Annotated in this window: 41 protein-coding genes (1 of these 41 only partly in view); 5 read left to right on the plus strand and 36 right to left on the minus strand. The window is 69.2% G+C overall.

Annotation, left to right across the window (positions count from 1 at the left end; translation table 11 throughout):
* The 15 genes from secF to IPV09_RS02385 all read right to left on the minus strand — a co-directional run.
* Positions 1-326, minus strand: partial view of a protein translocase subunit SecF gene (secF, locus tag IPV09_RS02315; protein WP_242681116.1) — the 5' end (the start) only. 1,102 nt of this gene lie to the left of the window's left edge; the window shows 326 of its 1,428 coding nt (coding positions 1-326); the start codon lies at positions 324-326; the stop codon falls past the left edge of the window.
* 2 nt (positions 327-328) lie between these two features.
* Positions 329-1,987 carry a protein translocase subunit SecD gene (secD, locus tag IPV09_RS02320; RefSeq protein ID WP_207473400.1) on the minus strand — a complete coding sequence of 553 codons (1,659 nt, stop codon included), beginning with the start codon at positions 1,985-1,987 and terminating at the stop codon, positions 329-331.
* Positions 1,988-1,990: 3 nt separating this feature from the next.
* Positions 1,991-2,386: a preprotein translocase subunit YajC gene (yajC, locus tag IPV09_RS02325; RefSeq protein WP_207473402.1), complete on the minus strand. Its 396-nt coding sequence runs from the start codon at positions 2,384-2,386 to the stop codon at positions 1,991-1,993.
* Positions 2,387-2,517: 131 nt separating this feature from the next.
* Positions 2,518-3,540 carry a Holliday junction branch migration DNA helicase RuvB gene (gene ruvB / locus IPV09_RS02330; RefSeq protein ID WP_207473403.1) on the minus strand — a complete coding sequence of 341 codons (1,023 nt, stop codon included), beginning with the start codon at positions 3,538-3,540 and terminating at the stop codon, positions 2,518-2,520.
* A gap of 9 nt (positions 3,541-3,549) precedes the next feature.
* On the minus strand, positions 3,550-4,170 hold the full coding sequence (ruvA, locus tag IPV09_RS02335) for a Holliday junction branch migration protein RuvA (protein WP_207473404.1): 621 nt from the start codon (positions 4,168-4,170) through the stop codon (positions 3,550-3,552).
* 12 nt (positions 4,171-4,182) lie between these two features.
* Positions 4,183-4,731: a crossover junction endodeoxyribonuclease RuvC gene (ruvC, locus tag IPV09_RS02340; protein ID WP_207473463.1), complete on the minus strand. Its 549-nt coding sequence runs from the start codon at positions 4,729-4,731 to the stop codon at positions 4,183-4,185.
* 54 nt (positions 4,732-4,785) lie between these two features.
* Entirely contained in the window at positions 4,786-5,556 is a 771-nt protein-coding gene (locus IPV09_RS02345) for a YebC/PmpR family DNA-binding transcriptional regulator (RefSeq protein ID WP_207473405.1), read from the minus strand.
* 57 nt (positions 5,557-5,613) lie between these two features.
* On the minus strand, positions 5,614-6,609 hold the full coding sequence (locus IPV09_RS02350; protein WP_207473406.1) for a GNAT family N-acetyltransferase: 996 nt from the start codon (positions 6,607-6,609) through the stop codon (positions 5,614-5,616).
* Positions 6,610-6,708: 99 nt separating this feature from the next.
* Positions 6,709-9,072 (minus strand): HAD-IB family hydrolase, encoded by a 2,364-nt coding sequence (locus IPV09_RS02355; RefSeq protein WP_242681117.1) that lies wholly within the window; start codon positions 9,070-9,072, stop codon positions 6,709-6,711.
* Positions 9,072-9,809: a bifunctional 1-(5-phosphoribosyl)-5-((5-phosphoribosylamino)methylideneamino)imidazole-4-carboxamide isomerase/phosphoribosylanthranilate isomerase PriA gene (gene priA / locus IPV09_RS02360; protein WP_207473407.1), complete on the minus strand. Its 738-nt coding sequence runs from the start codon at positions 9,807-9,809 to the stop codon at positions 9,072-9,074. Before priA ends, IPV09_RS02355 begins: the two co-directional genes overlap by 1 nt.
* Positions 9,810-9,837: 28 nt before the next feature.
* A complete protein-coding gene (gene hisH, locus IPV09_RS02365) occupies positions 9,838-10,473 on the minus strand; it encodes an imidazole glycerol phosphate synthase subunit HisH (protein ID WP_207473408.1) in 636 nt (211 codons plus the stop codon).
* A complete protein-coding gene (gene hisB / locus IPV09_RS02370; RefSeq protein ID WP_207473409.1) occupies positions 10,466-11,086 on the minus strand; it encodes an imidazoleglycerol-phosphate dehydratase HisB in 621 nt (206 codons plus the stop codon). Before hisB ends, hisH begins: the two co-directional genes overlap by 8 nt.
* Before the next feature lie 2 nt (positions 11,087-11,088).
* Complete coding sequence (locus tag IPV09_RS02375; RefSeq protein ID WP_370590187.1) at positions 11,089-12,243, minus strand: histidinol-phosphate transaminase; 1,155 nt, start codon at positions 12,241-12,243, stop codon at positions 11,089-11,091.
* Positions 12,236-13,552 (minus strand): histidinol dehydrogenase, encoded by a 1,317-nt coding sequence (hisD, locus tag IPV09_RS02380; RefSeq protein WP_207473411.1) that lies wholly within the window; start codon positions 13,550-13,552, stop codon positions 12,236-12,238. The genes IPV09_RS02375 and hisD overlap by 8 nt, the downstream gene beginning before the upstream one ends.
* A gap of 54 nt (positions 13,553-13,606) precedes the next feature.
* On the minus strand, positions 13,607-14,104 hold the full coding sequence (locus IPV09_RS02385) for a hypothetical protein (RefSeq protein WP_207473412.1): 498 nt from the start codon (positions 14,102-14,104) through the stop codon (positions 13,607-13,609).
* A 202-nt stretch (positions 14,105-14,306) separates the two neighbouring features.
* Between IPV09_RS02385 and IPV09_RS02390 the strand changes: the two genes are divergently transcribed.
* A complete protein-coding gene (locus IPV09_RS02390; RefSeq protein ID WP_207473413.1) occupies positions 14,307-15,059 on the plus strand; it encodes a DUF554 domain-containing protein in 753 nt (250 codons plus the stop codon).
* On the opposite strand, the gene IPV09_RS02395 is transcribed toward IPV09_RS02390, so the two are convergent.
* The 14 genes from IPV09_RS02395 to hisI all read right to left on the minus strand — a co-directional run bounded on the left by IPV09_RS02395 (position 15,015) and on the right by hisI (position 34,696).
* The gene (locus IPV09_RS02395; protein ID WP_207473414.1) at positions 15,015-15,719 is read right to left on the minus strand and encodes a hypothetical protein; all 705 of its coding nucleotides are present in this window, start codon (positions 15,717-15,719) and stop codon (positions 15,015-15,017) included. The genes IPV09_RS02390 and IPV09_RS02395 overlap by 45 nt on opposite strands.
* Before the next feature lie 21 nt (positions 15,720-15,740).
* Entirely contained in the window at positions 15,741-19,259 is a 3,519-nt protein-coding gene (dnaE, locus tag IPV09_RS02400; RefSeq protein ID WP_207473415.1) for a DNA polymerase III subunit alpha, read from the minus strand.
* 91 nt (positions 19,260-19,350) lie between these two features.
* Positions 19,351-21,321: an OPT family oligopeptide transporter gene (locus IPV09_RS02405; RefSeq protein ID WP_370590188.1), complete on the minus strand. Its 1,971-nt coding sequence runs from the start codon at positions 21,319-21,321 to the stop codon at positions 19,351-19,353.
* 80 nt (positions 21,322-21,401) lie between these two features.
* The gene (locus IPV09_RS02410; RefSeq protein WP_207473416.1) at positions 21,402-22,868 is read right to left on the minus strand and encodes a glutamate synthase subunit beta; all 1,467 of its coding nucleotides are present in this window, start codon (positions 22,866-22,868) and stop codon (positions 21,402-21,404) included.
* On the minus strand, positions 22,861-27,384 hold the full coding sequence (gltB, locus tag IPV09_RS02415) for a glutamate synthase large subunit (protein ID WP_207473417.1): 4,524 nt from the start codon (positions 27,382-27,384) through the stop codon (positions 22,861-22,863). Before gltB ends, IPV09_RS02410 begins: the two co-directional genes overlap by 8 nt.
* Before the next feature lie 275 nt (positions 27,385-27,659).
* The gene (gene lgt / locus IPV09_RS02420) at positions 27,660-28,553 is read right to left on the minus strand and encodes a prolipoprotein diacylglyceryl transferase (protein WP_207473418.1); all 894 of its coding nucleotides are present in this window, start codon (positions 28,551-28,553) and stop codon (positions 27,660-27,662) included.
* 15 nt (positions 28,554-28,568) lie between these two features.
* The gene (locus IPV09_RS02425; protein WP_207473420.1) at positions 28,569-29,234 is read right to left on the minus strand and encodes an SCO family protein; all 666 of its coding nucleotides are present in this window, start codon (positions 29,232-29,234) and stop codon (positions 28,569-28,571) included.
* Entirely contained in the window at positions 29,227-30,042 is an 816-nt protein-coding gene (gene trpA / locus IPV09_RS02430; RefSeq protein ID WP_207473468.1) for a tryptophan synthase subunit alpha, read from the minus strand. Before trpA ends, IPV09_RS02425 begins: the two co-directional genes overlap by 8 nt.
* A gap of 5 nt (positions 30,043-30,047) precedes the next feature.
* On the minus strand, positions 30,048-31,292 hold the full coding sequence (trpB, locus tag IPV09_RS02435; RefSeq protein ID WP_207473422.1) for a tryptophan synthase subunit beta: 1,245 nt from the start codon (positions 31,290-31,292) through the stop codon (positions 30,048-30,050).
* Complete coding sequence (trpC, locus tag IPV09_RS02440) at positions 31,289-32,074, minus strand: indole-3-glycerol phosphate synthase TrpC (RefSeq protein WP_207473424.1); 786 nt, start codon at positions 32,072-32,074, stop codon at positions 31,289-31,291. The genes trpB and trpC overlap by 4 nt, the downstream gene beginning before the upstream one ends.
* Positions 32,075-32,077: 3 nt before the next feature.
* Positions 32,078-32,341 carry an HGxxPAAW family protein gene (locus tag IPV09_RS02445; protein WP_242681120.1) on the minus strand — a complete coding sequence of 88 codons (264 nt, stop codon included), beginning with the start codon at positions 32,339-32,341 and terminating at the stop codon, positions 32,078-32,080.
* A gap of 38 nt (positions 32,342-32,379) precedes the next feature.
* Entirely contained in the window at positions 32,380-32,823 is a 444-nt protein-coding gene (locus tag IPV09_RS02450; RefSeq protein ID WP_207473426.1) for a Trp biosynthesis-associated membrane protein, read from the minus strand.
* Complete coding sequence (locus tag IPV09_RS02455; RefSeq protein ID WP_207473428.1) at positions 32,820-34,340, minus strand: anthranilate synthase component I; 1,521 nt, start codon at positions 34,338-34,340, stop codon at positions 32,820-32,822. The genes IPV09_RS02450 and IPV09_RS02455 overlap by 4 nt, the downstream gene beginning before the upstream one ends.
* On the minus strand, positions 34,337-34,696 hold the full coding sequence (gene hisI, locus IPV09_RS02460; RefSeq protein WP_207473430.1) for a phosphoribosyl-AMP cyclohydrolase: 360 nt from the start codon (positions 34,694-34,696) through the stop codon (positions 34,337-34,339). The genes IPV09_RS02455 and hisI overlap by 4 nt, the downstream gene beginning before the upstream one ends.
* Positions 34,697-34,766: 70 nt before the next feature.
* Between hisI and IPV09_RS02465 the strand changes: the two genes are divergently transcribed.
* Entirely contained in the window at positions 34,767-35,207 is a 441-nt protein-coding gene (locus tag IPV09_RS02465) for an SRPBCC family protein (RefSeq protein ID WP_207473432.1), read from the plus strand.
* Positions 35,208-35,211: 4 nt separating this feature from the next.
* Here IPV09_RS02465 and IPV09_RS02470 read toward each other — a convergent pair whose 3' ends face one another.
* Genes IPV09_RS02470 through IPV09_RS14390 form a run of 3 tightly spaced genes read right to left on the minus strand, consistent with a single transcriptional unit; the run spans position 35,212 to position 38,902 of the window.
* Positions 35,212-36,855, minus strand: coding sequence for an NAD(P)/FAD-dependent oxidoreductase (locus tag IPV09_RS02470; protein ID WP_207473434.1), 1,644 nt, complete (start codon positions 36,853-36,855; stop codon positions 35,212-35,214).
* A 26-nt stretch (positions 36,856-36,881) separates the two neighbouring features.
* The gene (locus tag IPV09_RS02475; RefSeq protein ID WP_207473436.1) at positions 36,882-38,504 is read right to left on the minus strand and encodes a cation acetate symporter; all 1,623 of its coding nucleotides are present in this window, start codon (positions 38,502-38,504) and stop codon (positions 36,882-36,884) included.
* Positions 38,501-38,902 (minus strand): DUF485 domain-containing protein, encoded by a 402-nt coding sequence (locus tag IPV09_RS14390; RefSeq protein WP_207473438.1) that lies wholly within the window; start codon positions 38,900-38,902, stop codon positions 38,501-38,503. The genes IPV09_RS02475 and IPV09_RS14390 overlap by 4 nt, the downstream gene beginning before the upstream one ends.
* Before the next feature lie 167 nt (positions 38,903-39,069).
* Here IPV09_RS14390 and IPV09_RS02485 point away from each other — a divergent pair, with 167 nt between their 5' ends.
* Positions 39,070-39,714: a TIGR03085 family metal-binding protein gene (locus IPV09_RS02485; protein ID WP_207473439.1), complete on the plus strand. Its 645-nt coding sequence runs from the start codon at positions 39,070-39,072 to the stop codon at positions 39,712-39,714.
* On the opposite strand, the gene gatB is transcribed toward IPV09_RS02485, so the two are convergent.
* The 3 genes from gatB to gatC are packed head-to-tail and all read right to left on the minus strand — an operon-like array spanning position 39,695 to position 42,994.
* Positions 39,695-41,185 carry an Asp-tRNA(Asn)/Glu-tRNA(Gln) amidotransferase subunit GatB gene (gene gatB / locus IPV09_RS02490; RefSeq protein WP_207473440.1) on the minus strand — a complete coding sequence of 497 codons (1,491 nt, stop codon included), beginning with the start codon at positions 41,183-41,185 and terminating at the stop codon, positions 39,695-39,697. The genes IPV09_RS02485 and gatB overlap by 20 nt on opposite strands.
* A gap of 1 nt (position 41,186) precedes the next feature.
* On the minus strand, positions 41,187-42,698 hold the full coding sequence (gene gatA, locus IPV09_RS02495) for an Asp-tRNA(Asn)/Glu-tRNA(Gln) amidotransferase subunit GatA (protein ID WP_207473442.1): 1,512 nt from the start codon (positions 42,696-42,698) through the stop codon (positions 41,187-41,189).
* Positions 42,698-42,994 (minus strand): Asp-tRNA(Asn)/Glu-tRNA(Gln) amidotransferase subunit GatC, encoded by a 297-nt coding sequence (gene gatC / locus IPV09_RS02500; RefSeq protein WP_207473444.1) that lies wholly within the window; start codon positions 42,992-42,994, stop codon positions 42,698-42,700. Before gatC ends, gatA begins: the two co-directional genes overlap by 1 nt.
* Before the next feature lie 144 nt (positions 42,995-43,138).
* On the opposite strand from gatC, the gene IPV09_RS02505 reads away from it, so the two are divergent.
* Positions 43,139-43,756, plus strand: coding sequence for an ACT domain-containing protein (locus IPV09_RS02505; RefSeq protein ID WP_207473447.1), 618 nt, complete (start codon positions 43,139-43,141; stop codon positions 43,754-43,756).
* Positions 43,757-43,788: 32 nt separating this feature from the next.
* On the opposite strand, the gene IPV09_RS02510 is transcribed toward IPV09_RS02505, so the two are convergent.
* Positions 43,789-43,992, minus strand: a complete 204-nt coding sequence (locus IPV09_RS02510) for a hypothetical protein (RefSeq protein ID WP_207473449.1) — start codon at positions 43,990-43,992, stop codon at positions 43,789-43,791.
* 742 nt (positions 43,993-44,734) lie between these two features.
* On the opposite strand from IPV09_RS02510, the gene IPV09_RS02515 reads away from it, so the two are divergent.
* Positions 44,735-45,351, plus strand: a 617-nt coding sequence (locus tag IPV09_RS02515; protein WP_207473451.1) for a DUF222 domain-containing protein, incomplete at its 3' end; no start/stop codon positions are given.

A 45,351-nucleotide genomic window follows, 5' to 3' on the forward strand; every position in this document is an offset into this window, starting at 1 on the left:
GACAGGAAGCAGATCAGCAGGATGACACCGCTGATGAGGTACCACTTCCTGCGGTTGCCCATGAAGTCGTAGGACGTCTGGCCGGTGTAGAGCCGGTGGGCCAGGCTGTGCCTGGCCGGCACCTGGTCGTGGCGAGGGATCGTGGTCGAGGATGCGGTCTCGTCCATGCCCGCGGTCTCGAGCGAGGAGTCCTCGACGGCGGCGGCGGCCTTGGAACGCGCCGCGGCCTTGGCCGAGGTGCGCCGACGGGTGCCGGTGGTGGCCTCGCGCAGGGCGCTGGTCTCGGGCTTGCGCGCGGGCCGGTTGGAGTTGCTGCGGGCCATCATGCTCAGGCCTCCTTCGCGGTCATCTTGCGGCGGCGGCCCATCAGGGAGGCGCGGCTGACGCCCATCTGGCGGGGTGACAGACCGGAGAACGGTCCGCCCTGTCCGAAGTACTTGGTGCGGCCCAGCAGGCTCATCAGCGGCTTGGTGAAGAAGAAGACGATCAGCACGTCGATGACGGTGGTCACGCCCAGGGTGAAGGCGAAGCCCCGCACTGAGCCGACGGCCAGGACGAACAGCACCACGGCCGACAGCAGCGAGACCATGTCGGAGATCAGGACGGTGTTGCGGGCCTTGCGCCAGCCGGTCTCGATGGCCGACTTCAACGACCTGCCCTCGCGCACCTCGTCCCTGATTCTCTCGAAGTAGATGATGAAGGAGTCGGCCGTGACGCCGATCGCCAGGATGGCACCGGCCAGACCGGGCAGGTTCAGCGCGAAGCCCACGGCCTCACCGAGCAGGACGATGACGGGGTAGGAGATGGCCACGGCCATCGCCAGCGAACTGATCACGATGATCGACAGGGCGCGGTAGTAGAACATCGAGTAGACGATCACCAGGATCAGGCCGATGATGCCGGCGATGATCGCGCCGCGCAGCTGCTCCCCGCCGAGGCTGGCCGAGACGTTGTCGACGCTGGAGATCTCAAAGGCCAGCGGCAGGGCGCCGTACTTCAGGACGTTGGCCAGTTCCCCGGCGCTCTTCTCGTTGAAGCTGCCGCTGATCTCGGCGCTGCCGCCGGGGATGGGGGTGGTGACCGAGGGTGCCGAGATGACCCGGCCGTCCAGCACGATGGCGAACTGGTTCATCGGGGGGGTCTGGCTGCTGAGGTAGGTGGTGTTGGCGGTGAAGGCCTGGGCGCCGGCGCTGTCGAACTGGAGCGTGACCACCCAGTTGAACTGCCCCTGGGGGACGCCGGAGCCGGCGTCGTCGACATTCTCACCGGCGATGACCTCGGGGCCCAGCAGGTACTTGTTGCCGCCCTCGTCACAGGCGAAGAACGGCTCGCTGGACACCAGCGGGAACTCATCGACGCACTTGAACGCCTGGAAGTCGGCGGTGTCCTCGGCGCTCGGCTGCCACTCGATGGCCTGCTGGTAGGTCAGCGGGGTCGTCGGTTCGGTGGTGGCCCGGGGAGTTGCCTCCGGCGGCGGGCTGGTCGGCAACCCCGGCGGGCCACCGGTGACCACCGCGGTGGGCAGACCGGGCGGAGGTGAGGCGGGGGCGCTGCTCGTCGACGTCGGGGTGGCCCCCGGGGTGCTGGCCGTCGGCAGCGGCCCACCCGCGTCGACCTGGTAGACGTTGCGGAAGGACAGCTTCGCGGTCTGGCCGACCAGACGGATCAGCTCGTCGCGCTGCATGTTGGGCACGCTGACCACGATGTTGCGGTCGCCCTGGGTGGTCACCTCGGCCTCGCCCACGCCCAGCCCGTCGACGCGCTGCTGGATGATGTTGCGGGCCTGCTCGAGGCTGGCCGCCGAGACGCTTCCCTGCCCGGAGGTGTTGGAGGCGGTCAACGTGATGGTGGTGCCGCCACGCAGGTCCAGGCCCAGTCGGGGCGTCCAGACCTTGGCCGCGGCCATCATCCCGTACAACGACGCCACGAGGATGAGGAAGACGACCAGGTTCAACCCCGGTCGGTACCGCCTGGGGGACGCGGCCACGGGTCAGCTCCCCTTGTTCTGGTCAGTGCCGTCGGGCTGCTCGAGGGCAGGCTGGTCGAGTGCGGGCTGCTCGAGGGGAAGGTCCTCCACGATGACGGGCTCCTCGACGAGGGGGGCGTCGTCGTACTCGAACTCCTCGTCCTCGGGCTTCAGGACCCCGCTGATGGCCTGCTTGAGCACCGTCACCTCGACCCCGGGGCCGAGTTCGACGATGGCCTGGCGCTCGCCGAGGTGCTTGATGGTCCCGAAGATGCCGGAGCTCAGCTGCACCCGCGACCCCACCTCGAGGCTGTTCCGCAGCTCCGTCTGCGCCGCGACCTGCTTGCGCATCGGGCGGATCATGAGGAAGTAGAAGAACAGAATGACAGCGAGGACCAGAAGGATCGTATCGAGTGGCATGCGTGCAGGCTCCTGTGCAGGGTCCCCGAAGGGGTCCCCACTCTGACTTGATGGGACCAGCCAAGACTAGCGAGTGCGGGTGTAACTCCTCGAACGCGACATCTGCTGGGCGTTGACCAAACGAGCCAAGACTAGCCGAACAAGTCGGGTCCATCGGGACGCGGCGGGGTCAGGCCCAGGTGCCGCCACGCCGCCGGTGTGGCCACCCGCCCCCGGGGGGTCCGCATCAGGAACCCCAACCGGACCAGGAAGGGTTCGGCCACCTCCTCCACGGTCTCGGTCTCCTCGGCGACGCTGATGGCCAGGGTCGACAACCCGACCGGTCCGCCACCGAACTTGGTGCACAGGGCGTGCAGCACGGCCCGGTCGAGCCGGTCCAGGCCGAGTGGGTCGACCTCGTAGAGTTCCAGGGCCGCCTGGACGATGGGCAGCGTCACGTGCCCGGTGGCGCGCACCTGGGCAAAGTCCCGCACGCGCCGCAGCAGCCGGTTGGCGATTCGAGGAGTGCCGCGTGACCGGGAGGCCACCTCGGCGCCGGCGTCAACGTCCAGCTGGACGTTGAGCAGCTGGGCCGAGCGGGTGATGATGCCGTGCAGGGCGTCGGCGTCGTAGTAGTCCAGGGTGGCGGTGAATCCGAACCGGTCACGCAGCGGGCTGGGCAGCATGCCTGCCCGGGTGGTGGCCCCGACCAGGGTGAACGCGGGCAGGTCGATCGGGATGGCCGTGGCCCCGGGCCCCTTCCCGACGACGACGTCGACGCGGAAGTCCTCCATGGCCATGTACAGCATTTCCTCGGCGGGTCGCGACATGCGGTGGATCTCGTCGAGGAAGAACACCTCGCCCTCGACCAGCCCGGACAGGATCGCGGCCAGGTCCCCGGCATGCTGGATGGCCGGCCCCGAGGACATCCGCAGCGGCGCCCCGACCTCGGCGGCGATGATCATGGCCAGGGTGGTCTTGCCGAGCCCTGGGGGCCCGCTGAGCAGCACGTGGTCGGGTGAGGTGCCGCGGTGACGGGCAGCGTCCAGGACCAGACCCAGCTGGTCACTCACCCGCTGCTGGCCGGCGAACTCGGCGAGCCGGGACGGACGCAGCGCCTGCTCGGCGGCCCGCTCCTCGGGTTCGAGTTCGGGGTCCAGGGGGGAATGGCTCATGGGGCGAAACTATCGTCCGCCGCCACGGGCCAGCGACTGCAGCGCCGCGCGCATCAGCACCGCCACCGAGACGTTCGGGTCGTCGGCGGTCAGCGGAGCCACCCGTTCGCAGGCGGCGTCGGCGTCCTTGGCCGACCACCCCAGCCCCTGCAGACCGGCCGAGACCTGGTCGCGCCACTGTTCGTCGGTGGCACCGGCCGGGCGCGGAATGGACGTGGGGCTGACGGCCAGGCGGGCCACCTTGTCCTTGAGTTCGATGATGATCTTCTGGGCACCCTTGGGCCCCAGCCCGGGCACCGAGGTCAGCCGCTTCACGTCGCCGGCGGTGATGGCCGCGACCAGGTCACCGGGGGTCAGCACCGAGACGATGGCCAGCGCCAGTTTGGGCCCCACCCCTGAGGCGGTCTGCACCAGTTCGAAGGCGTCGCGCTCGTCCTCGCCCTGGAACCCGTACAGGGTCATCGAGTCCTCGCGGGTGACCAGGGTCGTCGACAGGGCGCAGTCCTGGCCGATGCGCGCCCCGGCGGCGGTCGCCGGGGTGCACCACGCCTTCAACCCGAGCCCCCCGGCCTGGACGACGACCCAGTTCGGTCCGGCTGCCACGGCGGTGCCACTGAGGCGGTCAATCATGGTGGCGAGCGGTCATCGGCGGCCTCCTGGGGCACGGGTCGGGTACTTGGCGGGTCGGGCGGCCGCAGCGGCCGACAGTTCGGCGTAGCGGTTGGTGGCGGTGCCACGCCAGATGTGGGTGATGGCCAGCGCGACGGCGTCGGCCGCGTCGGCCGGGCTGGGTGGGGCGTCCAGTCGGCACAGCCGTGCCACCATGGCGCCCACCTGGGCCTTGTCGGCCCGGCCGGTGCCGGTGATGGCCGCCTTCACCTCGCTGGGCGTGTGGGTCACCACGGGGATGCCGTGCCGCGCGGCCACCAGCATGGCGATGCCGGCCGCCTGGGTGGTCCCGGTGACCGAGTGCAGGTTCTGCTGGGCGAAGACACGTTCGACGGCGACGGCCTGGGGCCGCATCCTGGTGATCCACTCGTCCAGACCCTGTTCGATGCGCAGCAGGCGCAGGGCGTGGTCGAGGTCTGCCGGAGTACGGATCACCCCGCAGTCGATGAAGACGGGACGACGCCCCACCGTGCCCTCCACCACGCCGACACCGCAGCGGGTCAGGCCCGGGTCAACTCCCAGGACACGCATCGATCCACACCCCCAGAAACGAACATTCGTTCGGATCCTACCCGATCAGTCCTCGTCGAGCTGGGAGGCGATCTCGTCGGGGATGTCGACGTTGGTGAACACGTTCTGGACGTCGTCGGAGTCCTCGAGGGCATCGATGACCCGGAACAGCTTGTGGGCATCCTCGACCGAGCTCACCGGCTGGTCGAAGTCGGCGCGGAACTCGACCTCGGCCGAGTCGTAGTCGAGACCCGCTGCCTGCACGGCCTGGCGCACCGCGACCACCTGGGCGGGATCGCAGACGATCTCGAAGGACTCCCCCAGGTCCACCACGTCCTCGGGTTCGGCCTCGATGGTCGCCTCCAGCACGTCGTCCTCGGTGAGCTGGCGTCCGTCCTGCTGCTTGTCGACGACCACGACGCCCTTGCGGGCGAAGATCCGCTGCACCGAGCCGCCGTCGGCCATGGTGGCGCCGTTGCGGGTGACCGCGACCCGGACGTCGGAGATGGCCCGGTTGCGGTTGTCGGTGAGGCACTCGATCAGAATGGCGATGCCGGCCGGGCCGTAGGCCTCGTACATGACGGTGTCGTAGTTGGCGGCCTCGCCGTCGGCACCCGACCCGCGCTTGACGGCGCGGTCAATGTTGTCGTTGGGTACCGAACTCTTCTTCGCCTTCTGGATGGCGTCGTACAGGGTCGGGTTGCCCGCGGGGTCACCGCCGCCGATGCGCGCGGCGACTTCGACGTTCTTGACGAGCTTGGCAAACAGCTTGCCGCGCTTGGCGTCGATGACGGCCTTCTTGTGCTTGGTCGTGGCCCATTTGGAGTGACCTGCCATGGGGGCGCCCCTTTCACGCTGCGCACACCCGGACGCGGGTGTGTCCAGCGGACCACTCTAGCCCCGTCGCAGGCCCATCAGCACCAAGCGCTCCGAGCTCTGGTAGCCGAGGTCACTGAACAGGTGGTAGGCCGCCTCTGCCCGGTCGGCGTCGACACCCAGGCCGGCACCCGTGAGACCGGCGTCGGCGAAGCTTCGCAGGGAGGCGGTCAGCAGCGCCCGGGCCACGCCCCGTCCGCGCCATTCCGGCACCGTGCCCAGGAACTCGGTCCAGCCCTCGCTGTAGCCCTCGTCGGCCCAGTCGCTGGGGTGGCCCGAGCTGATGGCGTAGCCCGCGACCTGTCCGTCGGCCAGGGCGACCCACGACCAGGACTGCTTGATCGTGTTGACCGCCAGGATGTGGTCCCAGACGCTGCGCGAGACCCGCTGGGCACCGGTGACGGTGGCAAAGGCCCGGTTGTGGGCGGTGCGGACCGCCTCGCTGAGGGACTCGTCGAACCCGACCAGGTCGATGCCCTCGGGGACGACGAGCGGCAGGTCATGAGGGGGCACCTCGTCGAAGGACACCTTCATGTCGCTGAACCAGCGTTCGGCCACGAAGCCGGCGGCGGCCATCTGGGTCGTCCGCAACGTGAGCTTCTCGTCGATGTGGGCACCCATCCACAGCGGGTCGGTGCTGCCGGACTCCCGCAGGCCCTCCCACCAGGCCATCCCCTGGTCGCGCAACCACGTGGTGATCCCCACACCAATTCCCTGGTGACGCCAGGCCGGATGGATGGCCCAGTCGACCCAGTAGCGCACCTCGCCCTCACCCATGCGCGGGTGGCCCCACGCGTAGGCCACCACCGAGCCCGTCTTGTCGCGGCCCACGGCACCGTTGCGTTCGGGGTCGGCGCCGGGGGCCGAGAAGAGGTCGCGCATGTGCTGCAGGTCGGCCCGTTCGATGGGGTCGTCGACGTAGTCGGTGGCCTCCCTCAGGTCGGCCAGCGCGGGCAGGTCGGCCTCGGTCAGCCAGCTCCACTGCAGTCGCGGTTCCACGTCAGGTTCAGTCATGTCAATTCAGTTCCCAGCAGATGAGGTCGAGGGATCGACGTTGATCCCTCGACCATGACCGCACCCTATCGGAACCGGTTGGGACACGGGACCCCAGGGTCACATCGGCAACATGCGGCGCCGATTGGCGCCGACCGGCCAGTCGACGACGGACCAGCCCTGCTGCTTGGCGGCACGCAGCAGGCCGACGTCGGGGCTGACGGCCACCGGGTGCCCGACCGCACGCAGCATGGGCAGGTCGACGTGGCTGTCGGCGTAGGCGTAGCAGTCGCGCAGGTCGATGCCGTTCAGTGCCGCGTAGTGGCGCAGCCAGGCCGACCGCGACTCGCCCACCATCGGCGGGCCCTGGAGGAAACCAGTGCAGACGCCGTCGGCGTCGACCGACAGTTCGCCTGCCACGATCACGTCGAAGAGGTCGTCCAGAGGTCGGGTGAACGGGCGCACGGCACCGGTCAGCAGCACCGTGGTGTGGCCCGCCTCGCGGTGTTCCTTGATCCTGGCCAGGGCGTCGGGGGCGATCCGGTCGTTGAAGAAGTCGGCCAGCCGGGTGTCGACGATTTCTTCGACCTCGGCCAGACGCATGCCGGCGAAGCGTCGGTACAGTGCCCGCAGGAAGTCGCTGCGGTCGCGACGCTCGGCACCCAGGTAGCCGGGCAGCCGTGAGACCACCCCGGCAAATTCCTTGAGCTTGCCGCCCAGCCCGAGTTCGGGCAGCCGCACGGCCAGGTAGGTCTCGACCACATTGGTCGCGATGACGGTGCCGTCCAGGTCGAAGGCGGCCACCGTCGGACGGGTTCCGGGTTTAAGTTCGCGGTAGGTGGTGGCGCGGGCCTCCCGACGCTTGCGGGCGTTCTCGAGTCGCTGCACCGGTTCCAGGATGGCCGGGGCGTGAATCTTCTGCAGGTAGGTGGGCCAGTCGACGTCGGCGGAGTCGAAGCCGAAGACGTCGCGGTCGACCGGGTCCAGGCTCTCGTGCAGGGCCAGGGTGCGGTCGTCGACGAAGTGCAGTTGCGACTGCAGGTACTCCCCGTACAGCGACAGGTACTTGCGATAGAAGCCGAGCCGGTCGGTCTGCTTGTCCAGGGCGACGGCAGCCTTGCGGGTGGTCTCCGACCGGGGGGCGACACTAAGCAGCCGGTTACCCCAGGTGGTCGCGAACTCGCCGAGACGGATGGCACGCTCCACCGGTGCGTGACCGGGGAAGTTCCACACCGAGATGGGCATTTCCTTGCCGTCCAGGGTGAACGGGTGCTCGCTCATGTAGGCGTGCAGGTTCTCGTAGATGCCCTTGAAGGTCAGCGGGTTCCGGGCGCCGGAGTTCGAGTGGTAGAACTCGATCCTGCCGACCTCGGGGTCGGTGGCGCAGACCGCGACGATGGCGTTGACCACGTAGTCGCAGGGAATGATGTCGATGACCCCGTCCGGTGAGGCCGGGAACTCGGGCAGTTCGCCGCGGGCATAGGCCAGGATGATCGGATCGGCCATCTTGAAGCCCTCGATCCAGCCCGGGTAGGGGTGCTTCAGGGACGACTCGACGATGGCGGGACGAACGACCGAGACCTTGAGGTCCTTGGCCACCTCGGCGACGACCCGCTCCCCCATGGCCTTGGCAAAGGTGTAGACGTCGGTCCAGCCCAGCGAGCGGGCCCGCTCGGTGCCAGCCCGCACCAATTCGTCGCGGATCCACTCCAGGCGACGCCGTTCGGTGTCGGCGGCGGTGGTCAGGTACCCGGCCTGCTGGTGCTCAGCCTCGGCCTGCTTGCGCAGCAGTGCCAACTGTTCGGGGCTGCGCGAACGGCGACGGATGTGCTCGCCCATCTGCAGGGCTGCCTCGGTCTCGACGCGGTAGTCGACCTGGTGCTCGTGGGCGGCCTCGGGGATGGCGCCGCGCCGGCGTCCGGCGGTGTAGGCCGTCGAGATGTGCACGTAGTGCGGGACCCGCTCCAGGACCCCGTCGGGGCCGGTGACCGACTCGATGAAGCGTTCCAGCAGCGCCTGGGTGCCGAGCACGTTGGTGCGGAAGGCATCATCGATGGGCGGGTCGAACGAGACGTCGCCGGCGCAGTGCACCAGCACGTCGATGTCGCGGGGCAGCTCGGGGACGTTGGGCAGGTCGCCCTCGATCACCTCGATGCGTGCCTGCGCCAGCTGTTCGGGGCCGCCGGCAGCCTCGCGCAGCTCGGCGAAGATGGGCTTGCGCAGCAGGCCGACCACCCGCGTCTGGGCGGTCATGGAGCCCTTGCGGCGCACCAGCACCGCCACCTTGGTCTCGGGCGATTCGGTGAGCAACTTCCACAGCACCTGTTCGCCAATGAACCCGGTGACACCGGTCAGCGCGATCTTCTTGCCGGCCAGCAGCTCACTGATGGGTCCGGTGAGCAGCGGCGGCGGCTGCTGCATCACCCCGGTGGTGCCAAAGGTGGCGGCGGGACCGATGGGTCGTCGCTCGGCGGCAGCGTTCATCACAGGTCCTTAGGGTCGGCGCCGTTGGCCACGGCCAGGGCATCGGTGAGGGTCATGCTGCCGACGTAGAGGGCGGTGCCGACGATGGCGCCCTCGACCCCGTCCAGGTCGCGCAGTCGGGCAATGTCGTCCAGGGTGGTCACCCCGCCGCTGGCGATGACGGCAGCGTCGGTGCGGGCGCAGACGTCGGCCAGCAGGTCGAAGTTGGGGCCGGTGAGCATGCCGTCGCTGGCCACGTCGGTGACGACGTAGCGCTGGCAGCCGGCCCGGTTGAGCCGTTCGATGGTCTCGTGCAGGTCGCCGCCCTCCCGGGTCCAGCCGCGGGCTGCCAGTCGGGTGCCCTTGACGTCCAGACCGATGGCGATCTGGTCGCCGTGCTCAGCAATGATCCGTTCGCACCATGCCGGGTTCTCGAGGGCGGCTGTGCCAATGTTGACCCGGCGGGCGCCGGCGGCCAGGGCACGCTGCAGCGACTCGTCGTCGCGGATGCCGCCGGACAGTTCGACGTGCATGCCGATCCTGCCGGTGATGTCGGTGGTGATCTGGGCGTTGTTGCCGCGTCCGAAGGCGGCGTCCAGATCGACCAGGTGCAGCCATTGCGCGCCGTCGCGCTTCCACCGCTGCGCCGCCTCGAGCGGGTCACCAAAGGTCTTCTCGCTACCAGCAACGCCTTGGACAAGCTGCACGGCCTGCCCCGACTGGATGTCAACGGCGGGCAACAACACCAGAGTATTCACGCCCGCGAGCCTATCGGATGGGCTGGCGTCAGCGGGCTGCCTCGACGGCCGCGAGCCAGCGCCGCAGCAGCCGTCCGCCGGCGGCGCCGGACTTCTCGGGATGGAACTGGACGCAGGTCAGCGCCCCATCCTCCACGGCGGCGACGAAGCGGTCGCCCTGGTGTTCGGCCCAGGTGACCGCCCCGGTGAAGCCGGCGGGCAGCTCGCGCACCGCGTAGGAGTGCACGAAGTAGTAGCGCTCACCGGGTTCGGTGAACAGGCGTGAGCCGGGGGCCGGCTCGACGGTGTTCCAGCCCATGTGCGGCAGCCGCGGTGAGTCCAGTCGGTCGACGGTGCCCGGCAGCACCCCGATGCCGGCGCGGTCGACGCCATGCTCGTGGCCCGCCGCGAACATGACCTGGTGGCCGACGCAAATGCCCAGCACCGGACGGCCGGCGGCGAGTCGTTCACGCACCAGCACGTCACCCCGGGCCGCCTCAAGCCCGTCCATGCAGGCCGCGAAGGCCCCCACACCGGGGATGAGCACCCCGTCGCAGTCGGCGATCTCGTCGGCCGAGCCCAGGATCACCCGGGCGCCAGCCGCCTCCAGCGCCTTGACGGCCGAGTGCAGGTTGCCCGAGCCGTAGTCGAGGACCCCGATGACGGGCACGCCGTGCTCAGGCATTCAGGGTGCCCTTGGTGCTGGGCACCCCCACCACCCGCGGGTCGGGCGCCAGGGCAGTGCGCAGGGCACGGGCCAGGGCCTTGAACTGGGCCTCGACGATGTGGTGCGGGTCGCGGCCCGACAGCAGCCGCAGGTGGATGCACAGGCCGCTGTTCAACGCGAACGACTCGACCACGTGGCGGGTCATCGAGCCGGCGTAGGGCACCCCGGAGCCGCCGATCAGGGCGTAGACCTGGCCCTCGGGTTCACCCGTGTGCACCACGTAGGGGCGGCCGGCCACGTCGACGGTGCAGTGCGCCAGGGCCTCGTCCAGGGGGATGGTGGCGTCGCCGTAGCGGGTGATGCCGGTCTTGTCGCCCAGGGCGATCTTGAGGGCCTGGCCCAGCGCGATCGCGGTGTCCTCGATGGTGTGGTGGCCGTCAATGTGCAGGTCACCGGTGGCCTTGACCTTCAGGTCCATGCCGGAGTGGCGGCTCAGCGCGGTCAGCATGTGGTCGTAGAAGCCCACCCCGGTGTCGATCTCGGACTCGCCGGTGCCGTCCAGGTCGAGCCAGACGCTGATGCTGGACTCGCTGGTGGCGCGCTCGATGGAGGCGGTGCGGTGGGTGCTCATCGTCATTCCTTGGTGTCGGTGGTGAGGCGGGCTGGCTGCTCGGCGAGCACCGCGTCCAGGGCGGTGCGGAAGGCGGCCATTTCGTCGGGGGTGCCGGCTGAGACTCGCAGGTAGCCGGCCGGGCCGGTCTCGCGCACCAGGACGCCGCGGTCGAGCAGCCCCTGCCAGACGGCGTGCCGGTCGGCGAAGCGCCCGAACAGGCAGAAGTTGGCCTGGCTGGGCACGACGTCCAGGCCGCGGTCACGCAGCCACGACTGCAACTGCTGGATCTGGATGCGCAGCTCGCTGACATTGGCCAGCATCTCCGGCGCGTGCTGCAGTGCCACCCGGGCCAGCGCCTGGGTCTGGGCCGAGAGGTGGTAGGGCAAGCGGACGATCCGGCAGGCGTCCACGACGGCCGGCGCGGCGGCCAGGTACCCGACCCGTCCCCCGGCGAAGGCAAAGGCCTTGGACATGGTGCGGCTGACCACCAGGCGGCCGAAGCGCGACAGCAGCGCGCAGGCCGAGTCCTCGGGAAGCTCGGTGAACTCCTGGTAGGCCTCGTCGACCACCACCAGCACGTCGGTGCGCTCCAGCACCTCTTCGAGCACGCTGGCCGGAATGGTGGTGCCGGTGGGGTTGTTCGGGGTGGTGAGGATGACCAGGTCGGGTTGGTGCTCGTCGATCGCGGCTAGGATGTCGGACGCGGTCAGGGAGTAGTCGTCGCGACGATCGACCGCGACGTAGTTGGTCAGGGTGTTGCGGGCGTACTCGGGGTACATCGAGTAGGTGGGGGCAAAGGACAGCACGGTGCGGCCGGGCCCTCCGAAGGCCTGCAGCAGGTGGGTCATCACCTCATTGGAGCCGTTGGCTGCCCAGATGTTCTCGACGCCGAGGCCGAAGCCGAGGTAGTGGGCCAGATCCTGGCGCAGGCCGGTGGCCTCCCGGTCGGGGTAGCGGTTCACCCTGGAGGCCAGCTGGCTGATGGCGCGGGCCATGTCGTGGGCAATGGCCCCGCTGGGCGGGTACGGGTTCTCGTTGACGTTCAGGCAGACCGGCACGTCGAGCTGGGGGGCGCCGTAGGGCTGCTCACCCACCAGTTCCGGGCGCAACGGCAGCTCGGACAGGGCAATGTCAGGGCCTGCGATCGGGCGGTCAGTGGCGGTGGTTTCATTCACCGGTGGGCTCCCCTCGTCGGACGGTGATGGCATTGGCGTGGCCGGGCAGGTTCTCGGCGAGCGCGAAGAGCTCGACGCCGTCGGCGATCTCGAGCAGGGCGTCGCGGGTGTAGGCAATGACGTGCATGGCCTTCATGAAGCTGCGCACGGTCAGTCCCGAGCTGTGGCAGGCACAGCCGGCGGTCGGCAGCACGTGGGTGGAGCCGGCCGAGTAGTCCCCCAGCGACACCGGTGCCCAGGCACCGACGAAGACCGCACCGGCATTGGTCACCCGCGCCGCGACGCCGGCGGCGTCCCGGGTCTGGATCTCGAGGTGCTCGGCGGCGTAGGCATTGACGACCTGCAGGCCCTGCTCGAGGTCGCGGACCAGCACCAGGGCGGACTGCTGCCCGCTCAGCGACGTGGTCACCCGCTCGCGGTGCCGGGTGCTGGCCACCTGCTTGTCGACCTCGACGGCGACGGCCTCGATCAGTGCGGTGGAGTCGGTGACCAGCACGGCGGCGGCCATCGGGTCGTGCTCGGCCTGACTGAGCAGGTCGGCGGCGACGTGGACGGGGTCGGCGGTCTCGTCGGCCAGGATGGCGATCTCGGTGGGACCGGCCTCGGAGTCGATGCCGACCTTGCCGCGCAGCAAGCGCTTGGCCGCCACCACCCAGATGTTGCCGGGGCCGGTGATCATGCTGACCGGGGCGCACAGTCCGGGCACCCCATGGGCGAACATGGCGATGGCCTGGGCACCCCCGACGGCGTAGACCTCGTCGACGCCCAGCAGCGCGCACAGGGCCAGGATGTTGGGGTGGGGCAGCCCGTCGAAGTCCTGCTGCGGGGGTGAGGCCACCGCGATCGAACCGACCCCAGCCTCCTGGGCGGGGACGACGTTCATGATCACGCTGGAGGCCAGCGGCGCCAGTCCCCCGGGCACGTACAGCCCCACCCGGTCGACCGGGACGATCCGGGTGGTGATGGTGGCCCCATCGGCGACCCCCACCCGCTTCGCGGGCTCCTCACCCTCGCCGAGCTTGCAGACGGCCCGGCGGCGTTCGATGGAGGTCTCAAAGGCTTCCCGCAGCGCCGGGTCGAGTTCGTCCAGGCAGTTCTGCATGGTCTCGGCGTCGACGCGGAAGGAGGCCGGGACGACGCCGTCGAACTGCTCCGAGAACCGGCGCAGGGCGACCTCGCCCTCGGCGGCCACGGCGTCGCTGATGGGACGAACCTTCTCGACGGCCTGCTCGACGTCGAACTCGGCCCGCGGTACGAGGGTGCGGTAGTCAGCGTCGGTCACGCCGGTCAGGTCAATGCGTCGAATCACGTCGGCCAGTCTACCGACCCACCACCCGTGGTCAGGACCGCTTTCCGGGGGTGCTCATGGGCAGGATGCCGGAAGCACCATGATCTGGTTCCCAGCGTCGTCTTCGATGATGAAGCGACCCTCTCGCCATGACATCTTCGCGTCCCAGTGCTCATCATCGAGCTGTCCCACCCGACACATCCGTGCCAACACCCCGGTGCCGTCAGTGAGATACAGGTCCCGCGAACCCGAGTCGCTGACGGCCTGGATGAGTTGCACGCCCTGGGGGCTTGCCGATTCCGTCCAGTAGGAATGCGGTGACCAGATCAGCGACACCCCTGCGAGCACCAGCGGCCACGTGGTGGTGATGAGGAGAATCGGCCACCACTCCTTGGACGCCACCGCACCCGCCACCAACCCCAGCCCGAACGCGACGACCAACCGCAGACCGAAGGGAATGATCACGCCCAGCTGGAATGGCAGCACCACCAGTGCTGCCACAGCCGCCACCAGCAAACCGGCGACCAACACCCAACGCACGGTGCCGAGCGCCGCCCGATCATCCATGTCCATGCCGACTCCGCCTTGCAGTCACCCAGCAAATCCACTGCGCCAGATGGCCGCATGGAGAGAAACCTAGGCCACCCGCCGCCATCCCAGCCAGAGGCGCGGCTCACGACCTGGTCACGAGGCGAAGATGCGACACCTGCACCTGCTCGCGTGCCGCTCCTGTCCACATCGACCAGCCGTGTCCACGTCCCCTACGCTGGCCCGCGTGACATTCATCGGTCTGGGCACCGCCATCAACGTGGGCACCATCGTCGTCGGATCCCTGCTCGGCCTGGCCCTGGGCAGCCGCCTCAACGAACGCACCCGTACCACCGTCACCCACGTGCTGGGCCTGTGCACCCTGGTGATGGCGGCGACCATGCTGCTGCCGATGCTGGCCGCCCCCCTGGTCGAGGCGATTCCCGGGGGCGCCGTTTTCCTGGCCGTGGTGCTGACCTTGGTCTTCGGCACCGTCATCGGCTCGCTGCTGCGCCTGGAGGACCGCACCGACGCGGCCGCCGTGGCCCTGCGTCGACTGCTGGTGCGTGGCCAGAGGCAGGGCACCGAGCACCAGTCACGCTTCGTGAACGCCTTCGTCACCACCACGCTGCTGTTCGGCATCGGACCCATGGCGATCCTGGGCTCGCTGCAGGAAGGTCTCGGACAGGGTTCCTCGACGCTGATCGTCAAGGCCATCCTGGACGGGGTGGCCTCGATCGCGTTCGCCTCGGCGCTCGGTGCCGGCGTGATGGCCTCGGCGGTCTCGATCGCCGTCTACCAGGGACTGCTGACCCTGCTGGCCTGGCTGCTGGGCGACCTGATGAGCCCGGTCCAGACCGACATGATCTCGGTGGTGGGCGGCATCATGCTGCTGGGCCTGGCCCTGCGGGTGCTCGAGATCAAGGACATCAAGGTCGGTGACATGGTGCCGGCGCTACTGCTGGCCCCGGTGGTCGTCTGGGCCGCCCAACTCTTCTGAGGCACGTCCGGTGACGGTCGGGCCGCCCGGCATCACCGGCTCGGACAGCATCGTCGTGCTGGCCCTCACCCGCCCTGCCCGCCAGCGCTCCAGGTAGTCGGCGGGGTCGGTGAGGAAGGCCGAGGCGATCACCACCGGGATGATGGCGCCCAACGGCCACGCCGCCAGCGCGGACAGCGAGGTGAGTTCCAGGTCGATGGGCACCACGTCACCGGGAACGGCCTGGCTGAGTCGTTCATCAAAGTTGGTCGGCCCCATCACTTCACCGACCCACCAGCACAGCAGCGCAGAGATGACGGCGGTGCCGAGCACCAGCGGCACCAGGACCCAGCCGCGTCGACCGAACCAGAGCCACCCCCACACCCCGATCGCCAGACCGACCACGAGCCCGATGATGGCGAACCAGAAGTCGGCGGAGAACCAGGCGGCGAGCCCGCGCTCGCTCATGGTCGCCGCCCCGTTCTGGGCGACCAGGTAGCCGGGTGGGTTGGCCACCAGATGCCAGATGACCCCGGTCAGCAGACCAATGGGCAGCCCGGCGGCCAGGTAGGCCAGGATCCGCCTGGTGCCGGGCGCCAGCCGCCGCACGGGACGGTTCAGCAGCCCCGGCGATTCCGGGGACTGCGGCTCGGCACTCGAGCTGTGCGCGACGTGGGTCATGGACGCGATCCTCTCACGCGATCAGGCGAGGCACGAGGGCCCCAGCAGTGCCTTCAGGTCGGCCATCAGCGGCTGGGACGGGCTCACTCGCAGCTGCTCGTGCAGGCGGAAGGTGGTGGCCCGATCATTGGACAGCAGCGTCACCCGCACCTCCTGGACGCCGGGGTGCTGGCGCAGCACCACCTTGAGCTGTTCGACCACCGGCGGGGTGCAGCGGCTGACGGGCAGCTGGATGTTCACCGGACCCGCCCCGCCCTCGGCCGTGATCTCCGGCAGGCTCAAGTCGGCGGCCTGGAGGGCGACATTGTCGTCCCCACGCTTGATCCGTCCACGCACCTTGACCACCACGTCGGTGGCCAACTGCATCGCCACCTGCTCGTAGACGCGGGAGAAGACCATCACCTCGACGCTGCCGTCCAGGTCCTCGACGTTCAGGATGGCCCAGACCTGCCCGGTCTTGGTCTGCTTGCGGGTCAGCTGGGTGACCATCCCACAGATGGTCACCGTGGTCCCCTCCGACGGCCCGTCGGGTGAGGCCACCACGCCCAGGGAGTAGTCGCGGTGGCGTTGCAGCACGTGCTCCAGGCCCTGCAAGGGGTGGTCGGAGACGTAGAGCCCGAGCATCTCGCGCTCAAAGGCCAGCTTGGTGGTCTTCTCCCACTCCGGCAGGTCCATCACCTCGGCGTTGTGGTTGACCGGCTTCTCGTCGGCGAAGGCCAGGTCGGCGAACAGGTCGTCCTGGCCGTTCTCCTGGTTGCGCTTGAGGGTGATCACCTCGTCGATGGCGTGCTCGTAGACCTCCATCAGCGCGCGTCGGCGGTGCCCCATCGAGTCGAACCCGCCGGCCTTGATCAGCGACTCGATCATCCGCTTGTTGCACACCACCAGCGGCACGTGGTCGAGGAACTCCCCGAAGCTGGACGCCGGGCCGTGCTCGTCGCGGGCCTCGATGATGCCGGTGACCACGTGGTGGCCGACGTTGCGAATGCCGGACAGCCCGAAGCGGATCGCCTCGCCGACGGCGGTGAACATGGCCTGGGACTCATTGACGTCGGGCGGCAGCACCTGGATGCCCATGTGCCGGCACTCGGCCAGGTAGATGGCCAGCTTGTCCTTGTCGTCCTTGACCGACTGCAGCAGCGCGGCCATGTACTCGGCCGGGTAGTTGGCCTTGAGGTAGGCCGTCCAGTACGAGACCAGCCCGTAGGCCGCCGAGTGGGACTTGTTGAAGGCGTAGTCGGAGAACGGCAGCAGCACGTCCCAGACGGTCTGCATGGCGGCCTTGGAGTAGCCGCGTTCGGCCATCCCGGCGCTGAACACCTCGTACTGGGCGTCCAGTTCCTTCTTCTTCTTCTTGCCCATCGCCCGGCGCAGCATGTCGGCGCCGCCCAGGGTGTAGCCGGCGAGCTTCTGGGCGATCGCCATCACCTGTTCCTGGTAGACGATCAGGCCGTAGGTCTCACCCAGCACCTCCGCCAGCGGCTCCTCCAGTTCCGGGTGCAGCGGGGTGATGGGCTCCTTGCCGGTCTTGCGGCGGGCGTACTTGTTGTGCGAGTCGGCACCCATCGGACCCGGACGGTAGAGCGCACCCACGGCCGAGATGTCGGCGAACTTGTCGGGCTGCATCGAGCGCAGCAGCGAGCGCATCGGGCCGCCGTCGAGCTGGAAGACGCCGAGGGTGTCGCCGCGCTGCAGCAGGTCGAAGGTGGCCGGGTCATCCATCGGCAGGTCCTCCAGGACGACGTCCTGGCCGCGGTTGGACTTGATGTTCTTGATGGCGTCGTCGAGCACCGTCAGGTTGCGCAACCCGAGGAAGTCCATCTTGATCAGCCCCAGCGCCTCACAGCCGGGGTAGTCGAACTGGGTGATGATGGCGCCGTCCTGCTCGCGCTTCATCAGCGGGATGATGTCGATCAGCGGGTCGGAGCTCATGATCACGCCGGCGGCGTGCACGCCCCACTGGCGCTTCAGGCCCTCGATGCCCTTGGCGGTGTCGACCACCTTGGCCACGTCGGCACTGGAGTCGTACAGCTCGCGGAACTCGCGACCCTCCTGGTAGCGAGGGTGCGACTCATCGAACAGCGCGGGCAATGGGACGTCCTTGCCCATGATCGCCGGCGGCATCGCCTTGGTGATCGAGTCGCCGATCGAGTAGGGCATGTCGAGCACGCGGGCGGCGTCCTTGACGGCCTGCTTGGCCTTGATGGTGCCGTAGGTGATGATCTGGCTGACCCGGTCGTTGCCGTACTTGTTGCTGACGTAGGCGATCACCTCACCGCGGCGACGATCGTCGAAGTCAATGTCGAAGTCGGGCATGGAGACGCGCTCGGGGTTGAGGAAGCGCTCGAACAGCAGTCCGTGCTCGATCGGGTCGAGGTCGGTGATCCGCAGGGCGTAGGCGCACATGGAACCGGCGCCCGAACCGCGGCCGGGGCCGACCCGGATGCCGTTCTCCTTGGACCAGTTGATGAAGTCGGCCACGACCAGGAAGTACCCGGCGAAACCCATCTTGCCGATGATCTCGTATTCGAACTTCGCCCGCTCGAGCACCTCGTCGGGCACCCCGTTCGGGTAGCGCCGGTCGAGCCCGACGCGCACCTCGTGGACGAACCAGGAGTTCTCGGTCTCGCCCTCGGGCACCGGGAACTTCGGCATGAAGGTGCCCATGCCCTCGGTGAACTCGGTCTGGCAACGTTCGGCAATGGCCAGGGTGTTGTCGCAGGCCTCGGGCAGGTTGCTGAAGATCTGGCGCATCTCGGCGGCCGACTTCAGGTAGTAGCCCGAACCGCTGAACTGGAACCGTCCGGGTGTGTCGAAACGAGACCCGGACGAGACGCACAGCAGCGTGTCGTGGGCGTGGGCGTCGTCCTTGCCGACGTAGTGCAGGTCGTTGGTGGCCACCAGCGGCAGGTCCAGCTTCCTGGCCAACCGCAGCAGGTCGTCGCGCACCTTGGTCTCGATGTCCAGGCCGTGGTCCATCAACTCGACGAAGAAGTTGCCCTTGCCGAAGATGTCCTGGAACTCGGCCGCCGACTCCACGGCATTGTCGAACTGGCCCAGCCGAAGGTAGGTCTGCACCTCACCCGACGGGCAGCCGGTGGTGGCCAGCAGCCCCTGGGCGTACTCGTTGAGCAGTTCCCGGTCGGCGCGCGGCTTGTAGAAGAAGCCCTCCAGGCTTGAGCGGGTGCTCAACCGGAACAGGTTGTGCATGCCCTGCTTGTTCTCGCTCCACATCGTCATGTGGGTGTAGGCACCCTTGGAGGCGACGTCGTCGCCGGTGCCGTCGCCGAACTGGACGCGCTTGCGTTCGCTGCGGTGGGTCTTCGGGGTGAGGTAGGCCTCCAGCCCGATGATCGGCTTGATCTGGGCCTTCTTGGCGGCCGTGTAGAACTCGTAGGCACCGTACAGGTTGCCGTGGTCGGTCATCGCGATGGCCGGCATGCCCTGGTCCGCGGCCGCCTTGGTCAACTCGGCGACGCGGGCCGCACCGTCCAACATCGAGAAGTCCGTGTGGCAGTGCAGGTGGACGAACTGGTCCATGCAGGTTCCCTCCCCATCCGTGGCGACGGTGACCCAGCCTAACCCCGACCACCGACAACGGCAGCCTTGAGGCCGCGGGTGGGCGGCAGCCTCAGTCCTCGGCCGCCATCGACGTGCGCTGCGTGCGCCGGTAGAGCCAGCCGATGATGGCAGCGAAGGCGATCACACCGATCCAGGTGGCGGCACCGGTGAAGGAATCGGGTGCCACTGCCAACGGGGCGTCCTTGCCGGTGGCGGCAATGATGCCGGCACCGAGCACCCCGAACAGGCTCTCGCCGACGATCAGGCCGGTGGCCAAGAGGGTTCCGAGCCGCTTGGCCGACTCGGGGTTCTGCCGCCGGTCAGCCCAGCGGTTGTAGAGCAGTCCGAGCAGCGCCCCCAGCGGAATGATCAGGGTCAGGTCGATCGGCAGGTACATGCCCATGCCCACCGCCAGCGGCGGCAGCGACAACCTTCCGGTCCGGCGGATGAGGACCTCGTCGGCAATGATGACCCCGACCCCGATCAGGGCCCCGAGCCCCAACAGGTTCCAGTTCAGGTCGCCGCCCAGCACGCCGGTGGCCAGCGACGAGATCAGCGAGGCCTGGGGCGCGGCAAGCGCGTTCTCCCCGGCGCCTGGGGCGCCCGCGAAACCGAAGCCGGTGTTCATCACCTGCAGCACGGGCGGGATGATCACCGAACCGAAGGCGACACCGATGACCAGCGCGATCTGTTGCTTCCACGGGGTGGCGCCGACCAGTTGGCCGGTCTTGAGGTCCTGCAGGTTGTCATTGGAGATCGTCGCCACCCCGAACACGACCGCCGAGGTGAACAGCGTGTAGGCCACCAGCGCCGGCACCTGGCTGGCGTCCGAACTGGGGTGGACGACCTTGATCAGGATGGCGGCGGTGATGACCACCAGGATCCCGACCCCCGAGATCGGGCTGTTGGAGGAGCCGATCAGGCCGGCCATGTAGCCGCAGACCGAGGCCACCGCCAGACCCACCAGCAGGACGTAGAGGATGCTGATCACCACCAGTCCGGTGGAGTTGTGGGCCAGCGGGGTGTCCTGGACGAACAGCCACAGCAGCACCCCGATCGGCGCCATCGAGGCCAGGGTGATGCCGGCGACCAGTTTCATGGACAGGTCACGTTCGGTGCGAGGCACCTGCTCCCCGGCCTCACGGGCACGGCTGGAGGCCAGCGCCGCGGTGATGCCGCGCACGATGGGGCCGCTGATCTTCACCAACGTCCAGACGGCGGCGATGGCCATGGTGCCGGCACCGACGAAGCGCACATCCGACCCGAACACCGCGCCGACGGCATCACCGATGCCGCCGCTGGCGGGCAGGTCGCCGCGGGTCATCACCGGCAGCAGCACTCCGTAGGCGATCAGCAGGCCCACGATCATGGCGATGCCGACGGTGATCCCGACCAGGTGGCCGACCCCGATCAGTGCCAGCGACAGGCTCGCCCCGAACAGCGTCCCGCCGGATCCCACCCGGAAGGCCGTCGACAGGGTGTTGCTGGCCACCTTCATGGCCGCGAGCAGCGAGAACCCGGCCGAGGCCAGGCCACCGGCAATGATGACGTGCAGCCCGCGCCGGTTCTCCTCGGCACCCCCGGAGGAGTCGCCGACCTTGAGGACCTCGGCCGCGGCCACACCCTCGGGGTAGGGCAGGGTCGAGCCCGTCACCAGGGCCCGCCGCAGCGGGATCGAGTAGGTCACCCCCAGGATGCCGCCGATGAGGCAGACCAGGGTGGTGGTCCAGTACGGGAAGCCACTCCACCAGCCGATGATGATCAGGCCGGGCAGCACGAAGATGATCGCCGACAGGGTGCCTGCCGCCGAGGCGATCGTCTGGACGATGTTGTTCTCGGTGATGGTGTGATTCTTGAAGTAGCGCAGGATCGCCATCGAGATCACAGCAGCCGGGATGGACGTGGCGAAGGTGAGCCCCACCTTGAGCCCGAGGTAGACGTTCGCCGCGGTGAAGACCAGGGTGATCAGGCCGCCCAGGATGACGCTGCGGACGGTCAGTTCCCTGATCGCTGATGACTTCTGCACGACGGTTGTGGACACGCAACTACCACCTCGGTATGGACAATGAACCCACCGATTCCACGCCCGCGGCGGCGCCGGTGTCAAACCGGTACCGACGCTCAGGCCATCAGCTGCCGTTCGTGGGGGCCGATCGGGCGCGGCAGCACCGAGGAGCCCATCAGGTACTCATCGACCCCCCGGGCCGCGGAGCGTCCCTCGGCAATGGCCCAGACGATCAGCGACTGGCCGCGTCCGGCGTCGCCGCAGACGAAGACGCCGGGCACATTGGTGGCATAGGAGTCGTCGCGGGAAATGTTGCCGCGGGCGTCCACCTCGACCCCCAACTGGTCGACGACCGAGTCGGTCTCCGGCCCGGTGAATCCCATGGCCAGCAGCACCAGGTCGGCCGGGATCACGCGCTCGGAGCCCTCGACGGGCACGAAGCTGCCCTGCTCGAAGGTGACCTCGCTGAGCCGCAGCGAGGTGACCTGGCCGTCCTCGTTGCCGAGGAACTCGCTGGTCGAGACGGCATACATCCGCTCGCCGCCCTCCTCGTGGGCCGAGCTCACCCGCAGGATCATCGGGTAGGTCGGCCACGGCTGGTGCTCGGGCCGGTCGTCCGGCGGGGTCGGCAGGATCTCCAGCTGGGTGATCGAGGCCGCGCCCTGGCGGATGGAGGTGCCCAGGCAGTCGGCACCCGTGTCGCCGCCACCAATGATCACCACGTGCTTGTCCTTGGCGGTGATCTGGTTCTCGACGTCCTCGCCGAGGGCCGCCCGGTTGGCCTGGGGCAGGAACTCCATGGCCTGGTGGATGCCGCCCAGTTCCCGGCCGGGGACGGGCAGGTCGCGCGGCCTGGTCGAGCCGATGGCCAGCACCACGGCGTCGAAGCGCTCGAGCAGGTCCTCCCCGGTCAGGTCGGTGCCGATATTGGTGCTGGGACGAAAGACGGTCCCCTCGAGGGTCATCTGCTTCAGGCGGCGGTCGACCACCGACTTCTCCATCTTGAACTCGGGGATGCCGTAGCGCAGCAGGCCACCGATGGCGTCGGCGCGTTCGTAGACGACCACGGTGTGGCCGGTGCGGGTCAGCTGCTGGGCGGCGGCCAGACCGGCCGGGCCCGATCCGATCACCGCCACCGTCTTCAGCGAGTGCCACTCGGGCTGCTGGGGGGTGACGCGGCGGTCGTCCCAGGCCTTGTCGATGATGGCCACCTCGACGTTCTTGATGGTGACCGGGTCACCGACCAGGCCGACCACGCAGGCGGTCTCGCAGGGGGCCGGGCACAGCCGTCCGGTGAACTCGGGGAAGTTGTTGGTCGCGTGCAGCCGATCGGCGGCAGGCACCCAGTCGTCGCGCCAGACCAGGTCGTTCCACTCGGGAATCAGGTTACCCAGCGGGCACCCGGTGTGGCAGAACGGAATGCCGCAGTCCATGCAGCGCCCGGCCTGCTGGCTGATGATGGGCAGCAGGGCGCGGCCCGGTCCACCGGGGTAGACCTCGTTCCAGTCGTTGATGCGTTCGCCGACGGGACGACGCGGCGCCACCTCGCGCGGGGTGGTCATGAATCCACGGGGATCAGCCATGAGCGGCCTCCATCATCAGGTTGGTGGTCTGTGCGGCGTCCAGGCCCAGGGCCGTGGCCTCCGCCTCGGCGGCCTTCACCTTGGCGTAGTCACGCGGCAGGACCTTGGTGAAACGGGCGCCCAGAGCGTCGCGTCCGGCCTGCAGCAGGCCGCGGGCGACGTCCGAGTCGGTGTGGTCGAGGTGGCGCTGCAGCAGGTCGGTGATGCGGTCGAGGTCGACCTCGGTCAGGTCCACCGGGTCGACCATCTCGGTGTTGAGTCGTTCGACCGACAGGTCCAGCACCCACGCCACTCCACCGGACATGCCGGCGGCGAAGTTGCGTCCGGTGGGCCCCAGGATCAGCGCCTCACCGCCGGTCATGTACTCACAGCCGTGGTCCCCGACGCCCTCGACCACGGCGGTGGCGCCGGAGTTGCGGACGCAGAAGCGCTCACCGACGACACCACGCAGGTAGATCTCGCCGGAGGTGGCGCCGTAGCCAATGACGTTGCCGGCCACGATCTGCTGGGAGGCCTCGAAGGCCGCACCCGCCGGCGGGGTGACCACGATGATGCCGCCGCACAGGCCCTTGCCGACGTAGTCATTGGAGTCACCGACCAGCTTCATGGTGACCCCGCGCGGCAGGAATGCACCGAAGCTCTGGCCGCCGGTGCCGGTCAGGGTGAGGCTGATGGTGTGGTCGTCGAATCCCTCGCCGCGGGTGGCCTTGGTGACCTCGTGGCCGAGGATGGTGCCGGTGGTCCGGTCGACATTGCGGATGGTGAAGCTGGCCTCGACCTTGTCCCCGCGGTCCAGGGCGGGGCGGGCTGCCTCGACCAGGGCGACGTCGAGCTTCTGGTCCAGCCCGTGGTCCTGGCCCACGGTGTGGTGGCGGGGGGTGCCGGCGGGCACGTCGACCAGGTGCAGGATCGGGGAGAGGTCCAGACCCCTGGCCTTCCAGTGGTCGACGGCGGGCCGGGCGTCCAGGGCCTCGACCTGGCCGACGGCCTCCTCGAGCGTGCGGAAGCCCAACCGGGCCAGGATTTCGCGGACCTCCTCGGCGACGAACATGAAGAAGTTCACGACGTGTTCGGCGCGACCGTGGAAGTGCTCGCGCAGCTTGGGGTTCTGGGTGGCGATGCCGACCGGGCAGGTGTCCTTGTGGCAGACGCGCATCATGATGCAGCCCGAGACGACCAGGGGTGCGGTGGCGAACCCGAACTCCTCGGCACCCAGCAGCGCGGCGATGACGACGTCGCGTCCGGTCTTGAGCTGGCCGTCGGCCTGGACGACGATGCGGTCGCGCAGTCCGTTCAGCAGCAACGTCTGCTGGGTCTCGGCCAGGCCGAGCTCCCAGGGACCACCGGCGTGCTTCAGCGAGGTCAGCGGGGCCGCGCCGGTGCCGCCGTCGTGGCCGGAGATGAGCACCACGTCGGCCTTGGCCTTGGCCACGCCCGCGGCGACCGTGCCGACGCCGACCTCGGCGACCAGCTTGACGTGCACCCGGGCGCTGGGGTTGGCGCACTTGAGGTCGTGGATGAGTTGCTTGAGGTCCTCGATGGAGTAGATGTCGTGGTGCGGCGGCGGCGAGATCAGGCCGACGCCCGGGGTCGAATGGCGGGTCGAGGCCACCCAGGGGTAGACCTTGGGGCCGGGGAGTTGGCCGCCCTCGCCGGGCTTGGCACCCTGGGCCATCTTGATCTGGATGTCGGTGGCATTGGTCAGGTAGTCGCTGGTGACGCCGAAGCGTCCCGACGCGACCTGCTTGATCGCCGAGCGGCGCTGCGGGTCGTAGAGCCGGTCGCGGTCCTCGCCGCCCTCACCGGTGTTCGACTTGGCGCCAATGCTGTTCATGGCGATGGCCAGGGTCTCGTGGGCCTCGGCCGAGATCGAGCCGTAGCTCATGGCCCCGGTCGAGAAGCGCTTGACGATCTCGCTGGCCGGCTCGACCTCGTCGATGCTGATGGGGGTGCGGTCGCCCCGGAACTGCAGCAGCGAGCGCAGCGTCATCAGTCGCCGGGAGCCCTCGTCGACCAGCGTCGAGTACTTCTTGAACACGTCGTAGCGTCCGGTGCTGGTGGCGTGCTGCAGGCGGAACACGGTCTCGGGGCTGAACAGGTGCTCCTCGCCCTCGCGGCGCCACTGGTACTCCCCGCCGGTCACCAGGGTGCGGTGCGCCAACGGGATGCCCGATTCGGGGTAGGCCACCAGGTGGCGCTTGCGCACCTCTTCGGCGATCTCGTCCAGGCCAATGCCCTCGATCCGGCTGGTGGTGCCGGTGAAGTACTCGTCCACGAAGTCCTGGGCCAGGCCGATGGCCTCGAAGACCTGCGCCCCGGTGTAGGACGCGATCGTCGAGATTCCCATCTTCGACATCACCTTCAGCACGCCCTTGCCGAGCGCCTTGCGGACATTGAGGATCGCCTTCTCGGGGGTGACGTCGACGTAGAGCTCGCGGCGGGCCAGGTCCTCGGCCGACTCGAACATCAGGTACGGGTTGACGGCGGTGGCGCCGTATCCGACCAGCAGGGCCACGTGGTGGACCTCGCGCACGTCACCGGCCTCGACGACCAGCCCGACCAGGTTGCGGGTCTTCTCGCGGACCAGGTGGTGGTGCAGGGCCGAGGTGAGCAGCAGCGAGGGAATCGGTGCCAGTTCCGAGGTCGAGTGGCGATCCGACAGCACGATGGTGCGGGCACCGTCGGCAATCGCGGCCGTGACCTCGTCGCGGATGGCGGCGAGGCGTTCGGCCAGGGCCGCTCCCCCGCCGTCGACCGGGAAGAGACCGCTGACGACGTGGCTGGCGAACTCGGGCAGGTCGCCGTCCTGGTTGATGCGGATGATCTTGGCCAGGCCGTCGGAATCGAGGATCGGGTAGTCGATGGTCAGCTGGCGACACGACTCGGGGGTGCCCACCAGCATGTTGGTCCGCGGCCCGATGGTGGCGATCAGGCTTGTCACCAGCTCCTCGCGGATCGCGTCCAGCGGCGGGTTGGTGACCTGGGCGAACAGTTCGGTGAAGTAGTCGAAGACCAGCTTGGGTCGCTGGCTGAGCACCGCGATGGGGGTGTCGGTGCCCATTGAGCCGATGGGTTCGACACCGCCCTGGGCCATGGGGGCGACGATCAGGCTGAGCTCCTCGTCGGTGTAGCCGAACAGCTGCTGGCGACGGGTGACCGAGGCGTGGGAGTGGACGATGTGGGTGCGTTCGGGCAGGTCGGAGAGCTTGAGTCGGCCGGCATCCAGCCACTGCTGGTAGGGCTTGGCGGCGGCGAGTTCGGACTTGACCTCCTCGTCGCTGACGATGCGCTGCTGTTCCAGGTCGACCAGGAACATCTTGCCGGGCTGCAGGCGGCCCTTCTGGACGACCGTGGCCTGGTCCAGGGGCAGCACGCCGGCCTCGGAGGCGAAGACGACCAGGCCGTCGTCGGTGACCCAGTAGCGGGCCGGACGCAGCCCGTTGCGGTCGAGCACGCCACCGATGACGGTGCCGTCGGTGAAGGTCATGCAGGCAGGCCCGTCCCAGGGCTCCATGATCGAGGAGTGGAACTGGTAGAAGGCACGCCGGGCCGGGTCCATCTCGGTGTGGTTCTCCCAGGCCTCGGGAATCATCATCAGCACGGCGTGCGGCAGTGAGCGTCCACCCAGGTGCAGCAGTTCGAGCACCTCGTCGAAGGAGGCCGAGTCGGAGGCGTCGGGGGTGCAGATCGGGAACAACCGCTCGAGGTCGCCGGGGATGCGGTTGGAGCGCAGCTGGGCCTCGCGCGAGCGCATCCAGTTGCGGTTGCCGCGCACGGTGTTGATCTCGCCGTTGTGGGCGATCATCCGGTACGGGTGGGACAGTTCCCAGGCGGGGAAGGTGTTGGTCGAGAAGCGGGAGTGCACCAGCGCCAGGGCAGAGGCCATCCGCGGGTCGAGCAGCTCGGGGTAGACCTCTTCGAGCTGGTCGGTGGTCAGCATGCCCTTGTAGACCAGGGTCCGCGCGCTCAACGAGGCGAAGTAGATGTCGTGCTCGCGCTGGGCACGGTTGCGCAGGGCGTAGGTCTGCCGGTCGAGGTGGATGCCCTGGACCCCGGTCTCGGCGCTGACGAACAGCTGGGCCATGTGCGGCATGGCGCCCAGCGAGATCGGGCTGAGGGTGCCGGTCTCGACGGGGACCTCGCGCCAGCCGTGGACGACCAGGTCCTCCTCGACGGCCAGCGACTCGATCTTGTGGACGGCATGCTGTCGGGCACGCTCATCGGTGGGCAGGAAGGCCATGCCGACGGCGTAGTGGCCCACCTCGGGCAGGTCGAAGTCGACGGCCTCGCGCAAGAAGGCGTCGGGCACCTGGAGCAGGATGCCGGCGCCGTCGCCGGCGGCCGTGTCGGCGCCGGTGGCGCCGCGGTGGTCGAGGTTGCGCAGCGCCTCCAGGCCCTGGGCCACGATCTGGTGGCTTGCCTGACCGCTGAGCTGTGCCACGAAGGCCACGCCACAGGCGTCGTGCTCGTAGGCAGGATCGTAGAGTCCCTGCTTCGCGTGATGAGCAAACACCATGACTACCTCCGTCATTCTCACGCGGTCCGTGGACGCGCGCTGTCAGTCACGGGGTGGCCGGGGCCGCACCCGGACCCCATTGTTGTTCCGTGCTCCGCAACGAAACACGAGGTTGGGGTGGCGCGGCAACAACCATCCAGAATCTGGAAGGGGGTGTTACAGGCATGTTTCACGCCCGGAATACGCCGGAATCAGGCGCAGGCCAGCGGGTTTCGGACATCCTGTCGGGCCGACGCCGTCACGGGCCCGTCACATGATTGTTACCTCGGAAGCGCTTACCGCCCCTCGGGCGTGGTCTCCTCGACCGGCTCGTCGGCCGCTGCCGCGTCGTCCGCGTCGGGTGCCACGGGCGGGAAGGGCGTCTCGACGCGGCCGGGACGGTACTTGGTCAGCAGCGCGAAGCCGAGCACGCCGAGCACGCACAGCATCAGGGCGATGAAGCCGTTGATGCGCATGCCGAGCACCAGGTTGGCGGGGTCCAGGCGCAGCTGCTCCATCAGGACGCGTCCGGCCCCGTACCAGGCGACGTAGAGCATGAAGACCCGCCCGTTGCCGAGCCGGAATCGACGCTCGGCCCACAGGAGCACGCCGACCCCACCGAAGTTCCAGAGCATCTCGTAGAGGAAGGTGGGGTGGAAGGTCTCGTAGGCCCGGAGGTCGCGTGGACGGTGGGCGGCATCGATCTGCAGTCCCCACGGCAGGTCGGTGGGCTTGCCGAAGAGTTCCTGGTTGAACCAGTTGCCCAGCCGGCCGATGCCCTGGGCCAGCAGGATGCCGGGGGCGAAGACGTCGGCCATGGTCGGGAAGCTGAAGTGGTGGCGGCGGCAGAACAGCAGCACCACCCCGGCGCCGAAGATGACCCCGCCGATGATGCCGAGCCCGCCCTCCCAGATCTTGAGGGCGTCGAGGGGGTCACGGCCCGGGCCGAAGTAGTCCTGCCAGCGGGTCAGCACGTGGTAGACGCGGGCACCGAGGATGCCGGCGAGGACCGCGGCGACGACCATGGTCTCCATCAGTTCGGACTGCCCACCGCGGGCGACGAATCGTCGGCGCACGAGTGACCAGGCCACGAAGATGCCGAGCAGGATGCACAGCGCGTAGAAGTGGATGGTCAGCGGCCCGATGCTGAAGCTGCTGATCGAGGGGCTGGGGATGTCCAACGGGATCATCGGGGATTCCTTCGGTCAGGCTGGCTGCGCGGCGACGAGGGTGGCGAGGTCTTCCTTGTAGTCGCCGATGGAGGTGCCCTGGGTCCACAGCACCTGCGCCGTGCGGTCGGCGCCGAAGCCGTAGACCTGGGTGCCGTGCTCGATCTCGTAGCCACCGCTGGGCAGTTGGGCGGTCTGCTCCATGGTGATGCCGAGCGACATCCCGGCCTGCCGGATGACCTCCAGGTCACCGGTGAGCCCCACGAAGCTCGGGTCAATGCGTTCGAGGTACTTCTTCAGCACCTCGGGGGTGTCGCGGGCCGGGTCGGTGGACACCAGCACCACGGTGGTGGCCGCGCTGACCTGGTCGCCGGCGCGTTGGCGGGCGCTGGCCAGGTCGGCCAGGATGCCGGGGCAGATGTCGGGGCAGTGGGTGTAGCCGAAGAAGAGCAGCACCACGGGGGTGGTGACATCGGCGGCCAGGGCGAAGGGGGCACCGGTGGTGTCGGTCAGGGTGATGTCGGGCAGCGGCGGGCCACCGGTGACCTGGGTACCGGCCAGGTAGCCACCGGGGCGCTCCCCCACCTTCGCGGCGGGTCCGTCCTGGTCGGGGCTGGTGCCGCAGCCGGCCAGCGCCACGGCCGCGACGCCGCCACCGAGTCCGGCGAACAGTCCCCGGCGGGTCAACCGGCGATCAGCCACGTCGGCGCACTCCGGCAGCCAGGTCCTCGGTCACCTCACGCAGCCGGGTGAGGTCGTCGGACCCGATGCGCTCGTTCTCGATCAGGCAGTTCACCAGCGCCGAGCCGACGATGGCGCCGTCGGCGTAGCGGCAGACCTCGGCGGCCTGGTCGCCGTTGCTGACGCCCAGACCGATGCCCAACGGCAGGTCGGTGACCAGGCGGGCGCGGGCGACCAGGGCCTCGGCGGCCCCGGAGGCCTCGTCGCGAACCCCCGTCACGCCCATGACCGAGGTGGTGTAGACCCAGCCCCGGGACGCGTCGGTGGTCATCCTGAGTCGTTCGTCGGTGGACGAGGGGGCGATCAGGAAGATTCGGTCCAGGCCGTACTTCTCCGAGGCCTCCATCCAGTCCTGGGCCTCGTCGGGCACCAGGTCGGGGGTGATCAGTCCGGAGCCGCCGGCATTGGCCAGGTCACGGGCGTAGGCGTCGACACCGTAGGCGTCGACCAGCGCCCAGTAGGTCATCACGACGGCGGGGGTGCCGAAGCTGCGCACCGCCTCGACGGCCTTCATCGTGTCGCTGGTGCGTACGCCCCGTTCGAGGGCCCGGGTGCCGGCGTGCTGGATGGTGACCCCGTCCATCATCGGGTCGCTGTAGGGGGCCCCGATCTCGACCAGGTCGACGCCCCGGCCCTGGGAGCCCTCGCAGATGGCCCGCATGGCGTCGATCGAGCCGGGCACCGACGGGTAGCCGACGGGCAGGTAGCCGACCAGGGCGCCGCGCCCCTCGGCCCGGGCCTGCTGGTAGGCCTGGCCCGAACTCGTCACGTCAGTCATGCCAGTTCGCCCTTCACTTCGTCGGGGGTGCCGTCCAGCCCGAACCACTTCAGGGCGGTGGGCACGTCCTTGTCTCCTCGTCCCGAGACGCAGACCAGGATGGTGGGCTGCTTGCCCTCGGCGGTCAGTTCCAGGGCCCGGCGGCGGGCGCCGGCCAGACCGTGGGCGGACTCGATGGCAGGCATGATGCCCTCGGTGCGGGTCAGCAGCGACAGGGCCTCCATGGCCTCGGCGTCGGTGACCGGCTGGTACTCGGCGCGTCCGGTGTGCGCCAACCACGAGTGCTCGGGGCCGACACCCGGGTAGTCGAGGCCGGCGGAGATGGAGTGGGACTCGACGGTCTGCCCGTCGGTGTCCTGCAGCACGTAGGTCCGGGCCCCGTGCAGGACGCCGACGTGGCCGGCGCTGATCGGGGCCGCGTGGCGTCCGGTCTGGATGCCGTCGCCGCCGGCCTCGAAGCCCCACAGGGCCACGTCCGGGTCGGGGATGAAGTCGGCGAAGCTGCCCATGGCGTTGGAACCGCCGCCGACGCAGGCCGCCACCGCGTCGGGCAGTTGGCCGAACTGGTCGAGCATCTGGGCCCTGGCCTCGGTCGAGATGACGCGCTGGAACTCGCGGACGATTTCGGGGAAAGGAGCCGGACCACCCACGGTGCCGATCAGGTAGTGGGTGGTGTCCACGGTGCTGACCCAGTCGCGCATGGCCTCGTTCATGGCGTCCTTGAGGGTCTGGCTGCCGGAGGCGACCGCGACCACCTCGGCGCCCAGCAGCTGCATCCGGGCCACGTTCAGGGCCTGGCGCTCGGTGTCGACGCGGCCCATGTAGATCTTGCACTCCAGCCCGAGCAGGGCGGCGGCGGTGGCCGTGGCGACGCCGTGCTGGCCGGCGCCGGTCTCGGCGATGACGCGGGTCTTGCCCATCCGCTTGGTGAGCAGCGCCTGGCCGAGCACATTGTTGATCTTGTGGCTGCCGGTGTGGTTCAGGTCCTCACGCTTGAGCAGGATCCGCGCGTCGCCGCAGTACTGCGAGAAGCGGTGCGCCTCGGTGATCGGGGTCGGACGGCCGGAGTAGTTCTTGCGCAGGGCGTCCAGCTCGGCCTGGAACGCCGGATCTGCCATCGCGGCCCGGAACTCGCGTTCGAGTTCGGCCAGCGCGGCCTGCAGCGCCTCGGGCACGTACTTGCCTCCGAAGATGCCAAAGTGTCCGCGGGCATCGGGCTGGAACTGGTCGTGGTCACTCACGAGGCAATGCTCCTCAACAGGGCCTGGACGGCCGTGGTCGGTTCGGGGTGGCGGACGAGGGTCTCGCCCACGAGCAGCACGTCGGCGCCCTCGCCGTGCAGGCGGGCGGCGTCCTCGGGGCCCATCACGCCGGACTCCGCGATCTTGATGCAGTCGTCGGGCAGCAGGGCGACGAGCTGGGAGAACTGGGCCAGGTCGACGTCGAGGGTCTGCAGGTTGCGGTTGTTGACGCCGATCACCTCGGCGCCCAGGTCGACGGCGCGGCGTGCCTCCTCGGCGGTGTGCACCTCGACCAGGGGCACCATGCCGAGCGCCACCGTCAGGTCGTGCAGGCGACGCAGCTCGGCGTCGTCGAGTGCGGCCACGATCAGCAGCGCCAGGTCGGCACCGTGGGCGCGGGCCTCGACCAACTGGTAGTCGGTGACGATGAACTCCTTGCGCAGCACCGGCACCTCGACCCGGGCGCGCACGGCGTCCAGGTCTGTCAGGCTGCCCCCGAAGCGGCGCTTCTCGGTCAGGACGCTGATGGCTGCCGCCCCGCCGCTGGCATAGGCGGCGGCAAGTTCGGCGGGGTCGGCGATCTCGGCCAGGTCGCCCTTGGACGGGCTCTTGCGCTTGACCTCGGCGATCACGGCCAGTCCGGGCGCGCGGAAGGCCGGCCGTGGGTCCCTCGGTGCGGGAGCATCGGCCAGGGTCTGCTCCAGGTCCGTGATGCTGGTGTGGGCCATCCGCTCCTCGAGGTCGATGCGCACCCCCACGATGATGTCGTCAAGTACTCCCACGGATCAGCCGTGCCCCAGGCCCATGGCCTTGAGGATGTGCGTGACGATGATCGAGCCGGCGACCAGGGCGGCACCGATGTAGATCAGCAGCCAGGCGGGGCCGAGCACGGCGCCGATGCCGGCGACCAGGAATCCCAGGGCGGCCATGATCACACCGGTCCAGATGGCCGGGCTCTGGCTGTGGTGGTAGTAGCGAACGGTCTTGCCGTTCACATGCGCCTCGGTGGTCACCTCGAATGATTCGAGGTGCGGGTCCTTGTGTTCCATGGTGTGTCCTTCCTCGCGCCGTGGGGGCTCGGTCCAGCCTATCGCGCTTGCCCCGTGCCCTCGTCCGATTCCAGCTGGGGTGCCCCGGGCTCCTCGGTGGGGTCGTGGCCCTCGTCCATGGCCTTCCACACCTCCAGCGGTGGCGCGTCGGCGCTGACGGCCCGACCGCCCGGTTCGAACCGGGACCGGCTGCTGGGCCAGGCGCCGGCGGTTGCCACGATGAGCACGCCGCCGACCAGCCCCAGCACCGCGCCGAGGACGCCGAGCGGGTTGAGGGGGCTCAGGTCCAGCGTGAGCCAGCCCGCCAGCAGGCTGACCAGCACGATCAGCACACCGAGGATCCGTTTGCCACCGTTGCCCAGCACGAACAGCACCACCGCCCCGGCCACGATCGCCCAGCCGATCGGGTTGTCGCCGAACGCGCCACAACTGATGCCGCCCAGGGCGGCCAGCAGGGGCCCGTACCAGCGCAGCCGGCTCACAGGTCGGCCACCTGGTGGGCGCGCCAGACGGCGGTGAGCGCCGCCATCGCCTTGTGCTGGCACTCCTGGTCCTCGGTGAGCGGGTCGGAGTCGGCGACGATGCCGGCACCGGCCTGGACGTAGGCGGTGCCGTCCTTGACCAGTGCGGTGCGGATCGCGATCGCGACCTCGGCATTGCCCGCGAAGTCGAAGTAGCCGACCACTCCCCCGTAGACGCCGCGGCGGGTCTTCTCCAGCCGGTCAATGATCTGCATGGCACGCACCTTGGGTGCGCCCGACAGGGTCCCGGCGGGGAAGCAGGCCAGGAGTGCACCCAGGCTGGAGTGGCCCTCGGCGAGTCGTCCGGTCACCTCGGCCTCCAGGTGCATCACGTGGGAGTAGCGGTGCACCTGCATGAACTCGGTGACCTCGACGGTGCCCGGCACGCAGACCCGTCCCAGGTCATTGCGGCCCAGGTCGACCAGCATGACGTGCTCGGCCCGTTCCTTCGGGTCGGCCTTGAGCTCACGTTCCAGGGCCAGGTCCTGTTGGGGGGTGGCGCCCCGGGGACGGGTGCCGGCGATGGGTCGGGTGGTGGCCCGGCCGTCGCGGACGGTCACCAGCGCCTCGGGGCTGGCCGAGACGATGGCGAAGCCCGGCAGTCTCATCAGGAACAGGTAGGGGCTCGGGTTGGTCATCCGCAGTTCGCGGTAGACGGTCAGCGGGTCGGCGCTGCAGGGCAGCTCGAAGCGCTGGCTGGGCACCACCTGGAAGACCTCACCGACGCGGATCTGCTCGACGGCCTCGCGCACCATCTGCTGGAACTCCTCGCTGCTGCGCTGGCGAGTGATGTGCCCGGCCAGTTCCTCGGCCGAGATGGCGGGGCCGCGGCGGGCGACCATGGACTGGTGCGGTTGGCGCAGGGTGGCCGCCATCGCCTCCACCCGGGCGACGGCGTCGTCATAGGCCTGTTCGGCGCGGTTGGCGGTGGCGTCCAGGTTGATGGCATTGGCGACCAGCCACAGCTCGGCCCGGTGGTGGTCGAACACGGCCATGTCGCTGGCCATCATCAACAACAGCTCGGGCACCTGCAGGTCGTCCACGGTGGTGTCGGGGAGTTTCTCCAGGCGGCGCACCACGTCGTAGCCGAGGTAGCCGACCAGTCCGGAGGTGAGCGGTGGCAGGTCAGGATCGGCCGGGGTGTGGAAGGCCGTCAGCATCTGCTCGGCGACCGTCAGCGGGTCGCCTTCGGCGTCGATGCCCTCGGGGACGGTGCCCAGCCAGGCGGCGCGGCCGTCCTTCTCGTAGAGGGTGGAGCCGGCGTTGACGCCGATGAACGACCACCGCGACCAGGCGCCCGCCTCCGCCGACTCCAGCAGGAAGGTCAGTTCCCGCTCGCCGCACAGACGCTGGTAGAGGCCGACCGGGGTCTGGTCGTCGGCGATGATCCGGGCGTGGACGGCGATGACCCGACACGACGGGTCACCGGCGCGGGCCAGGAACTCCTCGCGGGTGGGGCTGATCTGCAGCGCGCTCATCCGGCCTGCTCCTGGCGGGCCAACGGCAGCACGTCGGCGTCGAAACAGGTGGCGTCCCCGGTGTGGCAGGCGGCCCCCTGCTGCTCGACCCGGAGCAGGATGGTGTCCCCGTCGCAGTCCAGGCGCACCTCACGGACCCGCTGGGTGTGGCCCGAGGTGGCGCCCTTGACCCAGATCTCGTCACGGCTGCGCGACCAGTAGGTGGCCAGACCGGTGGTCAGCGTCAGGTGCAGCGCCTCGTCATTCATCCATGCCTGCATCAGCACGGCCGAGGTCTCGACGTCCTGGGCGATGGCGGCGACCAGCCCGGCGTCATTGCGCTTGAGGCGGGCGGCGATGGTGGGGTCAAGGGACATGGGTTTGAGTCTATGGGCAATCTCGGTGACGCTCCCCCGCCGCTGGCCGGGCTGTGGTGTGATGACCTGCATGGAACCTCTGGAACGGCACACATCGGCGTCGGTCGACCAGGTCTGGCAGGTCCTGGCGGACGGCTGGACCTATCCGCTGTGGGTCGTCGGCGCGTCGCGGATGCGCGCGGTCTCGGCAAACTGGCCCGAGGTCGGCGCCAAGCTGCACCACTCGGCCGGGGTCTGGCCGGCGTTGCTGGACGACGAGACGACCGTCGAGGCATGCGAACACCGGCGCCGGCTGCGGCTGGTGCCCAAGGGGCGCCCGCTGGGCTCGGCCGTGGTGGAGATCACGCTGGCCGAGCACGGGGACGGTGCCACCATTCGGATCTCCGAGGACGTGATCAGTGGTCCGGCCAAGCTGGTGCCCGAGCGGGTGCGCCAGGCCGGGGTGCTGGCGCGCAATCGCGAGACGCTGCACCGACTGGCCCTGCTGGCCGAGCGACGCACCAGCCCCTGACCCCTCAGCCGAGCGCAGGGGGCTGGGCGTACAGACCGTGCAGGCCCGCCAGCCGCAGCTGACGCACCGGTCGCCCCCACCAGCGTTGCTCCCGCAGCGCGGCCCGGGCCGCCAGGTAGCCCGCGCCGCCGTGGACGCCGCCCCCGGGGTGGGTGGCTGCCGAGGCGAGGTACAGGCCGTCCACGTGCGTGCCGGGCCCGCCGAGTCCGGTGGCCGGACGCCAGATGGCCTGCTGGAACAGTTGCATGGTGCCGCCACCGACCGCCCCCATGCCGAGGTTGTCATCGGCGGCCGCCAGGTCGGCCGGGTACTGCTCCCAGCGATCGATCACCAGGTCGCGCCAGCCGGGAGCGAAGCCGTCCAGCATCTGCTCGGTCCGCGCGGCGACCTGGTCGGCGGTCCGGCGATCGGCTCGATCGCGCGGGGCGTGGGTGTAGAGCCACAGGGCCTCGTGCCCGGCCGGGGACCGGGAGGCGTCGATGGTGCTCAGCTGCCCGACCAGGGCGAACGCGTCCCGGGGAACCACCCCGGCCTCCAGGTCGGCGCTCCACCGACCCAGGCCGGCCGCGTCCAGGCCGGCGTGCACGACCCCGGCCCCGCGGGCCAGCCGGGCGGTCCACGGCAACGGCGCCGACAGGCGGTAGTTGAGCTTGATGGTGGGCAGGTCCCAGGCGAAGCGCTCCAGCCGGGCGGCCAGCCCTGCGGGCACGGCGCTGGTCGGCAGCAGGCGGCGGTACAGGGCCGGCGCGCTGGTGTTGGCGATCACCGCCCGTCGGGCCCGGATCGCGTGTCCCGCGGCGGTGACCACGCCCTGGGCGCGGCCGGATCGTACGCCGATGTGGACGACCGCTTCCCCGGTGCGGATGCTGGCACCTGCCTGTTCGGCCCGACTGGCCAGGGCACGCGCCAGCTGGCCGCTGCCACCCCGGGGCGAGGGGAAGCCGACGTCCTGGGCGAGCATCGTCATCAACCAGCCGAACAGACCGCTGCCGGGGGCCTGCGGGGGGATGTCGGCGTGCATGGCATTGCCGGCAAACAGGTCGCGCGCCCGCTGGCCCGAGAACAGTTCCCGGGTCATCTGGTCAAGCGGCAGCAGGGCGAAGCGGACGAAGTCGAGCACCTCGGGGGCGCCCACGGCACGCAGCAGTCGCCAGGCGCTGGTGGTCGGCGGCCACTGGGTCAGCAGCGCGTCCAGCAGGGGTCCCTTGATCGACTGGTAGTGCTCGACCAGGCGCAGCCACTGGTCGGCGTCGCGGCGGTCGTCCAGGTCGGCGGCGGTCTGCTGGGGGTCGGGGTGCAGCGCTGCCCCGTGGTCGTCACCGGCGGTGCCGACGTGGGTGAGCGGACGGGGGGCGTGGCACCACTGGAGTCCGTGGTCGGACAGCTCCAGTGCCCGCAGCACCGGTGAGGCGACCGCGAGCGGGTGGCAGGCACTGAAGGTGTCCATGGTCCAGCCGTCGAGCTGGGTCGAGGCGACGGCGCCACCGACGACCTCGTTGGCCTCCAGCACCACCACGTCCCAGCCGGCATCGGCCAGGACGGCGGCGGCCACCAGGCCATGGTGGCCGCCGCCGACGACGACCGCGTCCACGGTCTCGATGGCACCGACGTGGCGTGCGGTCGTCCCCGGTCGCTGAGATGTCCTCATGGGCCAACCCTAGGACGAAAGCTGCCTCAGTGGTTGATGGCGGCTCCAGCACCGGCACCGGTCATGGAGCGAACCTCCATCTCCTTGGCCAACTCGAGGTCGCCGCGTTCCTTGCTGGTCAGGGTGCCGACGATGCCGGCCAGGAAGGCCAGCGGCACCGAGACCAGGGCCGGGTTGTCCAGGGGGAACCAGGCGAAGTCCACGTCGGCCCCCAGCATCGAGGTGCGCGACCCCGAAATGGCCGGGGAGAAGACGATCAGGACCACCGAGCCGACCAGTCCGGTGTAGATCGACCAGACCGAACCGCGGGTGTTGAAGCGGCGCCAGTACAGGGTGAACAGGATCGAGGGCAGGTTCGCCGAGGCGGCCACGGCGAAGGCCAGCGAGATCAGGAAGGCGATGTTCTGCCCGTTGGCGGCAATGCCGCCCAGGATGGCGAGCACGCCGATCACCACGGAGGTGATCCGGGCGACCTTGATCTCGGTCTCGGGGTTGGCCTTTCCGCCCTTGAGGATCTCGTTGTAGACGTCGTGGGCGAACGAGGCCGAGGCAGTGATGGTCAGACCGGCCACCACGGCCAGGATGGTGGCGAAGGCGACACCCGAGATGATGCCCATGAAGACCTCACCGCCCAGGTTCAGGGCCAGCAGCGGTGCGGCGGCGTTGGCTCCGCCGGGGGCAGCCAGGATCGCCTTCTGGCCGACCAGCTTCGCGGCACCCATGCCGAGCACCAGGGTCAGCAGGAAGAAGACGCCGACCAGGATGATTGCCCACACTGCCGAACGGCGCGCTTCCTTGGCGGTGGGGACGGTGTAGAAGCGCATCAGCACGTGGGGCAGGCCGGACGGGCCGGCGATCAGGGCCAGCGACAGGGAGATGAAGGACAGCTTGGTCCAGTCGGTGGCGCCGTACTTCACCATGGGTTCGAGCAGGTCCTTGCCGGTGCCGGTGGCCGGGTCGAGGCCCGCCGACTGGGCGGCGAGCAGCAGGCTGTTGAGGTTGAATCCCTCGCCCTTGAGGACCAGGAAGCTCATCACCGCGGCGCCGGTGATCAGCAGCACCGCCTTGATCATCTGCACCCAGGTGGTGCCCTTCATGCCGCCGATGAGGACGTAGACGACCATCAACACGCCCACCAGGGCGATCACCAGCGACTGCATGCCCTTGTCCGAGACACCGAGCAGCAGGGCCACCAGACCCCCGGCGCCGGCCATCTGGGCGAGCAGGTAGAGGAAGGAGATGACCAGCGTGGAGGTGGCGGCGGCGGTGCGGATGGGCTTCTGCTTCATCCGGAAGCTGAGCACGTCGGCCATGGTGAACTTGCCGGTGTTGCGCATCCGTTCGGCGACCAGGTAGAGGGCCACCAGCAGGGCGACGAAGAAGCCGACCGAGTAGAGCAGGCCGTCGTAGCCGGACAGGGCGATGGCGCCAGTCACGCCCAGGAAGGCTGCCGCCGACAGGTAGTCGCCGGTAATGGCCACGCCGTTCTGGCGTCCGCTGAAGGAGCCGCCGCCGGTGTAGAAGTCGGTGGCCTTGGTCTTGCGGCGGCTCACCCAGATGACGATGCCCAGGGTCGCGACCACGAACAGGGCGAAGACGCCAATGTTGATGGCGGTGTTGCCGTACTGGCTTTCGAGTGCGGTGATCATGCGGCACCTCCCTCGAGGGTGGCCTTCAGGGCGTCGGAGCGGGGGTCGATCTTCTTGTCGGTGAACCGGACGTAGATGCTGGTCCAGACCCAGACGATGGCGAACTGCGCCAGGCCCAGGACGATGCCCAGGTTGGTGCCGCGCAGGCCCAGGAACGGCTGGCGCATGAAGTCGACGGCGTAGACCGAGGCGATCACGTAGCTGAAGTAGGCGATGAGCGCGGCAATCGTCATCGAGAAGGCGAAGGTGACGAAGGTCGAGCGCAGGGACTTGTACTCGAGGGAGTCGGCCACCGCGATGAAGTCGGCGGGGGTGGCCTCGCGGCGGGGGCACTCGTCGGTGATGTCGGCGACGGTGGTGGGCGTGGGATGTGAGGGCAGGGCCTGTGCGTGCGTCACGTGCGCGCTCCTTGGGTTCGGCCGGGGACAACGTTGTCGTCCGGCGCTTGTGAATCCAGTATCAAACGAAGAGTGTCTTAACGTCAAGACAGATCTCTCGATATCAAGATGAGATTTGTCACACAGTTCCGGACCCATCGCTTGGCGCACTGCCCTAGGTTGGGGCCATGACCACCTTCGCCCAGTCGGAGCGAGCCCTGCTCGCGGACCTGTTCGACGACCTCGGCCCCCAGGCACCCACGCTGTGCGACGGCTGGACCACCGGCGACCTGGCCGCCCACCTGGTCGTGCGCGAGTCCGACCCCGTGGGGGCCGTGGGGATCGGGATCAATCGGCTCGAGGGATTCACCCGCAAGCGGATGGATGCCGTCCTGGCCCAGGGCTCGTGGACCCAGGTGGTGGAACGCGTGCGCCGCGGCAGCCGGGTCGTCGGCGCGGTTCCCGGTCTGGACACCGCCATGAACAGCGCCGAGTTCTTCATCCATCACGAGGACGTGCGCCGCGCCGGTGCGACGCCCGCCGAGCCGCGGCTGCTGCTGGTCGACCACGAGCGGTTGCTGTGGCGTCAGGTGGCAGTCCAGGCACGGCTGCTGCTGCGCAAGGCCCCCACCGGTGTGGTGGTCGAGAACGCGCTCGACCCCGAGGAGCCGCTGCGGGTCAAGGCTGGTTCACGCACGGTGACGCTGGTCGGCAAGCCCTCGGAGATCCTGCTGTGGCTGTCGGGACGTCGCGGGGTGGCCGACGTGGACATCATCGGCGACCCCGGCGACGTTCAGGACGAGTTCTGGGCGGTCACGCCAGCTTCTGGATGATGAGCTCGCGCACTCGTGCGGCGTCCGCCTGACCCTTCATCTGCTGCATCACGGCACCGATGAGGGCACCGGCGGCCTGCACCTTGCCACCGCGGATCTTGTCCGCGACCCCCGGGTTGGCGGCAATGGCGGCGTCGACGGCGGCCGACAGCGCCCCGTCGTCGGAGACCACGGCCAGACCTCGGGCCGCGACCACCTCGGCGGGCTCCCCCTCACCGGCAATGACGCCGTCGATGACCTGGCGGGCCAGCTTGTCATTGATGGTGCCCTCGTCGACCAGTGCCTGCAGGGCGGCGACCTGGGCGGGGGTGATGCCCACCGCGGCCAGCTCGACACCGGCCTCGTTGGCGCGGCGGACCAGGTCACCGACCCACCACTTGCGGGCCGACTGCGGGCTGGCACCGGCCTGCACGGTGGCGTCGATGACGTCGACGGCGTCGGCCCCCAGCACGTCGCGCAGTTCGAGGTCACTGTAACCCCACTCGGCGACCAGGCGGCGCATCCGTTCGGCGGGGGGCTCGGGCAGGGTGGCCCGCAACTCCTCGACCCATTGGCTGGACGGGGCGATCGGCACCAGGTCGGGCTCGGGGAAGTAGCGGTAGTCCTCGGCGGTCTCCTTGGAGCGTCCCGGTGCCGTCTCGCCAATCGTCTCCTGCCAGTGCCGGGTCTCCTGCTTGATGACCCCACCGGCGGCCAGGATCGCGCCCTGACGGCACATCTCGTGGCGCACCGCACCCTCGACCGACTTCAGCGAGTTCACGTTCTTGGTCTCGGTGCGGGTGCCGAACTCGGTCGCGTCCTTGGCCATCAGCGACAGGTTGGCGTCGCAGCGCAGCGACCCCTGCTCCATCCTGACGTCGGAGACGTCCAGTGCGCGCAGGATGTCGCGCAGCGCGGCCACGTAGGCGCGGGCCACCTGGGGTGCCTTCTCGCCGACGCCGACGATGGGCTTGGTGACGATCTCGACCAGGGGCACCCCGGCGCGGTTGAAGTCGAGCAGTGAGTAGTCGGCACCCGAGATGCGTCCGGTGGCACCGCCCATGTGCAGCGACTTGCCGGTGTCCTCCTCCATGTGGGCCCGTTCGACCTCGATCCGGAAGGTCTCGCCGTCCACCTCGACCTCGACCCAGCCGTTGTAGGCGATGGGCTCGTCGTACTGGCTGATCTGGTAGTCCTTGGGCATGTCCGGGTAGAAGTAGTTCTTCCGCGCCATCCGGCACCAGCTGGCGATCTCGCAGTTGAGTGCCAGACCGATCCGGATGGCGGACTCGACGGCCTTGCCGTTGATGACCGGCAGGGCGCCGGGCAGGCCCAGGCAGACCGGGCAGGTCTGGCTGTTGGGTTCGCCGCCGAAGTCGGTGGGGCAGCCGCAGAACATCTTCGAGGCGGTGTTGAGCTCGACGTGGACCTCAAGACCCATCACCGGGTCGAAGCGTTCCAGGACCTCGTCGTAGTCCATGATCTGGCTCATCTCATGCCTCCGACTTCTGCAGGAACGGGATCTGGCTGGTGAACGGTGCGCCCCAGGCGTCGAGTTGGGCGCGCTCGAGCGCCGCGCCGACGGTGTAGAGGCGCTCGTCGGCCATGGCCGGGGCCATCACCTGGAAGCCGACCGGCAGGCCGTCCTCGGGGGCGATGCCGGCGGGGAAGCTGGCGGCGGGCACACCGGCCAGGTTGGCCGGAATGGTGCACAGGTCGGCCCGGTACATGGCCAGCGGGTCGTCGATGCGCTCCCCCAGCTTGAAGGCGGTGGTGGGCGTCGACGGCGAGACCAGGACGTCGACCTGCTCGAAGGCGGCCTGGAAGTCGCGGCTGATCAGGGTGCGCACCTTTTGTGCCGACCCGTAGTAGGCGTCGTAGTAGCCGCTGGACAGGGCGTAGGTGCCAATGATGATGCGGCGCTTGACCTCGGCGCCGAAGCCCTGGCCGCGCGAGAGCCGCATCACCTCCTCGGTGGAGTTGGCGCCGTCGTCGCCGACGCGCAGCCCGTAGCGCATGGCGTCGTAGCGGGCCAGGTTCGAGGACACCTCGGCGGGCATGATCAGGTAGTAGGTGGCCAGGGCGTGCACGAAGTGCGGGCAGCTGACCTCGACCACCTCGGCACCGGCGGCCTGCAGCAGGGCGACCGATTCAGCGAAGCGCTGCTCGACCCCCGGTGCGTAGCCCTCGCCGCTGAACTCCTTGACGACGCCAATGCGCATGCCCCGGACGTCGGGGTTGCGGGCGGCCGCGACCACTGGCGGCACCGGCGCGTTGATGGAGGTGGAGTCCATCGGGTCGTAGCCGCCGATGATGGCGTGCAGCAGCGCGGTGTCCTCGACGGTGCGGGCGCAGGGGCCGGGCTGGTCGAGGGAGCTCGCCATGGCGATGATCCCGTAGCGCGAGGCGCCGCCATAGGTGGGCTTCACCCCGACGGTGCCGGTGACCGAGGCGGGCTGGCGGATCGAGCCGCCGGTGTCGGTGCCGATGGCCAACGGCGCCTGGAAGGCAGCCAGGGCCGCCGACGAGCCACCGCCGGAGCCGCCGGGGATCCTGTCCAGGTCCCACGGGTTGTGGGTGGCGCCGAAGGCCGAGGTCTCGGTCGAGGAGCCCATGGCGAACTCGTCCAGGTTGGTCTTGCCCAGGATCACCAGGTCATTGCTGACCAGCTTGTTGACAACGGTCGACGAGTAGGGCGGAATCCAGCCCTCCAGCATCTTGGACGAGGCGGTGGTCGGCAGCCCTTCGTAGCAGAGCAGGTCCTTGACGGCGATCGGCACCCCGGCCAGGGGTGAGAGCGGTTCCCCGGCGGCACGCTTGGCGTCGACGCGGGACGCGGTGTCCAGGGCGCGCTGTTCGTCCAGCGCCAAAAAGGCATTCACGTCGCCGTCAATGTCGTGGATGCGGTCCAGGTGGGCCTGGGTGATTTCGACGGAGCTCTGCTCGCCGGTGGCGATGCGACGGGCCAGTTCGGCAGCGGTCGCGGTGAGGATGTCGTGGGTCATCAGTCCTCCTGGTCCAGGATGCGGGGGACGCGGAAACGGTCGTCCTCGCTGGCGGGGGCTGCTGCCAGGGCGTGGGCAGCGCCGAGAGTGGGACGCACCTCGTCGGCGCGGAAGACGTTGGTCAACGGCAGGGCATGTGACTGCGGCTCAATGTCGTCGCCGGCGAGTCCGGCGACGCTGGCGACGGACTCAAGGATGACGTCGAGCTGCGGGGCGAGTGCCACCTGCTCGTCGTCGGTCAACTCGATGCGGGCCAGGGCGGCCAGCCGGGCGACATCTTCAGGGCTCAGGGCCACAGTGCTCTCCTGCAATGGTCGGGGTTCCAGCCCATCCTAGGGCCCCGGCGAGAACGGGCCGGCCCCCACCACGGGGCGGGGACGAAACACGATCGGCACCCGCCGGTAACCGGGCGGTGGCCGCGGCCGTGAAAGGATGAGCCTGTGCTACTACTTCGTGTCCGCCTTCCCGACCGACCAGGCTCCCTGGGTGCAGTGGCGACCGCCATGGGCACCGCCGGAGCCGACATCGCCGCCATCGAGATCGTCGAGAAGGGGCCCGGCTTCGCCATCAACGACTTCATGCTGACGATGCCGCCAGATGCCCTGCCTGACACCCTGATCTCCGCCTGCGCCAGTCTTGAGGATGTCCGGGTGCTGTGGCTGTCGCGCTACCCGGAGAACTGGGGGCTGGCCTCGGACATCGACACGCTGAACCGGATGACCGCCGAGCCCGGTCAGGCACTGCACATCCTGGTCGAGGCGGTTCCCACGGTATTCCACTCCCAGTGGGCACTGATCCTGGACGCGGATCGTCACGTGGTGTGCTCTTCGGGGCTGGCACCGGAGCTTGACCGACCTGCATGTGAGCTGTTCGCTCCGTTCCACCAGGCCCACACCGTCGAACAGCCCGAGGGCTGGTTGCCGGGCTGGGGTGAGACGTGGGTGGCGGTGACGCCGATGCCCGGGGAGCACGCGCTGGTGGTGGGTCGCCAGGGCGGCCCGGAGTTCCTCGAGTCCGAGGTGCGTCGACTGCAGCACCTGGCCGCGCTGGCCCAGTAGGCAGCCGTCGCCAGGAGGCGCCGGGCGGTGGCTCAGCCGCCGGTGAGGGCCTTGTAGAAGTAGTACCCGAGCCCGAAGAGTGCCGCGACTGCCACCAGCAGCGCCAGCGAGGCCCAGATCCGCATCCGCTTCTTCGCCGCGGTGGTGGGCACCATCTGCGGACCCCACTCGCCCACCTTGGGCTGGACCCGCGTCGGGGCCGATCCATTCAGGTTCAGGTTGGTGAAGATGCGCACGCCGTCACTGTACTCGGCGGGTGGGGTCGAGAACCCGCCGAAGACCTGGCGCGGGCCGCAGTTGGTCCCTCGGCATTCGCTCACACGATCGCCACCAGGGCTGGCCGAGCTCCGAGTCCCCTTCGACCCACCGCCGAGCCTCGGATCCCCTCGGATGCCGGCTATGCGGTTCGTCCCCTTGGGTGTCTTTCACACTTCCGAGAGTTGTGTCACAGAACATGGGTGTTATGTCTCAGGACATCGGTAATGAATCTTCATCAGCACATTAGTGACACTTCGGGCGTCCCGGGTGGTGACACTTGGGCAAGGCTCTGGCGGTGTCTCCAATGAATCCATCGACGACCGTGACCGTCGCGATCTCTGAACAACCGTCGCCGACCTCGAGGGCGAAGTCTCGACCGAACACACTCCCCCTGACCAGGGTTCACCTACGTCGGTAACGGCAGACTCCGCGGAAGAGGCTCCAAACAATCCAACACCGTCACCGAAGATCTGATGGACCAACTGTCACCGATGTCCTGAGACATCACATTCTTCGTGGCCGTGGTTCCGAGCGAAAAAGATCGAGGAATTGCACACCAAGCCTTGTCAATGGGACACACGCATGAGAGAATAGTACATAGGTTCGAGTCGACGGTGATTCGGACATGGTTCAAGCAGAGGCGGGGTGGTCCGAATGGGATCCAGCGCAGCACGTACCACTGGTCACCAGCCAGGTAACACTGGTCAGCAGCCCAGTGGAATGCGATCAAGTGGTGCGAGTTTCAGTGCGGCGGGGGCGCGGCAGAAGCTGGCCGAGCTGAATGCGGCGTTCGAGGCGAAGAAGCGTGCCGAGGCCGACCAGTTCCGCTGTTTCGCGGAGTTCGCCGACCAGTACCGCTACGTCCCCGATGATGGGCCGGTGCTGTCCGGGACGGAGCGGTTGATGCAGTGGGGCGGGGACGGGACCCCGGGGGTGGCTGAGTTCTGCACCCTGGAGGTGGCGGCGGCGTTGCGGTTGTCGGAGGAGAAGGTCCGCGTCGAGATCGGTCTGGCCCTGGCGGTGCGGCACCGGCTACCCCAGCTCTGGGCGCGGGTGATGGCTGGTGGGCTGCGGGTGTGGCAGGCGTGCGAGGTGGCATCGGTCACCCACAGGATGTCCTACTACCAAGCGTTGGACCTGGATGAGGAGATCGACGTGCTGGTCGAGTCGATGGCGTTCACCCGGCTGTTGGAGTTGGTCAAGGCCCGCGTCATGGACACCCTGCGCGAGGAATCCGAGGATGACCACGCGGCCCAGCTCGCGCGGCGGCGGGTGGAGTTCGGCGAGTCCTGCCTGGGGGTGACCGACATGACCGCCGTGGTGGGGGCGGTGGACGC

This window comes from Tessaracoccus sp. SD287 (assembly GCF_017355265.1).
Taxonomy (GTDB): domain Bacteria; phylum Actinomycetota; class Actinomycetes; order Propionibacteriales; family Propionibacteriaceae; genus Aestuariimicrobium.

Excerpts from the sequence above, each read along its gene's own strand:
- IPV09_RS02395 (WP_207473414.1), bottom strand. The coding sequence starts at position 15,719 with ATGACCCACGTCGCGCACAGCTCGAGTGCCGAGCCGCAGTCCCCGGAA.
- IPV09_RS02385 (WP_207473412.1), bottom strand. The coding sequence starts at position 14,104 with ATGGACATGGATGATCGGGCGGCGCTCGGCACCGTGCGTTGGGTGTTG.
- IPV09_RS02355 (WP_242681117.1), bottom strand. The coding sequence starts at position 9,072 with ATGAACGCTGCCGCCGAGCGACGACCCATCGGTCCCGCCGCCACCTTT.
- hisH (WP_207473408.1), bottom strand. The coding sequence starts at position 10,473 with ATGCCTGAGCACGGCGTGCCCGTCATCGGGGTCCTCGACTACGGCTCG.
- lgt (WP_207473418.1), bottom strand. The coding sequence starts at position 28,553 with ATGATCCCGTTGGACATCCCCAGCCCCTCGATCAGCAGCTTCAGCATC.
- IPV09_RS02465 (WP_207473432.1), top strand. The coding sequence starts at position 34,767 with ATGGAACCTCTGGAACGGCACACATCGGCGTCGGTCGACCAGGTCTGG.
- IPV09_RS02475 (WP_207473436.1), bottom strand. The coding sequence starts at position 38,504 with ATGATCACCGCACTCGAAAGCCAGTACGGCAACACCGCCATCAACATT.
- hisI (WP_207473430.1), bottom strand. The coding sequence starts at position 34,696 with ATGTCCCTTGACCCCACCATCGCCGCCCGCCTCAAGCGCAATGACGCC.
- IPV09_RS02345 (WP_207473405.1), bottom strand. The coding sequence starts at position 5,556 with ATGGCAGGTCACTCCAAATGGGCCACGACCAAGCACAAGAAGGCCGTC.
- ruvB (WP_207473403.1), bottom strand. The coding sequence starts at position 3,540 with ATGAGCCATTCCCCCCTGGACCCCGAACTCGAACCCGAGGAGCGGGCC.
- ruvA (WP_207473404.1), bottom strand. The coding sequence starts at position 4,170 with ATGATTGACCGCCTCAGTGGCACCGCCGTGGCAGCCGGACCGAACTGG.
- dnaE (WP_207473415.1), bottom strand. The coding sequence starts at position 19,259 with ATGGACCAGTTCGTCCACCTGCACTGCCACACGGACTTCTCGATGTTG.
- IPV09_RS02410 (WP_207473416.1), bottom strand. The coding sequence starts at position 22,868 with ATGGCTGATCCCCGTGGATTCATGACCACCCCGCGCGAGGTGGCGCCG.
- IPV09_RS02470 (WP_207473434.1), bottom strand. The coding sequence starts at position 36,855 with ATGAGGACATCTCAGCGACCGGGGACGACCGCACGCCACGTCGGTGCC.
- IPV09_RS02455 (WP_207473428.1), bottom strand. The coding sequence starts at position 34,340 with ATGAGCGCGCTGCAGATCAGCCCCACCCGCGAGGAGTTCCTGGCCCGC.
- IPV09_RS02485 (WP_207473439.1), top strand. The coding sequence starts at position 39,070 with ATGACCACCTTCGCCCAGTCGGAGCGAGCCCTGCTCGCGGACCTGTTC.
- gltB (WP_207473417.1), bottom strand. The coding sequence starts at position 27,384 with ATGGTGTTTGCTCATCACGCGAAGCAGGGACTCTACGATCCTGCCTAC.
- gatA (WP_207473442.1), bottom strand. The coding sequence starts at position 42,698 with ATGACCCACGACATCCTCACCGCGACCGCTGCCGAACTGGCCCGTCGC.
- yajC (WP_207473402.1), bottom strand. The coding sequence starts at position 2,386 with ATGCCACTCGATACGATCCTTCTGGTCCTCGCTGTCATTCTGTTCTTC.
- gatB (WP_207473440.1), bottom strand. The coding sequence starts at position 41,185 with ATGAGCCAGATCATGGACTACGACGAGGTCCTGGAACGCTTCGACCCG.
- IPV09_RS02445 (WP_242681120.1), bottom strand. The coding sequence starts at position 32,341 with ATGGAACACAAGGACCCGCACCTCGAATCATTCGAGGTGACCACCGAG.
- hisB (WP_207473409.1), bottom strand. The coding sequence starts at position 11,086 with ATGAGCACCCACCGCACCGCCTCCATCGAGCGCGCCACCAGCGAGTCC.
- IPV09_RS02350 (WP_207473406.1), bottom strand. The coding sequence starts at position 6,609 with ATGACTGAACCTGACGTGGAACCGCGACTGCAGTGGAGCTGGCTGACC.